This is a genomic window from Paraclostridium bifermentans (assembly GCF_019916025.1).
GTDB classification, from domain to species: Bacteria; Bacillota; Clostridia; order Peptostreptococcales; family Peptostreptococcaceae; genus Paraclostridium; species Paraclostridium bifermentans.
Genome location: NZ_CP079737.1, coordinates 2249187 through 2306857 on the forward strand (window position 1 = coordinate 2249187; position 57671 = coordinate 2306857).

General features: G+C 27.7%; 52 protein-coding genes and 4 riboswitches (1 of these 56 only partly in view). Of the genes, 16 read left to right on the forward strand and 36 right to left on the reverse strand.

Annotation, left to right across the window (positions count from 1 at the left end; genetic code table 11):
- The 9 genes from KXZ80_RS10800 to KXZ80_RS10840 all read right to left on the reverse strand — a co-directional run.
- A protein-coding gene (locus tag KXZ80_RS10800; protein WP_021433488.1) for an ASKHA domain-containing protein crosses the window boundary here: on the reverse strand, positions 1–650 show its beginning. 1147 nt of this gene lie to the left of the window's left edge; 650 of the gene's 1797 nt are visible here — the first part of the coding sequence; it begins with the start codon at positions 648–650; its stop codon lies off the left edge, out of view.
- 11 nt (positions 651–661) lie between these two features.
- Positions 662–1681 carry a methylcobamide:CoM methyltransferase MtbA gene (locus KXZ80_RS10805; RefSeq protein ID WP_021433489.1) on the reverse strand — a complete coding sequence of 340 codons (1020 nt, stop codon included), beginning with the start codon at positions 1679–1681 and terminating at the stop codon, positions 662–664.
- 1 nt (position 1682) lies between these two features.
- The gene (locus KXZ80_RS10810; RefSeq protein ID WP_021433490.1) at positions 1683–2360 is read right to left on the reverse strand and encodes a corrinoid protein; all 678 of its coding nucleotides are present in this window, start codon (positions 2358–2360) and stop codon (positions 1683–1685) included.
- A gap of 13 nt (positions 2361–2373) precedes the next feature.
- Positions 2374–3447, reverse strand: coding sequence for a uroporphyrinogen decarboxylase family protein (locus KXZ80_RS10815; RefSeq protein WP_021433491.1), 1074 nt, complete (start codon positions 3445–3447; stop codon positions 2374–2376).
- A gap of 153 nt (positions 3448–3600) precedes the next feature.
- Positions 3601–4143: a hypothetical protein gene (locus KXZ80_RS10820; protein ID WP_021433492.1), complete on the reverse strand. Its 543-nt coding sequence runs from the start codon at positions 4141–4143 to the stop codon at positions 3601–3603.
- 121 nt (positions 4144–4264) lie between these two features.
- Positions 4265–4906 (reverse strand): hypothetical protein, encoded by a 642-nt coding sequence (locus KXZ80_RS10825; protein WP_021433493.1) that lies wholly within the window; start codon positions 4904–4906, stop codon positions 4265–4267.
- 149 nt (positions 4907–5055) lie between these two features.
- On the reverse strand, positions 5056–6741 hold the full coding sequence (cspC, locus tag KXZ80_RS10830) for a bile acid germinant receptor pseudoprotease CspC (protein ID WP_021433494.1): 1686 nt from the start codon (positions 6739–6741) through the stop codon (positions 5056–5058).
- A 15-nt stretch (positions 6742–6756) separates the two neighbouring features.
- Positions 6757–9225 (reverse strand): S8 family serine peptidase, encoded by a 2469-nt coding sequence (locus KXZ80_RS10835; RefSeq protein ID WP_052011326.1) that lies wholly within the window; start codon positions 9223–9225, stop codon positions 6757–6759.
- A gap of 158 nt (positions 9226–9383) precedes the next feature.
- Complete coding sequence (locus KXZ80_RS10840; RefSeq protein ID WP_021433496.1) at positions 9384–9752, reverse strand: VOC family protein; 369 nt, start codon at positions 9750–9752, stop codon at positions 9384–9386.
- 153 nt (positions 9753–9905) lie between these two features.
- On the opposite strand from KXZ80_RS10840, the gene KXZ80_RS10845 reads away from it, so the two are divergent.
- Entirely contained in the window at positions 9906–10229 is a 324-nt protein-coding gene (locus tag KXZ80_RS10845; RefSeq protein WP_021433497.1) for a winged helix-turn-helix transcriptional regulator, read from the forward strand.
- 45 nt (positions 10230–10274) lie between these two features.
- On the opposite strand, the gene KXZ80_RS10850 is transcribed toward KXZ80_RS10845, so the two are convergent.
- From KXZ80_RS10850 to KXZ80_RS10860, 3 genes are all read right to left on the reverse strand, one after another.
- The gene (locus tag KXZ80_RS10850; RefSeq protein WP_021433498.1) at positions 10275–11438 is read right to left on the reverse strand and encodes a class I SAM-dependent methyltransferase; all 1164 of its coding nucleotides are present in this window, start codon (positions 11436–11438) and stop codon (positions 10275–10277) included.
- A 175-nt stretch (positions 11439–11613) separates the two neighbouring features.
- Complete coding sequence (locus tag KXZ80_RS10855) at positions 11614–17469, reverse strand: SpaA isopeptide-forming pilin-related protein (RefSeq protein WP_223132716.1); 5856 nt, start codon at positions 17467–17469, stop codon at positions 11614–11616.
- A 49-nt stretch (positions 17470–17518) separates the two neighbouring features.
- A riboswitch (cyclic di-GMP riboswitch) is annotated at positions 17519–17602 on the reverse strand.
- Between the two features lie 42 nt (positions 17603–17644).
- Positions 17645–17728, reverse strand: a riboswitch (cyclic di-GMP riboswitch).
- A gap of 43 nt (positions 17729–17771) precedes the next feature.
- Positions 17772–17855, reverse strand: a riboswitch (cyclic di-GMP riboswitch).
- A 42-nt stretch (positions 17856–17897) separates the two neighbouring features.
- A riboswitch (cyclic di-GMP riboswitch) is annotated at positions 17898–17981 on the reverse strand.
- A 42-nt stretch (positions 17982–18023) separates the two neighbouring features.
- Positions 18024–19448 (reverse strand): DEAD/DEAH box helicase, encoded by a 1425-nt coding sequence (locus tag KXZ80_RS10860; RefSeq protein ID WP_332844002.1) that lies wholly within the window; start codon positions 19446–19448, stop codon positions 18024–18026.
- Positions 19449–19595: 147 nt separating this feature from the next.
- Here KXZ80_RS10860 and KXZ80_RS10865 point away from each other — a divergent pair, with 147 nt between their 5' ends.
- Entirely contained in the window at positions 19596–20276 is a 681-nt protein-coding gene (locus KXZ80_RS10865; RefSeq protein ID WP_021433501.1) for a hypothetical protein, read from the forward strand.
- Between the two features lie 78 nt (positions 20277–20354).
- Complete coding sequence (locus KXZ80_RS10870) at positions 20355–20687, forward strand: hypothetical protein (RefSeq protein WP_021433502.1); 333 nt, start codon at positions 20355–20357, stop codon at positions 20685–20687.
- Between the two features lie 46 nt (positions 20688–20733).
- Here the strand turns inward: KXZ80_RS10870 and KXZ80_RS10875 are convergent, their stop codons facing one another.
- Positions 20734–21150, reverse strand: coding sequence for a hypothetical protein (locus tag KXZ80_RS10875; RefSeq protein ID WP_223132717.1), 417 nt, complete (start codon positions 21148–21150; stop codon positions 20734–20736).
- A gap of 109 nt (positions 21151–21259) precedes the next feature.
- Here KXZ80_RS10875 and KXZ80_RS10880 point away from each other — a divergent pair, with 109 nt between their 5' ends.
- Positions 21260–21412, forward strand: a complete 153-nt coding sequence (locus KXZ80_RS10880; RefSeq protein WP_021433504.1) for a hypothetical protein — start codon at positions 21260–21262, stop codon at positions 21410–21412.
- 17 nt (positions 21413–21429) lie between these two features.
- Here KXZ80_RS10880 and KXZ80_RS10885 read toward each other — a convergent pair whose 3' ends face one another.
- The 6 genes from KXZ80_RS10885 to KXZ80_RS10910 all read right to left on the reverse strand — a co-directional run bounded on the left by KXZ80_RS10885 (position 21430) and on the right by KXZ80_RS10910 (position 27492).
- Entirely contained in the window at positions 21430–22839 is a 1410-nt protein-coding gene (locus KXZ80_RS10885) for a sensor histidine kinase (RefSeq protein ID WP_021433505.1), read from the reverse strand.
- Position 22840: 1 nt separating this feature from the next.
- On the reverse strand, positions 22841–23563 hold the full coding sequence (locus KXZ80_RS10890) for a response regulator transcription factor (RefSeq protein WP_021433506.1): 723 nt from the start codon (positions 23561–23563) through the stop codon (positions 22841–22843).
- A gap of 158 nt (positions 23564–23721) precedes the next feature.
- Positions 23722–24747, reverse strand: coding sequence for an ABC-2 transporter family protein (locus tag KXZ80_RS10895; RefSeq protein ID WP_021433507.1), 1026 nt, complete (start codon positions 24745–24747; stop codon positions 23722–23724).
- 57 nt (positions 24748–24804) lie between these two features.
- Complete coding sequence (locus KXZ80_RS10900) at positions 24805–25563, reverse strand: ABC-2 transporter family protein (RefSeq protein WP_021433508.1); 759 nt, start codon at positions 25561–25563, stop codon at positions 24805–24807.
- Positions 25564–25566: 3 nt separating this feature from the next.
- Positions 25567–26454, reverse strand: coding sequence for an ABC transporter ATP-binding protein (locus KXZ80_RS10905; protein ID WP_021433509.1), 888 nt, complete (start codon positions 26452–26454; stop codon positions 25567–25569).
- A 150-nt stretch (positions 26455–26604) separates the two neighbouring features.
- On the reverse strand, positions 26605–27492 hold the full coding sequence (locus KXZ80_RS10910; RefSeq protein WP_021433510.1) for a YitT family protein: 888 nt from the start codon (positions 27490–27492) through the stop codon (positions 26605–26607).
- 596 nt (positions 27493–28088) lie between these two features.
- Here KXZ80_RS10910 and KXZ80_RS10915 point away from each other — a divergent pair.
- Positions 28089–29726 (forward strand): Na/Pi cotransporter family protein, encoded by a 1638-nt coding sequence (locus tag KXZ80_RS10915; RefSeq protein WP_021433511.1) that lies wholly within the window; start codon positions 28089–28091, stop codon positions 29724–29726.
- Positions 29727–29759: 33 nt separating this feature from the next.
- Here KXZ80_RS10915 and KXZ80_RS10920 read toward each other — a convergent pair whose 3' ends face one another.
- The 9 genes from KXZ80_RS10920 to KXZ80_RS10960 all read right to left on the reverse strand — a co-directional run bounded on the left by KXZ80_RS10920 (position 29760) and on the right by KXZ80_RS10960 (position 38414).
- Complete coding sequence (locus KXZ80_RS10920; RefSeq protein ID WP_021433512.1) at positions 29760–30587, reverse strand: ATP-binding cassette domain-containing protein; 828 nt, start codon at positions 30585–30587, stop codon at positions 29760–29762.
- 12 nt (positions 30588–30599) lie between these two features.
- Positions 30600–31553, reverse strand: coding sequence for an ABC transporter ATP-binding protein (locus KXZ80_RS10925; RefSeq protein ID WP_021433513.1), 954 nt, complete (start codon positions 31551–31553; stop codon positions 30600–30602).
- Between the two features lies 1 nt (position 31554).
- On the reverse strand, positions 31555–32373 hold the full coding sequence (opp4C, locus tag KXZ80_RS10930; RefSeq protein ID WP_021433514.1) for an oligopeptide ABC transporter permease: 819 nt from the start codon (positions 32371–32373) through the stop codon (positions 31555–31557).
- Between the two features lie 10 nt (positions 32374–32383).
- Positions 32384–33349, reverse strand: coding sequence for an ABC transporter permease (locus tag KXZ80_RS10935; RefSeq protein ID WP_021433515.1), 966 nt, complete (start codon positions 33347–33349; stop codon positions 32384–32386).
- A 70-nt stretch (positions 33350–33419) separates the two neighbouring features.
- Positions 33420–35093, reverse strand: coding sequence for a peptide-binding protein (locus tag KXZ80_RS10940; RefSeq protein WP_021433516.1), 1674 nt, complete (start codon positions 35091–35093; stop codon positions 33420–33422).
- A 160-nt stretch (positions 35094–35253) separates the two neighbouring features.
- Positions 35254–36519, reverse strand: coding sequence for a glutamate 2,3-aminomutase (eam, locus tag KXZ80_RS10945; RefSeq protein WP_021433517.1), 1266 nt, complete (start codon positions 36517–36519; stop codon positions 35254–35256).
- 199 nt (positions 36520–36718) lie between these two features.
- Positions 36719–37360, reverse strand: a complete 642-nt coding sequence (locus KXZ80_RS10950) for an isochorismatase family cysteine hydrolase (RefSeq protein WP_021433518.1) — start codon at positions 37358–37360, stop codon at positions 36719–36721.
- 120 nt (positions 37361–37480) lie between these two features.
- Entirely contained in the window at positions 37481–38098 is a 618-nt protein-coding gene (locus tag KXZ80_RS10955) for a HutD family protein (RefSeq protein WP_021433519.1), read from the reverse strand.
- 127 nt (positions 38099–38225) lie between these two features.
- A complete protein-coding gene (locus KXZ80_RS10960) occupies positions 38226–38414 on the reverse strand; it encodes a hypothetical protein (protein WP_021429477.1) in 189 nt (62 codons plus the stop codon).
- Between the two features lie 188 nt (positions 38415–38602).
- Between KXZ80_RS10960 and KXZ80_RS10965 the strand changes: the two genes are divergently transcribed.
- Complete coding sequence (locus KXZ80_RS10965; protein WP_021433520.1) at positions 38603–39127, forward strand: 2'-5' RNA ligase family protein; 525 nt, start codon at positions 38603–38605, stop codon at positions 39125–39127.
- 109 nt (positions 39128–39236) lie between these two features.
- On the opposite strand, the gene KXZ80_RS10970 is transcribed toward KXZ80_RS10965, so the two are convergent.
- A complete protein-coding gene (locus tag KXZ80_RS10970) occupies positions 39237–39440 on the reverse strand; it encodes a hypothetical protein (protein ID WP_021433521.1) in 204 nt (67 codons plus the stop codon).
- Positions 39441–39578: 138 nt separating this feature from the next.
- A complete protein-coding gene (locus KXZ80_RS10975) occupies positions 39579–39770 on the reverse strand; it encodes a hypothetical protein (protein WP_021433522.1) in 192 nt (63 codons plus the stop codon).
- Between the two features lie 357 nt (positions 39771–40127).
- Here KXZ80_RS10975 and KXZ80_RS10980 point away from each other — a divergent pair, with 357 nt between their 5' ends.
- From KXZ80_RS10980 to KXZ80_RS10990, 3 genes are all read left to right on the forward strand, one after another.
- On the forward strand, positions 40128–40739 hold the full coding sequence (locus KXZ80_RS10980; protein ID WP_021429465.1) for an acetate uptake transporter: 612 nt from the start codon (positions 40128–40130) through the stop codon (positions 40737–40739).
- Positions 40740–40931: 192 nt separating this feature from the next.
- Complete coding sequence (locus KXZ80_RS10985; RefSeq protein WP_021433523.1) at positions 40932–42353, forward strand: spore germination protein; 1422 nt, start codon at positions 40932–40934, stop codon at positions 42351–42353.
- A 164-nt stretch (positions 42354–42517) separates the two neighbouring features.
- The gene (locus tag KXZ80_RS10990; protein WP_021433524.1) at positions 42518–44215 is read left to right on the forward strand and encodes an oleate hydratase; all 1698 of its coding nucleotides are present in this window, start codon (positions 42518–42520) and stop codon (positions 44213–44215) included.
- A gap of 41 nt (positions 44216–44256) precedes the next feature.
- Here the strand turns inward: KXZ80_RS10990 and KXZ80_RS10995 are convergent, their stop codons facing one another.
- A complete protein-coding gene (locus KXZ80_RS10995; protein WP_021433525.1) occupies positions 44257–44814 on the reverse strand; it encodes a TetR/AcrR family transcriptional regulator in 558 nt (185 codons plus the stop codon).
- Between the two features lie 259 nt (positions 44815–45073).
- Between KXZ80_RS10995 and typA the strand changes: the two genes are divergently transcribed.
- Entirely contained in the window at positions 45074–46900 is a 1827-nt protein-coding gene (gene typA / locus KXZ80_RS11000) for a translational GTPase TypA (protein ID WP_021433526.1), read from the forward strand.
- 40 nt (positions 46901–46940) lie between these two features.
- On the opposite strand, the gene KXZ80_RS11005 is transcribed toward typA, so the two are convergent.
- A complete protein-coding gene (locus tag KXZ80_RS11005) occupies positions 46941–48620 on the reverse strand; it encodes a ribonuclease J (RefSeq protein ID WP_021433527.1) in 1680 nt (559 codons plus the stop codon).
- A gap of 209 nt (positions 48621–48829) precedes the next feature.
- On the opposite strand from KXZ80_RS11005, the gene KXZ80_RS11010 reads away from it, so the two are divergent.
- From KXZ80_RS11010 to KXZ80_RS11020, 3 genes are all read left to right on the forward strand, one after another.
- Entirely contained in the window at positions 48830–49375 is a 546-nt protein-coding gene (locus tag KXZ80_RS11010) for an NADH peroxidase (RefSeq protein ID WP_021433528.1), read from the forward strand.
- 159 nt (positions 49376–49534) lie between these two features.
- Complete coding sequence (locus KXZ80_RS11015; RefSeq protein WP_021429510.1) at positions 49535–49906, forward strand: Fur family transcriptional regulator; 372 nt, start codon at positions 49535–49537, stop codon at positions 49904–49906.
- Between the two features lie 120 nt (positions 49907–50026).
- Positions 50027–50881: a DegV family protein gene (locus tag KXZ80_RS11020; protein WP_021429523.1), complete on the forward strand. Its 855-nt coding sequence runs from the start codon at positions 50027–50029 to the stop codon at positions 50879–50881.
- Positions 50882–51272: 391 nt separating this feature from the next.
- Here the strand turns inward: KXZ80_RS11020 and KXZ80_RS11025 are convergent, their stop codons facing one another.
- Entirely contained in the window at positions 51273–51731 is a 459-nt protein-coding gene (locus tag KXZ80_RS11025; RefSeq protein WP_021433529.1) for a metal-dependent transcriptional regulator, read from the reverse strand.
- A gap of 163 nt (positions 51732–51894) precedes the next feature.
- Here KXZ80_RS11025 and KXZ80_RS11030 point away from each other — a divergent pair, with 163 nt between their 5' ends.
- Together KXZ80_RS11030 and feoB are read left to right on the forward strand one after the other, a co-directional pair.
- Positions 51895–52122, forward strand: coding sequence for a FeoA family protein (locus KXZ80_RS11030; RefSeq protein ID WP_021429491.1), 228 nt, complete (start codon positions 51895–51897; stop codon positions 52120–52122).
- Positions 52123–52152: 30 nt separating this feature from the next.
- Positions 52153–54279: a ferrous iron transport protein B gene (gene feoB / locus KXZ80_RS11035; protein WP_021433530.1), complete on the forward strand. Its 2127-nt coding sequence runs from the start codon at positions 52153–52155 to the stop codon at positions 54277–54279.
- 42 nt (positions 54280–54321) lie between these two features.
- Here feoB and KXZ80_RS11040 read toward each other — a convergent pair whose 3' ends face one another.
- A complete protein-coding gene (locus tag KXZ80_RS11040; RefSeq protein ID WP_021433531.1) occupies positions 54322–55167 on the reverse strand; it encodes a DegV family protein in 846 nt (281 codons plus the stop codon).
- A 220-nt stretch (positions 55168–55387) separates the two neighbouring features.
- Here KXZ80_RS11040 and KXZ80_RS11045 point away from each other — a divergent pair, with 220 nt between their 5' ends.
- Positions 55388–56308, forward strand: coding sequence for a CPBP family intramembrane glutamic endopeptidase (locus KXZ80_RS11045; RefSeq protein ID WP_021433532.1), 921 nt, complete (start codon positions 55388–55390; stop codon positions 56306–56308).
- 56 nt (positions 56309–56364) lie between these two features.
- Here KXZ80_RS11045 and KXZ80_RS11050 read toward each other — a convergent pair whose 3' ends face one another.
- Entirely contained in the window at positions 56365–57234 is an 870-nt protein-coding gene (locus KXZ80_RS11050) for an NAD(P)/FAD-dependent oxidoreductase (protein ID WP_021433533.1), read from the reverse strand.
- Between the two features lie 99 nt (positions 57235–57333).
- Positions 57334–57648 carry a thioredoxin gene (gene trxA, locus KXZ80_RS11055; RefSeq protein WP_021433534.1) on the reverse strand — a complete coding sequence of 105 codons (315 nt, stop codon included), beginning with the start codon at positions 57646–57648 and terminating at the stop codon, positions 57334–57336.
- Positions 57649–57671: the final 23 nt, after the last annotated feature.

Sequence of the window (57671 nt, forward strand, 5' to 3'; positions counted from 1 at the left end):
TGTGGATTTATTTCACTTTCAGAACTTATTTCACATTTATTTTTAACATCAATTAATGAACAAACCACAGTTGTTGTTCCAATATCTATAGCAACTGAATATAGTTTATCCTGTGTATCATTTACTTCTATTCCTATTAATTTTTCATCTATATACACACCTGTACATTTTTCACATTCAAATATATTAGGTATATCTTTCAATAAGTAGTAATCATCTTTAAAATTACATTTAAAATGTTTTTCAAGTATTTCTTCATAAGGTATGTTATTATCTAGAGTAGGTTTTTCTATATCATATACTTCTTTTCTAAGTAGTGGTTTTTTTTCAAAATTTGGCATGTAGCCATCTGATAATATCTTATGATTTGTATTTTTTTTATCTAAAAATTCTATGTATATATCACCTTGAGGATAAACTAAACATCCTAACCTTACTTTATTATCAATTTCATCTCTAGATAAAAATTTGAATTCTTCATTAGTTAAAGAATTAATATTTCCACTTAAAACTTTAACTTTACACTTCCCACATAGTCCCTTTCCACCACAAGGACTTTCCATACCTAAGTTATTACTTTGTATTATATCTAAAAGATTTCTCCCGACTTCAAATTTATAACTTTTGTCCCCATCATATAAAAGACTCATAAAATCCCTCTTTATCTGCTATAATTTTTTGTACATTCTAATAGAACTTGTATATTATCTAATTTAGTTCTTACTCCTATTCCACAAGCTGGAGATATTATATCTACTCCATTTTTTAAACATGAATCGCACATAGTTTTTAAACTTTCTGTATCACTATTTTCAAGTGCAAAAGTACTTACATTTCCCATAATTGCTTTGTTTGATACATTTTCAATAACTTGTTTAACACTAGTTATTGAATCAAAACTAATTGCATCACTATGTAATGAATTTAATTCTTTATATATGCTTTTTAACCTTCCACATATATGTATTATAGTTCCCCCATTTGCATACTCTTTTAATTCATCTATTATTCTATTTAAATACGGAACTGCAAATTCATTAAAATTTTTAGCACCTAATATTTCGCCTGTACCACTAGGATCTGATATTGTTAAGATATCTGCACCTGCTTCAAGCTGAGCTTTCCCGAAAACTATAAGGTTATCAGTTACCAAGTTCATAAGTTCATGAATCATTTCAGGTTTTTTTCTTATTTCTTTAAAAAATATCATAGGTTCAAGTAGTGATGATGCCAAACTAACTGGTCCTGTTAAATTTGCAATTATTGGAACATCTTCATTTCTTTCTTTTAATATCTTAATAGCATCTACGACTACTTTTGCTCTTCCTTCATTAATATTTATATTTGTTAATTTTTTGTATTCTTCACTAGACATAATCGGATATTCAGTTACTCTAGGTTCTGTATTTTTAGTTCCCATATACACAGTAGCTCCCATACCTTCAGCTTCTACTGTCATACAAAATGGAACTCCAAAGTTTTCAAATGCTTTGTTTTTATACATACCTTGTGTTAAGTCAGCCATCATATTTGGATTTAAATGAGCTTCTGGCCAAGTTACACCCTCTATATCCATAACATCTTCAATTATCATATTCATCATACCCCCAGGACATATACATGGGGGTCTGTCTACATTCTCTTTTTTTAAAACTTTAAACAGTCGCTCTTTTGGGTTCATTTTATACCACCTCTTTAACTGTGGCTCTTTTTTTATCTACTAAATCTTTTGCAAGTTTTACCGCTTTAGAAGCTTCATGAGCATATCCATCTGCTCCAATTTGATCTGCAAAACTTTGTGATATAGGCCCTCCACCTACCATGACAATTACATCATCACGCATATTTTCTTCTTTTAATAAGTCTATTACTACCTGCATGTTATCCATTGTAGTTGTCATAAGTGTAGACATTCCTACCACATCAGCATTAATTTCTTTTGCTTTGTTTACAAAATCTATCGGTGGAACATCTCTTCCTAAATCAAAAACTTCAAATCCTGAAGTTTCTAACATTATTTTAAATAAGTTCTTTCCTATATCATGAGTATCACCTTCAACAACACCTACTACAGCTCTATAATGCTCTCCTGTTTGATGTTTTTGTAAACGTGGTTTTAATATATTAATACCTTCATACATTGCATCTGAACATAAAAGTAATTCAGGTATATAATACTCTTCTTCTTCGTATAGTTTTCCAGCTTCCTCCATGCCTGATGCTAATCCTTTAGATATACCTTCGTATGCATCAAAGTCATTTTCTACATATTCATTTGCTACATCTATAACTTCTTCATCTTCCATTTCAAGTACACATGAAGCTAATTTATTTAATAAAGATTCTTTTAAGTTTTCCATGTTTATATTCCCCCTATAAATTTTTTATGTTAATTGGGTATGCTCCAAATATTCTGGCAGCATCCATTAATGCTATAATTTTTTTAGGATCAGTTCCTATTGGGACATCGCAGCCTGTACTTAATATAAATCCACATTTACTATCGTGAGCTTTTTTTATACATTCTCTAGCTTCATTATATATATCCTCAATGCTACCTCTCATTATAGTTTCAACAGGGTCAACATTACCTATTAAGCAAACCTTATCCCCATAAGCCTCTTTTAATTCTCCAATATCATCTACATTATCTAAGCTTAAATTAGATATTCCAATATCAACCATATGTCCCCATACTTTTTTAGTTTTTCCACATATGTGTAAAGTTGTTCCACTTCCAGTTCTTTCAACAATTCTATCCATACATCTTTTTAAGTATGGTTTTGCAAATTCTACAAAGTTTTTCTCACTTATCATAGTACATGATGCATTTGGCTCTGCTAAGCTTGGGGCAAGCCCAATGTCACATGCTGCATCTATATAGTTTATAACACTCTGAGTTGAAAGCTCTAATAATTCATGAGCTTGATCTTTATTTTTAGTTAAATCTCTTAAAAATTTATCTGTTCCTCTTAAAAAAGAAGCTGTAGTAAATGGTCCTCCAACAGAAGTTCCAACACCAACTACTGAATTCAGTTTATCTTGAGTTATTTTTAAAGCTTCTAAAAAGTATCTTATTCTTCCATCTTTATAAGGATCTATAGGCTTTAATTTTCCTATTTCACTATAATCATTTATAGCAGACTTACTTATGTATGGTGTATTATGTGTTGGGAATGTAACTTCACTACCCATAGCTTCTGGAATTCCTTGTAATCCTGGTCCAAATCCTACACTATCTGGTCTAAATAGTTCATAGCTTCCTACTGCTACATCTACAAGCGCATCTACTGAGTGATTGTATTCATATATTGTATGCCCAAATATAGCTGATACACTTTCACCTAAAAAAGGTGAACATAAAATTCTATCCATTGGCTCTCCCTTAGAGAAAGCTTCCATTCTTTCTTTCGGCGTCATTTGATCTTTATTAATTTTATATTCCATAGCCCTACCTCTTTATCTATTTAAATATTACATATTCATATTACAATATATGTTAATTTTCTACAAATTGATAATATCGATACTCAAAAACGAAACTATCGATATTATCAATATAAAAAAATATCCAACTTAAAAAGTTAGATATTTCTTTATTTATCTAATACCATAAAATCTTTCAAGATAACTAATCATTTCATCTGCTATATTTAAATAATAATATATACTTACTAAATAGTCTGAGAAAAACAAGTCTGTAGCTTCTCCCTGAACTAATCTATCAACTAAAAGCGCTTGTTGCTGTAATGATGAATCTAGTATAAATGCGACTATTTCAACTTGATTTGCAACAAATAAATCTGAAGGTGAGTCTTTGTATACAACTTTAAATCTAGCTATAAGGTTTAAAACTGTCTTTAGTTCTGATGAATATGATGTAATTTGTTTTTGTATAGTATCTGCTTTTTGTTTAGCTGTTTCTGAATTGATACTTATAGTATTCATATTATTTCTTATTCTTTTTATTTCACTAAAGTATTTTATTAATTCTTCTTTTCCCTTTAATTCTTTACTTATTTGAGGTGGAGCTGAAGAAATTTTATAGCTTTTATCAACTCCATATATTGTTGAAGATGTTATTGTTAATAACATAATGGTAGCAATAAAAATTGATATGAATCTAGATGCAGCATTCTTCATTGTTATCCTCCTAGAATTTTTCTTATATATTATTTTCTTCATTTTAAAAATATATATTCAATAAAAATAAAAAATACTATGATCAAATTTGATTATAGTATTTTTTATTTTTATTGAATTTTTAATTGTTAATATGATTAAAATCTATAATCATATTTATTTTTAAATCCTTTGACCCTAAAGATATATTTTTCAACATTACTTCCTTGAAATTATTTTTATCAATTACGACATTTCCTTTTTCAAATTTAACATTTATATTGCTATCTTTAGAAAACCAATCTTTTATAAAGCTTTTCAATGCTATATCAACTATCCAATCATATAACTTTAGATCTAATAATTTAACTTCTTTAATCTTTAAAATCAAATTATTATTCTTATCCACAGTTGGCAAAAACTTAACTTCAATTGGAGTTGTTATATTTTGATTTACTTTATAATCAACCTTTGCAATTATCCCATTCTCTTCTATATCTATATTTACATTGCTTATTTTATCATTTTTAGTCTCCTTTAAAAAATAGTTTATTCCATTTAAAATAGATTTTTCAGGAACTAAAAATTCACCTTTTACACCTACTGGATTATCTATTAATTCTATATTTGTTGCTTTAACTCCAGCTATATCTCTAAAGAAAGTTAAATTTTTTTCTTCTATATTTTTAACTTTGTCCTCATTACTTTCTATTTTTTTAACGGGTTGATTACTCTGCGTTTCTAATTTTTTTATAGAAAATACTATAAAAGTAGATAACGTCAAAAAAATTATCACTCCTAAAAAAATTTTTCGCTTTTTATTACTCATTCTAAAAATTCTCCCTTTGATATTATATTATTTATATATATATTACCCTTATCTAAAAAAAAATAAAGTGTTTGAATATTAATTTTAATATCCAAACACTTTATTTATCTTAAATTTTCTGCTATACTTTCCATAGTTTTTTTAAAATTTAAAACTCCATAACCTAAATTTACATTTGGATAACTATATATATCTTGCCTATCTGCACCTATCATTAGATACGTCTTTATCACTTCTGTGAATAATAAATTTCTTCCAAGTTCACTTTGAGAACTTATATACTCCATTAAAACAGATGCCACTCCACTTATAATAGAACTACTTATTCCAGTTCCCGTTCCCTTTGCATACTTATTGTTTTTATAAGGTCCTATTATATCGACTCCTGGAGCTACTATATCCGGTTTTAAAGGATTTTGATTTAACGTTCCTCTTGATGACTGAATCCATATACTATCAGTATTATTATTATATGCTCCTACAGATAATACATTTTCAGTAGATGCAAACCAAGTTGTTGTTGAGAATGAACTTGAATTTATAAATCTGGTATCTTTATCTAATAAATTTTTATTTGGTAAAAATACATCATACTCTCCAGATATTAAAAATTCTGCCTTTAATCTTAAAGTCCATATTCCAGGTTTTATATCCATTAAATTAATTACAACTTCTTCTGTTCCTGACTTAAGCCACGGATATAAAAATCGCATCTCATAATTAGTTTTCTCTATATTAAACCTCCCTTTATATATAAATCTGTCAGGCGAATATTTTATATCATAGCTTAATTCTCCTGATGGAGATATTAAAGATGCATTTATTTTATCTGGTCCAACACAAGATACTATAATATCTAAGTTTTTTTGGTCTCCAACTTGAATTAATATATCTACAACGTCATTAATATTTTTAATATTTCCCTTATAATGAGTATCTGTATTTCCTTCATTTCCCAAACCACAAACAATAATTACTCCAGGAATAGTTAAACTTTCAAATAACTCTAATAACGTAGTTTCAACAACACCTTCGCTTTTACTTGCTACAGTTAAATTTATAACCATACTTTTTTGATGTTTCCTCAAACTCTCAGCAACATATTTTATACCTGCTAAAAAATCGCTAAGTGCATAGCTTATTCTTCCTTCTTTATATACACCTATTTCTTCTCTTAGTTTTACTACTATCAAGTCGCTATCTATTGCAATACCTTTATATGCTGAATTTTCATTACCTAATCCAGCCGATATCCCAGCTGCTAGTGTTCCTGTTCCAATACTATCTTCAGTTAAACTTTGATCTTTTTTAGAAATGTACTCATTTATCTGTTCGTTTGTAAACTCACTTCCAAAATTTAGACCTTCAGGCGGATTCCCTTTATTAGAACTTTGATCCCAAATAGATATTATCTTTGAGGTTCCATCTTTTCTTATAAAGTCAGGGTGCATATAATCTATACCAGAGTCTATAATTGCAATAACAGCATCTTTTCCTGTTGGATTTATATATGGATTTTTATCAATGTAATCTACCCCTGAAATAGACCTTGCTGACTTACCATTTTCACTATCTGAATTTATTTCTATAAGTGAACTCATATGAGTCGAAACTCCCCAATCATATATACATTCAATTTTAAAGAAAATTTCTTCATCAAATTCTTCACCAACATATATAGCAACTGCTTTTTTATTTAAAACAATATAGTTATTTAGGTTTTTTTGACTTAATTGAGTTTTTAACTCTTCCTCATTTCCATTATATATAGCAACATATGATTTCCCCAAATAATCACCCCTTAACTATTTAATTTGATCAAAAGTATTTTTTATATTTAAAATTCCATAACCATAGCTTGAATCTGGATAACTTATTTTACTATCTCTCTTAGCACCAGCTCTTAAATATGTCTTTATTTTTTGAACTACAGATTTATCTTTGTAGTTTTCTTTAAAAAGTATATACTGCATAATTAAGGCAACAGCTCCTGCTGTATATGATGCTGAAACCCCACTTCCACTTACTAATGCATATCTATCCTTTTCATATGGAGCGATTATATTTACACCTGGAGCTACTATATCTGGACTTTCAACTCTACCTATATTCCCAATTACAGGGCCTCTCGAAGATTCTGTCCATATACTAGAGTTTAAACTGTTGTAAGTCCCTACAGTAACTGTATCTTTGTATATAGAAGGATATGTTAATGTGTAATTCGGATTTCCATCTCTAAATTTAGTTCCAGAGTTTAATAGCAAGTGATTTGGCAAGTAAACATGGTATAGTCCATTTGTTATAGAGGCTCCCGTTAACCTTACTTTCCATATTCCCTTACTTACACCTTGCAAATTTATAATTGTCATTTGTTGCCCAGAATAATAAAGTGGATAGGTTGACCACATAGAATAATATGTGTTTTCGAAATCAAATAATCCGTCTACCACATTTAAATTAGATACAAATGATGTTTTACTTTCTTCTCCTGATGGAGATATGATTAAAACGTTTAATTTATCAGGTTTATCTACCCATAAATCAATTTCTATATCTTTTTCATACTCAGCTATTTCAATTTCTATATCTTTAACTTCTCCATCAAAGCTTATTTTACCCATAGTATGCGTCTTTCCATTTCCCTCATTCCCTGCTCCTGTAATCTCACATACTCTATATTCATAAAATAAATCATTATCCATAAATCCAATCCCTGGAGAAACTAAATTATTACTTCCAAGAGTTATATTTTGAATTATTGGCATATCTAATTTTTTTGCTTTTCTATAGCTATAATCTATTCCACTTAAAAAAGTTCCATTGTTATAAAAGCCATCTATTTTTTGTAACTTTACAACTATTAAATCAGCACCTTCTGCAACTCCTGCATAAGACTTATTTATACTCCCTAATCCTGCACATATTCCTCCTAGCGCAGTCCCTACACCCTCTTCATCAGTAGATAAATTAGAATTTTTTTCAGCTATTGCTTTATTTATATCATCTCTTGTATACTCAGTGCCTATATTAAATCCTTCTGGAGGCTTTCCATCTTTTGTTTGATCCCACAAATATAAAATTTTAGAAGTTCCGTCAGGATATATAAAATCTGGATGTAAATAATCTATTCCTGAATTTACAATACTTATTATAACTCCAGCTCCATCCAAGTTTACATTGGGATTTGTCTTAAAATAATTAACACCTATCTCTTCATTCGCTGTATATCCGTTTTCTGTTCCTTTAGATAAGTCTGTTAGTTGAACCATTTTTGTATATCTTTGCATTTTGTATATATATTTAAAAGTATAAAGCTTACCTACATCTTTAAATCTATCTTTTTGTATAAATACAATTCCCATTCCATCTGATAGCTTATAAAATTTAAATATATTGTCTAATTTTTTTAACTGTTCTTCATATTTGGGATAATAATATATAATAAATACAGGTTCAAATTCACTTGAATCTATATATGATTTAGGAAAATCTCTAGCCTCTAAATAGTTTTTTATTTCTTCATCCTGTTTATCTATTATAAATTCAGTTTCAATATAATCACTTTTATTTATTTCATTAAATTTTAAGTTCCAAATTCCATTTTCTATAAAACTGTCTGATTTTAATCTTATATTTATTTCATTTTTTTCTTTTGCATAAACTTTTAATTTACTGTTTTTAATTTGAAATTTCTTTTCTTGGAAATTTATATCTATATCTTGAAATTTTAAATTCGAGGGATTTGTAATATTTAGACTTAAATTTTGATTGTTTTCTAAAAACAATTTTATATTTATTAATTTCTGATATTTATGTACATTTAATTTTAGTTCTTTACTTTGTTCTAATCTAATATATAAATTGCTTTCATAATACTTTTGAGTATATTTTGAATCTTCTAGCTTTCTTATGCAGTTTAATCGTTTAATTGATATAAATGTATCTATATTATATTTTTGAGAAATATTTAAGATACTATCTATGAAAAGTTCAATATTATTTCTTTCAACTTTTTTTATGTCTTCTTTTGCATTTAGTTCTATGCATATATTTTTAAAGTTTTCATTAAGTCTATTGTGTTTATTATATATAATATTAACATCAGGGTACTTTGACTGTAAGTACTCCACAACTTCACAATCTGCTCTTTTATTATCTATTATTTTAAATTCTATATAGCTCTTTATTATTTTTATACCACAACCTATATTTTCATAAATTGATAGTATAAGTTTTCCATATTGAATTGTAATTGGATACTTTATAAGTTTCACCTCCCAATTAATCATTATACTAAAATATATATGTACTTATTTTTAATGAATGATAATTTTATAAGTTATCAATAAATATTAGTTAAATATAATTTCCTTAAGCATAAAAAATACCAGCTAAAAATAATTTAGCCGGCATTTTCAAATTGGATTTATGACTATTTTGAAGGTAAAATTTCTATCCAATAATTATCTGGGTCTGCTATAAAATATATACCCATATCTTTATTTTCGAAACAAATACATCCCATTTCTTTATGTAAATTATAAGCTGCATCAAAATCATCAACTCTTAACGCTAAATGGAACTCATTGTCTCCTAAATTATATGCTCTATCCCATTCTTTAAGCCATGTTAGTTCTAGTGTGTGTGTAGTTTCTCCATCACCTAGGTAAGATAGTATAAAACTCCCATCTTTTGCTTCATGTCTTTTAACTTCTTTAAGTCCAAGTGCCTTTTCATAAAACTCTAAACTTTTTTCTAAGTTCAATACATTTATATTGTTGTGACAAAATCTAAATTTCATATAATCCTCCTTTAATATGTGTTAATAATTACTTATTTTATAATACTAATATTAATTTATATTATAATCAAGTACTTACTAAAAAGTTAGTATTATGTTAAATTGTTTTATAGGTTAAAATATACTATAGATTCAATAAAGGTTGTGATAGTTTTGCTTATTAAAGATGGAAAAAAATATGTTTGCAAATTAGATTTAGCTTTTGAAATAATTAGAGGAAAATGGAAAGTAATAATTTTATGCCATTTGTTAGAAGGTCCTAAGCGTTTTTTAGAGCTACAAAGAATTACGTGTGGTGTAAGCCATAAGGTATTAAATGAAAAGTTAAAGGAAATGGAAAATGACAGTCTTATATATAAATTGGTGTATGATGAACTTCCACCTAAGGTGGAATATTATTTAACAGAAAAAGGAAATGATTATGCAAATGTACTTAAAAGTATAGAAACTCTTGGAGATAAATATTTTGATTTGTAGTATTATAAAAAGGAATCAATAGTTTTAATTGATTCCTTTTTATTTTTATATTAATTTATCATTTTTTAACAATTCTAATAAAGTTGGATTTAAATTGAATTCTTTTATAATATTATCTACTTCCTTCATCGCTCTTTCTTTCTTATCTTGTGAAATAGACCCTTTAGATGCCCTTATTAAGATATTTTTTGGTGAATGTGCTATATCTATAAACTCAAGAATTTGTGTCTTGTATCCTACTGCTTCTAATAAATTTCCTCTAACCGCATCTGTCATAAGAGCTGATACTCTTTCCTTTATAATCCCATACTTAGTTAATATAGAAAGCTCATCAGAATTTATCTGTTCATTAAATTCATGCTGACAACAAGGTACTGAGAAAATCATTTTTGTATTCCACTTCACAGCATTATAAAGCGCATAATCTGTAGCTGTATCACATGCATGTAAAGTTATAACCATATCTACATTATCAGTGTACTTATATCCATTTATATCTCCAAGCTCAAACTTTAAATTTTCATAATTATATTTTTGAGCTATATCATTACATTTCTTTATAACATCTGCTTTTAAATCTAATCCAATCATTTTTACATCTATTTTTTTTATTTCAACAAAATAATAATAAAGTACAAATGTTAAATATGATTTACCACACCCAAAATCTAATATAGTCAATTCTTTATAATCATTTTTCTTTATCTCATCATCAATTATTTCTATAAACCTATTTATTTGTTTATACTTATCATATTTAGATTTAACTACTTTACCTTCTTTTGTAAACACACCTAAATCTATTAACGGTTGTATTAACATACCTTCTTTAAGTATATAATTTTTTTCTCTGTTATGATTTTTATTTACTAAGTTTTCATTGTTACTTTTTTTCTTGCCTAAAAACACCTTACCTTTTTTAGATATCTTTAAATCATAGTTAACATTTTCAGACCAAGCAGCTACTTGTTTGTAACTTTCAAAAGTCATTTCAAACAATTTTGTTTCTATCATATCTAGATCTATATTTTCATGAAAAACTTGTTTATCTGTATATTTCTCTATTTGATAGTATTCTTTGTTGTTTTTTTCCTTTAGTTCAATATTAATTTTATTGTATTTAACATCTTTTTTTAGCTTATTACTAATAACAATTTTTAAAATTTTGTCATTAGCTATTTCATTAATCTTATTCTTTAACTCTTCCATAATGTCACACCTTATCATTTCTAATTTTAGTTTTTGATAGACCAAATACTATTATATATTACAAGCCTAATAAGTTAAACTATTTTGTGTAAATGTATATTATTTCAATAAATAATATACATAGTAAAAAGTAGAGTATTAAATTTATTTAATACTCTACTTTTTATTTAATCTTTTACTTTCTTTTTTTATTGAAAGTACTTGCTGCTAATCCTATAGTTGAAATTGTAAATAGTCCTATATACGGTAGCATGCTAGCATCATATGTTTGTGGACTGCTTGAGCTGTTTGATTCATAACTACTCTTGTTATTAGATGTATTTACTTTTTCTTTTTGAACATCATCCTTAGCTTGATTTGAACTAATTATATTTTCTTCATTCTTTGAGTTTGAATCATCCTTTTTAATTTCCTCTATAACGATAGGATCATTTGTAACTATTTTACTTATTACTTGATTTTGTTCCTTTATTTCAAATAGATACAATTTATCGTCTATTTTATATCCTTCTGGTGCTTTTGTTTCTTGGTAATAGTAGTTTCCATATCCTAAGTTATCGAATTCTACTTTCCCTTCTTTATTTGTTGTAGCTTTCGCTATTTCTTTTTTATTACTATCAAATATTGTAAATTCTGTGTTCCCTAATACTTTTTTACTATCTTTTGAATCTGTTTTTGTTATTTCTATTTTTCCTATTATCTTATCATCTGATACTGTTTTACTTATTACTTGATTGTTGTCTTTAACCTCGAATGGATACATTTTACTATCTATTGTGTATCCCTCTGGTGCTTTTGTTTCTTGATAATAATAGTTTCCATATCCTAAGTTATCGAATTCTACTTTTCCCTCTTTATTTGTCATAGCTTTCGCTATTTCTTTTTTATTACTATCAAATATTGTAAACTCTGTATTTGCTAGTACTTTTTTACTATCTTTTGAGTCGGTCTTTGTTATCTCTATTTTTCCTATTATTTTATCGTCTGATACTGTTTTACTTATTACTTGATTGTTGTCTTTAACCTCGAATGGATACATTTTACTATCTATTGTGTATCCCTCTGGTGCTTTTGTTTCTTGGTAATAGTAGTTTCCATATCCTAAGTTATTGAATTCTACTTTCCCTTCTTTATTTGTTGTAGCTTTCGCTATTTCTTTTTTATTGCCATCAAATATTGTAAACTCTGTATTTGCTAGTACTTTTTTACTATCTTTTGAATCTGTCTTTGTTATCTCTATTTTTCCTATTATCTTATCGTCTGATACTGTTTTGCTTATTACTTGATTATTGTCTTTTATTTCAAACGGATACATTTTACTATCTATTGTGTATCCCTCTGGTGCTTTTGTTTCTTGGTAATAGTAGTTTCCATATCCTAAGTTATCGAATTCTACTTTCCCTTCTTTATTTGTCATAGCTTTCGCTATTTCTTTTTTATTGCCATCAAATATTGTAAACTCTGTATTTGCTAGTACTTTTTTACTATCTTTTGAGTCTGTTTTTGTTATCTCTATTTTTCCTATTATCTTATCGTCTGATACTGTTTTACTTATTACTTGGTTATTGTCTTTTATTTCAAATGGATACATTTTACTATCTATTGTGTATCCCTCTGGTGCTTTTGTTTCTTGGTAATAGTAGTTTCCATATCCTAAGTTATTGAATTCTACTTTCCCTTCTTTATTTGTTGTAGCTTTCGCTATTTCTTTTTTATTGCCATCAAATATTGTAAACTCTGTATTTGCTAGTACTTTTTTACTATCTTTTGAATCTGTCTTTGTTATCTCTATTTTTCCTATTATCTTATCGTCTGATACTGTTTTGCTTATTACTTGATTATTGTCTTTTATTTCAAACGGATACATTTTACTATCTATTGTGTATCCCTCTGGTGCTTTTGTTTCTTGGTAATAGTAGTTTCCATATCCTAAGTTATCGAATTCTACTTTTCCTTCTTTATTTGTCATAGCTTTCGCTATTTCTTTTTTATTACTATCAAATATTGTAAACTCTGTATTTGCTAATACTTTTTTACTATCTTTTGAATCGGTCTTTGTTATTTCTATTTTTCCTATTATCTTATCATCTGATACTGTTTTACTTATTACTTGATTGTTGTCTTTAACCTCAAATGGATACATTTTGCTATCTATTGTGTATCCTTCTGGTGCTTTTGTTTCTTGGTAATAGTAGTTTCCATATCCTAAGTTATCGAATTCTACTTTCCCTTCTTTATTTGTCATAGCTTTCGCTATTTCTTTTTTATTACTATCAAATATTGTAAACTCTGTATTTGCTAATACTTTTTTACTATCTTTTGAATCGGTCTTTGTTATTTCTATTTTTCCTATTATCTTATCATCTGATACTGTTTTACTTATTACTTGATTGTTGTCTTTAACCTCAAATGGATACATTTTGCTATCTATTGTGTATCCCTCTGGTGCTTTTGTTTCTTGGTAATAATAGTTTCCATATCCTAAGTTATCGAATTCTACTTTTCCTTCTTTATTTGTTGTAGCTTTCGCTATTTCTTTTTTATTACTATCAAATATTGTAAACTCTGTATTTGCTAATACCTTTTTACTATCTTTTGAGTCTGTTTTTGTTATCTCTATTTTTCCTATTATCTTATCATCTGATACTGTTTTACTTATTACTTGATTGTTGTCTTTAACCTCAAATGGATACATTTTGCTATCTATTGTGTATCCTTCTGGTGCTTTTGTTTCTTGGTAATAGTAGTTTCCATATCCTAAGTTATCGAATGCTACTTTCCCTTCTTTATTTGTCATAGCTTTCGCTACTTCTTTTTTATTGCCATCAAATATTGTAAACTCTGTATTTGCTAGTACTTTTTTACTATCTTTTGAGTCGGTCTTTATTATTTCTATTTTCCCTATTATCTTATCGTCTGATACTGTTTTACTTATTACTTGGTTATTGTCTTTTATTTCAAATGGATACATTTTACTATCTATTGTGTACCCCTCTGGTGCTTTTGTTTCTTGGTAATAGTAGTTTCCATATCCTAAGTTATCGAATTCTACTTTTCCCTCTTTGTTTGTCATAGCTTTCGCTATTTCTTTTTTATTACTATCGAATATTGTAAACTCTGTATTTGCTAGTACTTTTTTACTATCTTTTGAATCTGTTTTTGTTATTTCTATTTTTCCTATTATCTTATCATCTGATACTGTTTTACTTATTACTTGATTGTTGTCTTTAACCTCGAATGGATACATTTTGCTATCTATTGTGTATCCCTCTGGTGCTTTTGTTTCTTGGTAATAGTAGTTTCCATATCCTAAGTTATCGAATTCTACTTTCCCTTCTTTATTTGTCATAGCTTTCGCTATTTCTTTTTTATTACTATCAAATATTGTAAACTCTGTATTTGCTAATACTTTTTTACTATCTTTTGAATCTGTTTTTGTTATTTCTATTTTTCCTATTATCTTATCATCTGATACTGTTTTACTTATTACTTGATTGTTGTCTTTAACCTCGAATGGATACATTTTGCTATCTATTGTGTATCCCTCTGGTGCTTTTGTTTCTTGGTAATAGTAGTTTCCATATCCTAAGTTATCGAATTCTACTTTCCCTTCTTTATTTGTCATAGCTTTCGCTATTTCTTTTTTATTGCCATCAAATATTGTAAATTCTGTGTTTGCTAATACTTTTTTACTATCTTTTGAGTCGGTCTTTGTTATCTCTATTTTTCCTTTTATTGCATCATTTTTAACAACTAAGTTGATATCTGAATCAGAATCTAATTTTATTTCAAATTGTATAGGATCAGTATTTAAAATGTATCCTTGTGGTGCCTTTTTTTCAACCGCTTTATATTTACCTGGCGAAAGCTTTAAATTAGCTATTCCATCTTTACCTGTTGTTACACTTGTTATCTTGCTTCCACTTAAATTTTGAATTTCAAATACAGCACCTTCTAATACTTTTTTTTCATTATCTGAATCAACTTTTTTAATAGTTGCATTATGGTCAGATTGTGTATTTAGTATATTTCCTAAATCTACAGTAGTCCCTATTTGATTTTCATTTATAATAATTTTTATCTCTTTACTATCTAAGTTATATCCTTTAGGAGCTTTTGTCTCTTTTAAATAATATACTCCTGGATTATCTATTGAGTGTGATAGTATTCCATTTGAATCACTATTTAATGTAGCTATAACCTTTTTATTACTATCCATTAAATTAAAAGTTGCTCCTGAAAGTGGCGATTTTGTTGTACTATCAATTTTTTTTGCAGTAAATCTATAACCTTTTTTCGTTTCAACTTTATTAGTTGTAGAGTTGTTTATCTTTGCAACATTAGTTACAGTTTTTCCATCCTCTACTTTAGAAAAATCCGTTTTTATTTTTACTTGAAGTGGTTCTCCATATTCTATCTCTTTTTTATCATTGGTAATTTTTATAGTATTGCTTTCTTTATCTATGTTTACATTAAAGTGTTCTGGAGTATCAACCCCTAAAATTTCAACTGCTGGATCTAACTTATCTGTTAAATTTAAATACCCCTTATCAAAATATCCATAACAATCAAAATCAATTGTGTAATTTACTATTTGATTATCACCTTTTTTAATTAATGTCTTATCTACTTTTTTTCGTGCATTTATAGCCCCTGCATTCATTTCATATCTTACAACATTTTGAACATCTTTAGATGTATTATCATAACTTAATTTAGCTTTATTTGTGTAAGCCTTTTGTCTCTGTGTAACTTCTAAGTCATAATAAATTAAATAATGCTTATCTGTATTCCCTATATTAACAGTTAGCTTATTATTTTCAAATTTTATCTTATCTTTCATTTTATCTGTTACCCATTCAAAGTTATCAGATATATCATATGTACCTACCATAATGCTTCCATCTACTAATTTCATTCCATCTGGAATGTTATCTTCAATAATTGCATTTGTTACACTTTGATTATTAGGGTTTATATCAAGTGTATATTTAACCTTATTGTCATTAAGATTTACTATATTTATTGTATTTCCATTCTCATCTTTTGCTGTCTCATTAGTTCTACTGTATTTGGTTAACATCTTACCATCGTCTTTAGGTTTTACTATTGCTTTTGATGATAATGTTTCATCATGTTTAATTAAATCAACAACATTATCATAACGTTGCATATTTTGCTTTATTATAACACTATAACTTACTCTATATTTGTTATAGGTAGTTCCAAAATTTACATTCACTGAATTATTTTGTGTATTTATCTTTCCTCGAAAATCTTCTGTTACATCTTTCTCTGGCTTACCATATTGTGTTTCATAAACTTTTACAGAATCTTTAACTAACTCCATTCCATTAGGAATAGCATCCTTTATATATGCATTATACATAGTTGCATACTTTTCATTAACATATATACTATATTTTACTTTTTTACCTATAACAGGATTATTTATATTGTTTATTAATGTTCCATTTTCATAACCATCATATCCATCTGGATTATCAACAGTTTTATAAATTTGTCTATCAGTTACAGTAGGAGGATCTACTGGCGGTTTTTCATCGGGAGGAACTATTTCCACATCAATATATTGAACTGTACCATCTAAATTAACTTCAACTCTTTGTGTTGTGTTAGTTTCAACATTTTTAGCTGTAGCCTTTACACTCATGTATCCACCTATTGCATCATTTGCACCTTCACTAAACACAGCTGTAACAGTTGTTCCGTCTACATTTACGCTTTTAAAATGTTCTGGCGGATATTTAGGTTGAATATTTTCAAATACATCCGGCAATTTAAATGTTATTGTGTCTCCTGCTTTTATACTCCCTGGCCCATTTAATGCCTCGTAATTTAAATTAAACTCAACTTGTTCCCCTGATTCCAATTTTGTCTTGTTGCTTGTTAATGTCAACTTAACATTATTGTTTTCAGCAAACACTGTCATCCCTGGAGATATAATGTTTAGTATTAGATTTAATATCACAATCATACTAAGCATTCTATACCTTTTTTTTGTTCTCACAAAATCACCTCATCTTAATTTTTTATAAAAAAAGGCTATATTTATATTCAATAAATATAGCCGGTTGCACCACTAACTCCGCATACCCCAGGTGCCCACATACAGGGTATACTTCTTCGCCTCTATTTTTCTTCAATTTTCATAATTTAAAATAAAAAAGGCTATATTTATATTCAATAAATATAGCCGGTTGCACCACTAGCTCCACATATCCCAGGTGCCCACATACAGGATATACTTCTTCGCCTCTATTTTTTCTTCAATTTTCATAATTTAAAATAAAAAAGGCTATATTTATATTCAATAAATATAGCCGGTTGCACCACTAACTCCGCATATCCCAGGTGCCCACATACAGGATATACTTCTTCGCCTCTATTTTTCTTCAATTTTCATAATTTAAAATAAAAAAGGCTATATTTATATTCAATAAATATAGCCGGTTGCACCACTAACTCCGTATATTCCAGGTGCCCACATACAGAATATACTTCTTCGTTTCTATTTTTTAAATTAACCTTCATAATTATAGCGTATTTTAACATTTTTTGAAATTATATCTTATTATCTCTTCTTACCTTTACTAATTTTTTCTTTATATTTATTTGTTTATAATCTTTCAAGAATTTCTCACCTTTATAATTTAATAAGTCAACATATGAATACAGATCATGAACTTCGATTACTCCTATATCTTCATTATTTATTCCCTTTATATTACTGAATGTCCCTACTATATCTATAATTCTTATTTTTTTCTTTTTACCCGCATTTAAATATATTCTTGTTACTTCACTATGAGTTTTTTCCTTATTATTTATTTTTTTTCTGTTTTTAAAAATTTCAACTGATTTTTGTTCAAACTTATATTTGCTACTTTTTATTTCATCAATTTTTATATCTTCTAAAACATCTATATCGTATCCTATATATTCCTTTATTTCATCTATATATTTTTTATCTTTCTCACTTACTATAGTCACTGCTTTTCCATGTCGATCGTGTCTTCCGGTTCTCCCTATTCTATGAATATAATTTTCCTTATCCCTAGGAACATCATAATTTATTACCAATGATATATCATCTATATGAATACCTCTACTAGCTACATCTGTACTTACTAATACATTATATTTTCCGTTTTTTAAATCTTTAATGGTAAATATCCTTTTCTCTTGAGACATATCTCCATGTAATTGCTCTACTAAAAATTTATCTTTTTTCATTCTTCTATATAATTGAGATACCTTATCTTTAGTATTCAAAAATATTATTGTTGTTTCAGGATTTAAATCATATATAATATTCTTTAAATTTTCATATCGATCTTCATCTTTAGAATACATTAACTTTTCTTCTATTTTGTTTTTGTAAATACAATTTTCATTAACAATAATCTCATTATATTTTCCAATGTACATTTCACATATATGACTTATTTCTTTATCTATTGTGGCTGAAAATAATCCAGTCGTAACGGATGTAGGAATATTGTTAAATATAAATTCCATATCATCCACAAAACCTTTATTTAACATTTTATCCGCTTCATCTATAATAAAATATTCTAAATTATTTAAATTGATTGTTTCTCTATTTATATGATCAATTATTCTTCCAGGAGTTGCTACAACTATATGCACTCTTTGCTTCAGCTCAAAAATTTGCTCTTTTATTGGTTGTTTCCCAAATATAGCGCTACATCTGATTTTCTTTAATCTTCCTATATTTGAAATTTCATCTTTTACTTGAAGAGCTAACTCTCTTGTTGGAACTACTATTAATGCTTGTATATTATTATTTTCAATATTTATGTTCTCACATATAGGAATTCCAAAACTAGCTGTTTTACCACTTCCAGTTCTTGATTTAACTACAATATTTTCTTTATTTAAAAGCTTTGGAACCACTTCTTCCTGAACTTTTGATGGTTCTATGTATCCCATATTAAAAAGAGCTTTAGTTATATATTTATTCAATTTAAATTTTCTAAAATTATTATCCATCTTATCACCTTATTTCACTAAAATAAATTTTTATAGCTATTTATTATATCACATATCAGAACTAATATTACTTTTTTAACATATATTATATAATCGCTTTGATTTAGGAGGTGGACCTATTTGTGCAATCAAAAGATTTTTTTTGAATATTTGACAGTTATCCTAAATAATTCTAACTTGCCAAAAAATAATATAAACAATTATTTAAAAAGCATTAGTTTTCTAAATAGTGAACTTCAAACAATTTCGAGACATAATCCTCATTCAACAGATGAATATAATATTAATTTAGACTTGAAATCAAATCTAAAAAATGCAATGTCCATAGAAAATAAAAAAATTTCTAAATTTGTAAATCAGAAAAATCAGCTTGATAAAAGTGATCTCTATTTTAGTTTAGCTAGTTTTAATTTATATAATAGCATTTATAATAACATTTACTCCAGAAATGACTTTACATCTAAAGAGCTATACTATTGTACAAAATTTGATACTCAAAGCAATGCCATAAATCTAATAGTTAATAGCTTAAAGGAATCAAGTGAGACTCTATACTTAGATGGATACATCTTAAATCTAAAAAATTTTGCGATAGCTGATTTATTTAATTTTTATATAGAGTTGAGAGATGCCAGAGGAATAGTTTTTGCAAGTAAAATTTTCAAAAACATAGATATAGCCGGTAACTTAGGAGTATTTTCTGCAAAAAAAGTATATCTTCCTTTTTTAAGTAAAGAGTATGAGCTGTTTAATACAGACTTAAGCACTATTACTTGGTACTATACTTACGATTTTGTTTAAATTTTCAGAATTAACTCATAAATCAAATTCACCTTTAATAAAATTAAATATAATATATTTTAAAGGAGCGTTGTACTTATGTTTGAAATAATAAAATTTGCTTATAATAATAAACCTATCGCTAGATTAGATTCAAATAATATAGTTCATAATCATCTATACCATAACTGTCCTATTGGTAAAGTTTCTAATAATATAGTTTATGATAGCTTTAACAATATTGCAGGAAGTGTAGATAATGATGGATTTGTATACTCTATAAAATCTAACGTGTCCCCTATTGGAAATATTGATAGTGATGGGTATATATATAAAGATAATAAATTAGTTGGTAAAATAAACTTTAAGAATTCTATGTGCCCTAAACTAGCTGGAGCTTCATACCTTTTACTGATTCATGAAAATAGATAATAAAAAAGGCCCCTTGTATAAATGCAAGGGGCCTTACTTTTAAAAACTATTTTTTACAACATATTTTTTTAGCTGTTTTACATAGTTCCTTATTGTCTTCTAGTATAGCCATTAATATTAACTCTTCTAAACCTGGATGACCACATGGAAAATGTCCGCCATTTTCTAATATTCTTATTATTTCTCTTATTCCTGGGTGCCCGCATGGTAAATCCATATCTGATAATAAATCATATACAAATTTCCCTAAAATTTCATACACATCATTTTTATTTCTATCTCTACAAGTTGGGAATTTAACCCATTGCCATCCATTTGAACAATTACACTTGCATTTGTTACAGCAATTACATGGTTTCCATTGATTATTGCATTGACAAGTCTTTTTACAAGAACATCCTTTTTTATATTTGCAGCTCATGCTTTCAGCTCCTATATAGTAATATATGGATAAAATATCCATACATTACTATATGACAAGTTTCATTTTTTGACACTATTTTACTTTTTTTATTTTTATTCATTTTTTTGCACCATATTTTACACTTTTATATATATTAATATAAGGAGGTGTGTATATATGCAAAATAGAAACTTTTTATGTTGCAGATGTAGATGCTGTGGAAGATGTTTTTTATTTTTTAAAATTTGTCCTAGATGTGGTTGCTGTAGATGTTGTTGCAGATGTAAATGTGGATGTTAATTGTATTAAAAAGTCGATCTAAATATAGATCGACTTTTTTTATTTAATAATTATTTTAATTTTAGTTCCTTCCCCAGCTTCACTAGCCAAGTCTATATCAAATCCATGAGCAATTATAATGTCTTTAGCTATTGCCATTCCAAGTCCAGACCCTTTATGTACCTCTCCAGTACTTGTCCCTCTATAGTATCTATCAAATATTCTTTCTAAATCTTTTTTTTCAATACCTTTTCCATTATCTTCAATATTTATAATTGTTTCAGCTTCACTTATATATTCAACTTCAACTTTAATTTTAACTTTATCATTGTTATGAATTAATGCATTATAAACAAGATTGTTTATTACCCTCTTAAAAAGCATACTGTCTACTGATTTAATTATAGAGTCTTTGTTTGAAGTAAACTCAACATCTCTATTAGAGTATTTGGGATCATTTAAAATTTGAATAACAGAATCTTTTATTATTCTAACTATATTTTCATCATTTTTGTTTAAAACTCTATCGCTACTTTTTAATTTCATAGTTAAGTTTAAATCATCAACTAATTCTTTTATATACTCTGATTTTTCATTTATTATAACTCCATAATCTTTAGCTTCTTCTCTATTAATATCATAATCCTCATCACTTAAAATTTCCGCATATCCTTTTATTGAAGATAAAGGAGTTTTTATATCATGAGAAATATTTGCTATCCACTCTTGTTTTAGTTTGTCTAATTTGTTTCTTTCGATTTCATTACTTTTTAATGTATCTGATAATTTATTTAATTTTTTATATACACTTACATACAATCCTTTTTCTGTGTAGTATACATCGTACTTTCCTTCTTCTAAATTTTCTACACCTTTTATAATATTTTTCATAGGCTTTGTTAGTCTTCTACTAAAAATATATCCAACTATTAAAGCTATTAATAAATCTATAAATAATATTATCCATATTGATTTAAAAATAGTGTCTGCTAAGTCTTTAAGATTATATGTTATTATATATTTTTCTACTTCTCCCTTTGGAAATCCTAGTAAGTATGTATATTCTACATCCCCTACTTTTTTACTAGAAACTAAAATATTGTCTGCTCCCGAGTTAGGTAATCCACCTGCATACTTATATCCATTTATAAGCTCCATTGGAGTATACTTTTTGTTTAATTCTTTTGGGGCATTATATCGATATACTTGATTTCCATTTTCATCTAAAATTTGTATCCAAATTCCTTTATCATCTAAAGATTTTTTTCCTTCTTTACTTATATCTATTTTATCACTCTCAACTTGAATATCTTTACTAAACTCTCTAGTGAATTCAGTTTCTGGAATTTTAGGAGAATTTGATTTGTTCGATAGCGTGACTCCTATTATTCCAATTATATTTAATATAGTTACAATCATAACTACACAAATAATACTAACTACATATCTTAGTGTTATTTTCCACTTCATATTAATCTTCCTTTAAAGTTAATTTATACCCTAATCCTTTAATATTTTTTATATATTTAGGTTTAGATGGATTATCTTCTATTTTTTCTCTAAGTCTTCTTATATGTACCATTATAGTGTTATCATAGCCTATAAAATCATCGCCCCATACTTCGTCGCAAAATTTCTCTTTGCTTATAATTTGCTCTAAGTGTCTAGCCATATATAAAAACATTTTAAATTCTTTAGCTTTTAATTCCAGAGTCTTTCCATTTTTTTTAACTTCTACTTTATCTTCATCTATTTCAAATGGCCCAAACTCTATCTTACTACTTTCAGGTTCTTCTTTTATTGAATTTAATATAATATTTTTCTTTAGATTTAACTTTACCCTAAGCACAACTTCTTTTGGACTAAATGGCTTTGTTATATAATCATCAGCCCCCAATGCAAGCCCTACTAGCCTATCCATTTCTTCAGTCTTAGCTGATAAAAATAAAACTGGAACTTGAGATATAGCTCTAATTTCTTTAAACACATCATATCCTTCTTTATCCGGCAACATTATATCTAACACTACTATATCTATATTTTTATTTTTAAATATATCTAAAGCTTCATTCCCTGTTTCTGCTGTATAAATATTATTAAATCCTTCCTTTTTAAAAACGGTGCTTAATAACTTTAATATATCTACTTCATCATCTACTAGTAGTATGTTCTTTTCTTTTATTGTACTTTCCATATAAACCTCCTATATCATTTTTACAACTTTTATTTAATTGTATTTTATCCTAAAAACCCCTAATTTACAAATAATGTATGTAAAGCAAAATGACTAATATTTAATCATAATTAAATATTAGTCATTTTTTATAAATCCTATAACTCGTTGCTTTAAGTTTATTTAGTTAAAACTTTTCTAAATACATATATATTTAATCCAATACCTATTAATAAAGTTGCTACTAATACTATATAAGCTAAGCTTATTAACCCTAAACTTTGTCCAAATAAGCTAATATTTCCCATATAGTTTCCTATAATCATATCTGGATGCATTATTATATCTATATAGTTTGAGTAATTGATTACACTTATTAGTTTCGCAGGTAAAAATTTCATTAAAGTTAATATCTTTCCTATAACTAAGAATACAGTAATTCCAACTATAGATTCTACTGAGTTTTTAGTTATAAACGAAAATAAACTTGCAAATATTCCAGTACTTATAAATATAGTCATCATTGTTAATATGCTTTGAACAGTATACTCATTTATTGAAATTGGATTTACCAATGTCACTATATCAACTATTCTATATGCTTGCAATGCTCCATTTACCGGTTGTCCATATTGAACCATAGTTATACAACCTATTATTAATACATATATTAAATAAAAAACTGCAGGTACTATTATAGATAATGAAAGTTTTGAAAATAAAGCTTTAGACTTATTTTTACTTGATAGTATTATAGAATCTACATTTGATAATTTTTCGTCTGTGTATATATTAGAAAATATATATATTACAATACCAATTATAACAATACTTGAAAGCATGCTACTTAATCTATAATTTAAAACTTTATAAAAGTTTACATCTTTATATTCTTTTCCTGAATCATGATTAAGCTTTAAACTTGCCATTTCACTAGCTTTTTTGCTTAATTCATCTTGTTTTTTTAAATTTTTCTGTAATTTAATTTCTTTTGATTCACTAACCTTATAATTTAATTTTTCATTTGTTATAGTATATTCAGATCTAGTATCTGATATATAATTTCCTTTTTCATCTATATATGAATTCTCTGTTTCCAAATCAGGTTTTAAAAGACTCATTATTCCACATAAAAGTATTAAAACAATACTTGATACTATTATGGATTTATTTTTAAATAACTTTTTTATTTCCCATTTAAGCATACGCTACCTCCTAAAGATAATTTTATAGTTTTATGTTTATACTACACGGTGTATAAATTATCTTTCTTGTAAGAAACCTATACTTGTAAGTCTATATAATAAATAACTTCCTAATATACTTATACCTATAAATACTATAAAAGCTATAGGTGATACTCCATATCTTATAAGTTCTGAACTATACATTCCAAATAAAGGTGTAAATCCTAATATTTTTTGACTTACAAAACCACCTGCTATATATGGCACACCCATTACTAATCCACCTATAAAGAATGGTCCAACAGCTTTTTGACTTATAGATGATAACCACAAACCTAATTGTGCAAATAAGAAAGATCCTAAAATTACCGTTAATGTCATTATCATTAACATTTGTAATACAGTTAAATTAGACCCACTATTTCCAAAATACCAAATATTTTTTATACTCATGTGTAATCCACTGAAGTTATTTCCTATTATTATCTTAAAGCTCATAACCACAAGTATCGATAAATTTATTAAACTAGCAGCTAATCCATATGCAATACTCTTAGCTAACACTAATTTATTTTTACCATTTTTAGTAGATTTAACTATAGAGTCCATATTAGAGCTATATTCTAATATGTAACTTCCAGAAAATAAACTAAACATTAAAATCCCCATTAAAGGAGCTAATCCATAAAACTTACTAAATAAATCTCCATAACTATCTGATATTCCAAAGTTTTTAACACTTATATATGCTAAGAATAAAGAAAATACCCAAAATACCATTACGCCTTTTTTCTTCATTAGCTTTTTAAATTCTGCATTTACAATATTAGTCATAATTTATACCTCCCTTGAATCTTCTAAATCAAAATAAAACATATATACATCCTCAAATCTAGGCTCTATACTCTTTGCATCAAAACCTGTTATTGAATTTTCACTGATAACTCTAAGTTCTATATCTTCTACTCCACGTTGTACATTAACTACTTTGTAATTATTTTGTATTGCATAAACTTCACTTTCATCTTTAGCTTTTATACTATAAACTTTTCCTTTCATATCATCTAATATTTCTTTGTGTGTACCTTGTAATAATACTTTTCCATCCTTTATCATTATGGTTTCTTTAGCAACAGATTCTATATCTGATATAATATGTGTTGATAATATTACTATAGTTTCTTTTCCTATTTGAGATAATAAGTTCCTAAATCTTGCTCTTTCTTGAGGGTCAAGTCCTGCTGTTGGCTCATCTAGTATAAGAATTTTAGGATCATTTAAAAGAGCTTGTGCTATCCCAACCCTTCTTTTCATCCCTCCTGAAAATTTTGATATTGCTTTATTTCTTACCTCGTAAAGTCCTACTAACTTTAGCAATTTATCAGTTTTTTCCTTAGCCATGCTTTTATCCATACCTTTTAATGCCCCTATATATAATAAGAAGTCTTTTGCACTAAAGTTTTTGTAAGCATCAAAATCTTGCGGTAAATAACCTACTACAGCTCTATAGTTTTCATCCAAAGTATTTATGTCTTTTCCATTGTAAAGAATTTTTCCACTTGTAGGTAGTTTTAATGTTGCTATTTGTTTCATTAAAGTTGTTTTCCCCGCTCCATTTGGCCCAAGCAATCCATAAACTCCACTTTCTAAAACTAAGTTTATATTTTCATTCGCGTTTTTGTATTTGTATGATTTTGTTAAGTTTACTATTTCTAATTTATTCATAATTACCTCCATATATTTTGTTCATTGTTATGGTTATATTATATTTAGGTAATCTTAATCCATAATAAACTCAATCTTAAATAATCCTTAAATAAGTAAAAAAACAAAAAAATAAACACTATGCTATTTCTTATAGCATAGTGTTTATTTTTACTTAATTCCAGGTAAGTTCTTTCTTATAACATGCTCTATTGATGTTTTTTCTATATTATGACTATCTGCCAAATAACTTGTCTCTATTATAGCATTACTATCTATATCCAAAATATTACGTTTTAAAGTTGGGTAAGTAAACTTATCAGTTATACATAGAATAACTTTTGATTCATTTCCTGAATAACCTCCATATCCTTGTAAATATGTTATTGAAATACCTAAATTGTTTACAATATGATTACCTATATCTTCAATTTTGTTAGACATTACTATAATAGATCTACCTTGATTAAAGCCATCTAGTATTAAATCCACTAACTTAGTCATCATATATATTACAATTAAAGAAAACATTGCACTTTCAATACTAAGCACTATTGCAGTAACTACTAAAACGATAATATTTATACTCATTAAAAATGTAGATACTGGTATTTTAAATTTCTGATTAGCCCATACAGCCAACATTTCACTACCATCTATAGCTCCTCCGAACTTAATTACAGTTCCTGCTCCTAATCCTAATGCTACCCCTCCATAAATTACTATTAGTAACTCTGATGTAGTAACTGGTGGAACTGGTGTTAGAAAATATAAAAATGTAGATGCACAAATGTTAGCCCATAAAGTTTTAAATAAAAATATTCTATCAAATGTTTTTGATGTAAATAGTAAAATTGGTATATTAAATCCAAGTAATAGTATAAACATAGGTATCCCCGTTAATGAATGTATTATTACTGATAATGCTGTTGTTCCACTATCAACCATTCCATTTGGAGATAATATAAGTTCAAGCCCCATGGCTACAATTAATGATCCAATTGTTATCATTATAAATTCATAAACTGTTCTTATTTTTTTCGCTTTAGCTTTATTCATTTTATCACCTCTTCTAATTCCTTATAATTTTATAATCAAATTATTCTGTTTTCATAATTATATTATATAATAATTTTGTCGAGTTTTCAAGAATTTTCTGAAAATTGAATGAAATATTTTTTATTATTTATTAAAAATCAAGATTTACATATTTTTTATTATGTCAAAAGTATTATTATATATACATATCTCTATATAGTGAAGCTACACCTTTTATTAATATATCACTTTTGTTATATTTGTGCATAAGTTCCTTCAAATTTAACAATCTAGTTTAATATAGTAATCATTTGTAAAAATTTTTTAACTTTTCAAACTTAATGTTAAGTCTCTATGCTATATATTTTTTTCATTTTAATTCATTAATATCCAAATAAAATTTGCTTTTATTGCGTTCTTAATATACTTGTTAAGTACATTTAATATTTCCAGTTTCATCCCCATTAACAAATTTTTAATGTTTATATAAAATTGTTAAGCTTAAATTTAACATTTTCTTAACATAACTTGTCGAATTTTTTGGTATTATATTATCGTACATAAAAAGTAAGAAAATTGAAAATAAGAAAATTAACATTTCCGAGGAGGGAACAATCTTGTCTATATTCATAAGTCTTATTGGAGGTCTTGGTTTATTCCTTTATGGTATGAACATAATGGGAGAAGGTCTTCAAAAATCAACAGGTCCTAAACTTGAAAAAGCTATAGAGCTTTTAACTAGCAATGTAGTTATGGGAGTTTTAGTAGGAGCTGTTGTAACTGGTATTATACAAAGTAGTGGAGCTACTACTGTAATGGTAGTTGGATTCGTTAACGCAGGAATAATGACTCTATATCAAGCAATAGGTATTATAATGGGAGCAAATATAGGTACTACTGTAACAGCTCAGTTAGTATCTTTTGACGCGAGCATATTTTCATCTATAGCGTTAGGAATAGGTATTGTTTTATATATGATTGGTTCAAAATCTAAACCACAATTAAAAAACATATCAGAAATCCTTATAGGATTTGCAATACTATTTATAGGTATGGAATTTATGAAGGATGCAGTTGCACCTTTATCTGAATATGCATTCTTTAGAAATATGTTAGCAGGACTTGCAACACATCCAATATTAGCATTACTTGCTGGTTTTGCAATGACTACTTGCTTACAAAGTTCAAGTGCTTCAATGGGTATATTAATTGCTTTATCATCTCAAGGGTTAATGCCATTAGCTGGTGCATTACCAATTTTATATGGAGATAATATAGGTAGTTGTACTACATCACTTATATCAAGTGTTGGAGCAAATAAAAACGCTAAAAGAGCAGCTTTAATGCATTTATGTTTTAACGTAATAGGAACATTATTATTTATGTTAATTTTAAATAAACCTATAACAATGATAGTTACACATTTAGATCCAACTGATACAGCAAGACAAATAGCTAACTCTCATACTTTATTTAATTTAATAAACGTTATACTATTATTACCTTTCTCTAAGTATATAGTTAAATTAGTTATGTTACTTATACCTGATAAGCCAGGTGAGGAAGAAGAATATGATAGTCATGTAACTAAGTATTTAGATGAAAGAATGTTAGAAACTCCATCTATAGCTTTTGGAAATACAGTTAGAGAAGCACTTAGAATGGGTAGTAAAGCTAAAAAAAGTTTTACATGTTCTATGAATGCATTACTTGAACATTCTGAAGAAGATGCAAAAACTACTTTTGAAAAAGAAAAAATACTAGATGAACAACAAAGAAAAGTACTAGATTACCTTATAAAGCTATCTAATAAAACTTTAGATGATAAAATGAGATTTTCTCTAGATTTATTATTCCACACAGTAAATGATATAGAAAGAGTTGGAGACTTATCAGAAAATATAGCTGAATTAGCTCAGTCATCAATGAAACTTAAAGCTGTTATGTCAGATAATGCAAAATCTGAAATAGTGGATATATATGGTAAAGTTTTAGATGCCTACACTTTATCACTTGAGGCAATGAAACAAAATAGTGTAAACCTTGCAAATGATGTTTTAAAAATAGAAGATGAAGTTGATGCTTTAGATAAATTATATAGAGCTAAACATATGAATAGATTAAATACACATTCTTGTAGTATAGACTCTGGAATAATATACTTAGATTTATTAACTAATCTTGAAAGAATTTCAGATCACTCTGCAAGTATAGCTAAAAGAGTTTTAAAAATTAATCAAAATCAATCAGCTTAATTATAAACTAAAAGACTCCAATTGGAGTCTTTTTTATTGTCTTAAACTTGGATGATTTCTAGGTATAGATTCTATTAATTTTTTTGTATATTCATTTCTAGGATTGGAGTATATACTTTTAGCATATCCCATTTCTACTATTTTACCTTCATTCATAACTATTATTTCGTCACAAAAACATCTAACTACATTCAAGTTGTGCGAAATGAACAAATATGTTAAATTAAGTTTTTCTTTTAATTCTAACATCAAATTTAGAATTTGAGATTGAATTGATACATCCAGCGCTGATGTTGGCTCATCACAGATTATAAACTTGGGTCTCAATGCTAATACCCTCGCAATTGCAATTCTTTGTCTTTGACCTCCACTAAATTCATGTGGATATCTATCCATATAACTTTTATCTAATCCGCATAATTCTAATGCTTCTTTAGCAATATCATAGGCATCTTTTTTTTGAATATTTTTGTGCTTCTTAATGCCTTCCATTATTGTTTTTCCAATACTCATTTTAGGATCTAATGATGAGTATGGATCTTGAAAAATTATTTGCATATCTTTTCTAAGTTCAGTCATTTCTTTTTTGCTTATATTATTTTTTTTAGATTTATCATATATAGTTTTATTTTCAAATTCAACTTTCCCATCACTAGCCTCTATAAGGTTTAATATACACTTAGACAATGTTGATTTTCCACATCCACTTTCTCCAACTAAACCTACTATGCTTCCTCTTTTTATATTAAATGATACATCATCTACAGAGTTTTGAAATTCTCTTTTCCCAAATACTGAGGTTCTTTTTAAATTATATGCTTTGCTTAAATTACTAACTTTCAATATATAATCATTTTCCATAAATAAACCTTCCTATCTTAAATCTATATTGAAACAACTTATTTTGTGATTATTTTTTATCTCTTTTAGTTTTGGTCTGTCATTCAAACATTGTTCTATACAATACTCACACCTATTATTGAAGCTACACCCATTAGGAATTTTATCTATTGTCGGTACATTTCCTTTTATTGAGTAAAATCTATTGTTAACTAATTCTTCACCTAACCTAGACATAAGCAATCCCTTTGAATATGGATGCTTTGGATTATCAAAAAATTCATATACATCAGCTTCTTCCACTATTTTACCCAAATACATAACATATACTTTGTCAGCTATCTCTGCCACTACATCAAGGTCGTGAGTTATAAAAATCACCGACATATTGTATTCTTTACTTATATCCTTTATAAGTTTTAATATTTCCTTTTGAACTGTAACATCTAGTGCTGTTGTTGGTTCATCTGCTATTAATAACTTTGGTTTTAAAGCTATCGCCATTGCAATCATTATTCTTTGTCTCATACCTCCTGAAAGTTCATGAGGATACTTTTTTAAAACATCATTAGGATTTTTTATTTTCACCTTTTCTAACAAGTCTATAATAATATGTCTTCTTTCCGTTTTCTTTAAATTAGTGTGTTCTTTTATAACTTCTCCTATTTGATATTCAACATTAAATAATGGGTTTAAAGCTATCATAGGCTCTTGGAATATCATAGATATTTCCTTTCCTCTTATATCACACATATCTTTTTCATTTAAATCCAGTAAATCTCTACCTTCGAATTTAATATTTCCTTCTATATGAGCATTTGCAGAAATTAACTTCATTATAGCTAATGAAGTTAAGCTTTTTCCACTTCCACTTTCTCCTACTAGAGAGATTATTTCTCCATTTTTGACATCCAAATTTATATCATCTATAGTATAATTTTCATTATTATTAAATTTTATTTTTAAATTCTTAACCTCTAATAACATTTTATCCCTCCTTATACTCAGGATCTAATTTTTTCTTAAGACCTTCTCCTAAAAAATTGATCGCTAAAACAGATATTATTATCATGACTCCTGGAGGAATCCACAACCACCATTCACTTCTTAGTGTTCTCATATTTTGAGCTGCTGTAAGCATATTACCCCAACTTGGCATTGGAGGTTTTACTCCCATTCCTAAAAAGCTTAATGCTGCTTCCATTAAAATAGCATTAGCCATAGCTAGTGTCATAGCTACTAAAATACTTGACATCAAGTTTGGAATTATATGTTTTATTATTATTTCTATATTATTGAATCCAATAGCTTTAGATGCCATTATAAAATCTCTTTCCTTTATAGACATAACTTCAGCCCTAACAATTCTTGCTATATCTGTCCATGAAAGTATAGCGATTATTATAATTAAATTCGTTACACTAGGTCCTACTACTGCTGCAAGAGCTATTGCTACAATGAAAAAAGGGAAACACATAATAATATCTACAATCCTCATTATTATAGAGTCTACAACTCCTCCAAAGTACCCAGCTGCTAAACCTAAAATAACGCCTATTGTAACTTGTATTATAGTTGCAAAAATACCTACCATTAGAGAAACTCTTCCCCCATGTAAAAGTCTTATTAAAACATCACGTCCTAGCTCATCTGTTCCTAAAAGATGTTCTGAGTTTGGAGATGCGCTTATATTGAATAAGTCTACAGACGATATATCTTGATTTATAAACAATGGTCCTATAAAAGACACTACTGCTAATATTAATAAAATACTTGCTCCTAGAAAAATCAATTTATTTTTTTTCATACTATTCCTCCTACTTATCATATCTAATTCTTGGATCTATAATCGCATATAATATATCTGCAATTAAGTTAGATATCAAAATTATTATAGAAAGAATCATCAAAATCCCCATTATCAAAGAGTAGTCTCTATTTAAAACAGCCTCATAACTAAGTCTTCCTATACCTGGCCATACAAATACAGTCTCTGTTAAAAGAGCTCCTGAAAATAAAAAAGGTATTTGTAAGCAAATTATAGTAACTATAGGTATGAGTGCATTTTTCAACCCATGTCTAAATATAGCCTTGTTTAGACTCAATCCCTTTGATCTAGCCGTAGTTATATAAGCTTTATCTAGTACATCTATCATAGATGACCTCGTGTACCTCATAAATGCTGTACTTTGTAAAAATGATAAAACTATACCTGGAAGTATAATATGTTTCAATCCATCAAGCATAGCTTTAATTCCAGTGTAATCACTTCCTAGAGTTTTCATTCCCGATACAGGTAATAATTTTAAATCAAATGCAAATATTTTTATTAATATAAGACCAAAGAAAAATGCTGGTATAGAAACCCCTACAAATGATATAGTCGTAAATACTTTATCAAATAAAGTATTTTTCTTTATTGCAGATATAATTCCTATGCCAATTCCTAATACTATACTTAAGCATAGTGAAAATGTAGCTAATATAACTGTATTCGACATCCTTGAAGCTATTATATCTAAAACTGGCTTTCCATAGTAAATTGAATACCCTAAATCTCCTTTAATTGCCCTTGAAATCCACTTAAAATACTTTATATGAATAGGATCATTATAGCCAATTTTATCTAACATCTCTTTTACTACTTCTGGTGGTACAGTTGGATCTATCATTGTTGAATATGGATTACCAGGTTGTAAGTGTATAAGAGCAAATATAATTATTGAAATTCCTAGCAAAACTACTACTGCCGTTAGTAGTCTTTTTATAATATATTTAACCACTTTAACAACTCCCTTCTATTTTTAAATTTTAAAAAAAGTTATCCCTATGAAAGGATAACTTTTTTTAATTTTAATCTATATACCAATCTTTTACATTATCGAAATCATTAAATGTATATGGTTTAAAGTCTTTAAGATGAGGGTTATAAGCTTTTCTTATATTTTGAGAATATAAATATGCCCACGGAACTTCATCATTTAAAAGTTTTCCAAATTGAGAGTATATTTCTTTACGTTGTTTCTGATCAGATACACTTATTCCTTGTTCTATTAATTTATCTGCTTTTTCATTTTTGAAAGATGATATATTCCATGCAGAGTTTCCTTTTTCATCAGATGCAGATGTAGAATGCCAATAAGGTTTAGGGTCTGGATCTAATGATAAATTATTACCCATTAGATATAACTCAAAGTCATGATTTGCTACAACCTTATCCATAAGTGCTGTAAATTCCATGTTTTCAAGTTCCATTTTTACTCCTATATCTTTTAAGTTTGCTTGAATAATTGGAGCTGTCTGCTCTCTTAATTTATTTCCAGTAGGATATGTTAGCTTAACTACTAGTTCTTTTCCATCTTTATCTTCTACTATACCGTTATTATCTCTATCTTCATACCCAGCTTGTTTTAAAAGTTCCTTTGCTTTGTCTTTATTATATTTGTAATTATTTAAAGTTGATTTATCTGGATATGACCATGAACTTGGTAGCATAGGTGTATCTACAACTTGTCCATTTCCTTCTAATAATTTATCTACCATAGCATTTCTATCTAAAGCATACATAAATGCTTGTCTTAAATTTTTATCTTGGAATTTTTTATCTCTAAGATTGAATCCCATGTACTGAACTAGGTTACTATCATATGATGTAACATCCATACCTTCTGACTCTAGCTCTTTTATATCTTTATTTTTTAGATTCGATGCATCAATAACATCTACTGTTCCATTTAATAGTTCTCCAGTAGCCGTATCTTCGTTAGTAACCTTTAATATGAACTTTTCTGTTTTTACATCTCCGTCAAAATAGTTATCATTTCTTTTTAACTGAACATCTTGTCCTTCAGTGAAAGATACTACTTCATATGGACCTGTACCTACTGGTTTTGTAAGTAAATCTTTTTTATCTTTCCATTGAGCTATAGGTACTTCTCCCCATATATGTTTTGGTATTATACCTATGCTTCCTAAGTTTGTAAGCCCCGGAGAATATGGTTCTGCAAATGTAAATTTAATTGTATTCTTATCAATAACCTCAATACCTTCTATTTTATCAACACTGCCTTCGTGGTAATCTTTCGCTCCCTTTAATTTTTCAACATAACCATATTTTGACCCTGTATATCCTTTATCAGCTAAACTTGTGAATGTAAATGCTACGTCATTTGTAGTTAACGTTTTCCCATCACTCCATTTAATATTATCTTTTAACTTAAATGTTATACTTAAGTTATCATCAGATATCTCGTATGATTTAGCTAACTCTGGTTTTGGATTTAAATTTTTATCAAAACTTAAAAGTGAGTTATATGTAAGATCTATTACTGCATCATCGTATGTTGTGTCATTTAACAGTGGATTGAATATTCCTGTAGGTGAACTTGTTAATGCATATACTATACTATCTTTTGATTTTGGTTCTATAGCTTTTCCGGATTCATCCCCTTTACTACACCCCGTTAAAATACTAATACCTAAAGTAGCTGTCATTACTAAAGATATTATTCTTTTTCTTTTTTTCAATGTACATCCCTCCAAAAGTTACTCATATTTATGATTTCAGCTTTAAATATTACATTATGCCTAAAATTACGTCAATCTTTATAGTTTTTTTCTATTTTTCGATCTTGTGCGATAGTGTTTAGCTATAAAAAAGAGCAAATTTTTAAATTTGCTCTTTTTCCTACACTATACTTTTATCTATAACATCTTTTATATTAACAGATTTATTATCTTCTACTTTAACAACTTCACCTTCCCAGGTTCTTATCATTATATAATCCGATCCCTTTGAGATTAAATATTGAGGTAATAAAGGTGTTTTACCTTTTCCTTTAGGAGCATTTATTATATAAGTTGGAATAGCCATCCCAGATGTATATCCTCTTAGATACTCCATTATCTCCATACCCTCATCTACAGATGTATTAAAATGAGTAGTTCCTTTTACATGTTTACTATGGAATATATAGTAAGGTTTTACTCTTATTTTAAGAAGCTCATGATTTAAACATCTCATTAAATATTTATCATTATTAACTCCATTTAATAAAACAGCCTGATTTCCTAATGGAACTCCGTTATTTGCTAATTTTTCGCACGCTTCTTTAGTTTCTTTTGTTATTTCCATTGGGTTGTTAAAATGTGTATTTATATATATAGGATGATACTTCTTTATCATATTGCAAAATTCATCAGTGATTCTTTGTGGCATAGTTACCAAAGTTCTACTTCCTAATCTTATATAATCTACATGATCAATTTTTCTTATTTCACTAATTATCCATTCTAGCATATCATCATTAAGTGTAAGTGGATCTCCACCAGTTATAAGTACATCTCTTATTTCTGTATTCTCTTTAATATAATTTATAGACTCTTTAATTACTTCTTTGCTTTTTTTGCAATCTTCTTGTCCAATATTTCGTCTTCTTTGACAATGTCTACAGTACATAGCACACTCATTTGTAACATTTATAATTAATCTATCTGGATATCTTCTAGTTATACTACCTGCTGGATTGGTGAATTCTTCTCCCATAGGATCCAAATCACTTATTGATTCGTCTAGTTCTACACTAGATGGAATTGACATTAATTTTATTGCATCATATGGATTATTAGGATCTATTAAGCTTAGATAGTATGGAGAAATAGCCCATCTAAATTTACTTTGAACATTTTTAATATTTTCAACTTCTTTTTCAGTTAAGCTTAAAATTTTACTAAGCATATCAACATCAGTTATTCTATTAGATAACTGCCATTTATAATCATCCCAATCTTCTTCTTTTGCATTTAAAACCTCTAAAATTTTTCTTTTTCTATAGTTTATGGATTCTTCATTTTTAATACCAGTTGGAATTGTATCTTTAATTTTTATATAATCTTCTATTCTTGATTTTAACTCTGATGCTCTCTCTAAAGAAATCTTATTTTTCTCATTCATAAGCAACTTACCTAAGCTTTATCACTTAGGTTCCCCCTTCCGCGTCATAGTTGTGTTTTTTTTAACAGAATTAATGACTGATTACTTGCATTTTTTCTTTCTTTGAATTTATTCTATCATATTTTTTCTCTTTTTTCAATAAATTCTGAAATTTAACAAAATTAATAGGTCTTAATAAAATTAAGACCTATTAATTAATTTATTTATATATTATGTTTTTTACGACTTTAATTCCATTTTGAATCATACTATTAAAAAATACTATGTTCATAATTTCAGCATTATGTACTTTCGGTATATCGTAAGTATCTACTAAATCCATTGGTACTATAATTTGTTTATAAATATTATTTTGATTAAAATAAGACTTCAATGTTACTGCAAATTGATAAATACAAATATCAGTACAGTCTCCAACAATTATAACATTTTCAATATTTTTAAAACTTATATTATTCAAGCAGAAAAATCCATTAGTAGAATTTTTAGGTACTATCTTTATGTTTCTAATAGATTTTATTTCGTTAACAACTTCACTTTCTTCATCATCACTTAAACAATGAATTGGATAACTTTGTAGCTCTATAGATTCTTTAGTATGGCTATCTGTAAATGCTACAATTTTACAATTTTTACTTACTACATAATCACCTAATTTTTTAATGGGATTTATTAACTTTTCTACTCTATCTGAATATAGAGAACCTTTTTTAGCAAATCCATTATTCATATCCACAATAAATAATATGGTTTTTTCCATATCTAACTCATCAATATTTATATCTTCTAATTGAATTAAACTCTCTTTCATATATTTTAAATCATTTAATAGCTTTTCCACTTTTCCACCCCTTTTTAAATGTTTATTACAATAATATCAAAGTATTTATCTTCTATCAATTGTAACAAGTTCAAAAAACTAAAAAGTATAATTGTATACATACAATTATACTTTTTACATTTAGTAATAAACTATACTTTCAATTATATCTAATTCTTCTTCTTGACTATTTATTAAAATTAATTTTCCTTTAAATCCTTTTTTAAATTTTACTATAGCTAAATCACCTTGTTCTACTTCAAGTATATTACCATTATCTAATTTAATTTTAAAGCTTCCATTTAAGCTATAAAAGCAATTAAATTCATATCTGTAGAAACTATCATTTAAATTCATTTTAGGTTCTAAAATTATTTCTGATTTTACATTTATGTATCTTAATTCACAACTACAATCTTCACTTGTCATCAAGTTAAAGTCTGTAGCTTTTCCATAACTTATAGTATCCCAATCCCCACTAAAGCTATCTATATCAAACTTTTCAAGCTTTTTGTCATAATGATTTTGATGCCTTAATAGTAAATTACCATCTAAAACCATTATTTTTCTTTGTATATTTGGAAGTTTAGTAAATTCTGACTCTTCTGCTTCAACAGTTGCTGAGCTTATTCTCCATTTAAAATTTTTCTTTTCATACGAAGAATTTTCAGGATATATATACAATTGATTTGTGATTCCTCCAGACCATTTGTTAATTTTCTGACCTTGCTCTTTTATAATTTTAATTTTACAAGTCAAAATATCCCCCTCCTAATTTAAATACGTATTTATATTAATTATATATTAAATTTGACCCGTATATTACAATGTACTAAAATTATATTAAAAATAAAACTGTAGAACATAATGTTCTACAGTTTTATTTTTAATATCTTGCTCTATCTATTCCTCCAAGTACTATATGTGCAACTCCTGCGCCTACTAAAAGAGCACCTGCCATATTTTTATAATCTTTTTTATCAAATTTATCATGCTTATTTTGCTTAACATCTAACACAATTCCTGCTGTCGTAACTGCTGTACCTAGTGCTATTGGAATCATACCTTTTTTCATAAATTCACCCTCCATACAAATTAATAAGTTTTAATAGTTTAAAACTATATAGTTAATATCTCACGAATTTTATCTTTACATTCGAAGTAATATTTTCATAATTTGTATAAAAGTATTTTCATTAATATTTATTTATAAATTTTGGTATACTTTATTTATATAATAAATTAAAATTAGGAGATTATTTTATGAGATATGTTATAGTATCAGTAACCAAAGGAAATGCAGGTGATTTTAATAATAGACTTCGAAAAAACTTATTTGAAAAATTTGGAGCTAAATCTTCAAAACTTCCACCACACTTTACAATAAAATCTCCATTTGAATCAGAAGATTTATCATCACTTGAAAATATGTTACAAAAGTTTTGTAATTCAAATCCTATTTCTAAATATAAAATAGATGGTTATGAACATTTTGATGACCGTGTTGTTTATATGAAAGTTTTAATGAGCCCTCAGGGAAAAATAATCCATGATAAATTAATATCAGAGTTAGAAAAGTTTAAATATATTAAATTCAATAATCACGATGGAAAAGATAAAATTTTTCATGTAACTTTAGCATCTAAAAAGATCAAGAAAAGTTATAAGGACATTTTCAATTATGTAACTCCAATACCGTGTAGCTTTGATTGTACTTTTGATAATATATCAATATTTAAATGGCAAGATGATACATGGGTTTTACATAAAGAATATTTATTTAAATAGATAAAAAATTCACCTAGTTCCATAGATTATGCATATTTTTTAGTAAATATGATTTCATTAAGCGTAGTAAAAAAGGAAAGATAATTATATAATTATCTTTCCTTTTTTACTACTTCTCATCTTCTTCATATTCCATATAATCTTCAACTTCATGTCCACATGCTGGACATTTATATTTATCTACACAGAACTCGAATTCTTCTTTTGTTTCATTATCAGTTCCTTCGTTTATTACTTCAAAGTCAGTTCCTTCTTCATGACTTATTAAATCCATAACCTCAATTATACACTTAGGACAATACATTGTACTCATATGTCAACCTCCATATTTTTGCATATATATTCCCTACTATATTAACATTTAAATTATATTTTTACTATACAATACAAATAAAATTAATTTATTTCATAAAAAATGAGCTATATAAATATATAGCTCATTTTTTATCTTCTATTTAGATATTTCTTTTAAAAACAGTTCTTCACTTTCTTTTATAACTAATTCTCCATCTATAAATCCTACCGCTTCTTTCTTAAATGAACGACATTGACCTATACAACCTGTTTTTACATTTTCGTCCCCAACAATTTCTTTTATTTTATTAACATCAACATTTGAACAAAATGGACATACTCTTATCATTTTTAAAATCCTCCTAAAGCCTCTTTAATTTAATGTATTTAAAATATACCCGTTGCAAATTAATCCAAACATATTTATTGAAAATTTTCAAAATTCCATATATAACTAATTTAAATTTCTGATTTATAAAAATTACTTAATAATTATTAACTATAGTTATATATACTTAGAAAACTTAATTTAAATAAATAAAATCGAGTAATTTTAAGGTTATTTGTAAAAAAATATAATTTTTTCGAAATTTTTATATACTTATCTAAAAAAAAATGATAATATATATAAGTATTTTTATTATATGTATACAAAATACAGCATTGAAATTATAAAATGATATTTATAAAATAGGAGGATTCTTAAATGACAAACGAAACAAAAGTAAAAGTTGTAACAGCTGATCCTTCAGCATTAGGACTTTTCGGACTAGCAATGATAACATTAGTTGCATCATCTTCTAAGTTAGGCTTAACTTCTGGAATATCTTTAGTTTTACCATGGGCTATATTCTTAGGAGCTACTGCTCAATTATTTGCATGTATAAACGACTTTAAACACAATAATACATTTGGAGCTACTGCTTTTGGTGGATATGCATTCTTCTGGTATGCAGTTGGTTTTACTTGGTTAATACAAAACGGAGTTTTTGGACCTGAATTACAAGCTTCTGCTGATCCTAAACAATTAGGTTTTGCTTACTTAGGATATTTAATATTCACATTATTTATGACTGTTGGAGCTATGGAAACTCATAAAGTATTATTTATAATATTTGTTCTTATAGACTGCTTATTCATAGGGTTAACTTTAAGTTCATTTGGTATAATGGAACACGCTGCTCATCAATTTGCAGCATATTCTGAGTTAGGAATAGCAATATTCTCATTCTACGGTTCTGCTGCAGCTGTTTTAAACACTCACTTTGGTAGAGTATTTTTACCTGTAGGAAAGCCATTTGGAATATTTAAGAAGTAATTATTTTTAGGGGGATCTAGATATAATCAATATTATATCTAATCCTATTATATTGATATAGATAAATAGGGTATGTTCTAAACTTTAATGTAGAACATACCCTATTTTTATTTGTATAAATGCCAAATAATAAATTTTAATATTTTGTACATACTATTATAGATTAGTTATTAAATTAGAAAGGGTGTTTTAATGATTCTAACTAAAAGTATTAAACGAAATGTAGAACTTATGAAAGAACACCTCCCTTTAGATAAAAGTTTTGATGTTATCCAAAGAGAGGTTATTATCGGCGGAAAAAGCTGTTATTTGTTCTTTATTGATGGGTTTATAAAAGATGAAGTCATGGAAAGGATACTTTCTGGTTTCTTTAAAATATCAGAAAAAGATTTCGAATCAGTTCATGAGTTAAAAGACTTTATACATAAATATATTCCATATATAGAGGTAGCAAAAGAAAATAAATTAAAAAATATAGCTAAGGAAGTTCTTTCAGGCCCTATGGCTATATTAATTGATGGTTTTGATGAGTCTATTATCCTAGATGTTAGGACATATCCTGTACGTGGTATAGGAGAACCCGAAAAAGAAAAATCACTTAAGGGCGCAAAAGATGGTTTTGTTGAAACTATAGTTTTTAATACTGCTCTTGTCAGACGAAGAGTAAAAGATCCTGATCTTATCTTTGAGATGTTTAGCGTTGGTCAGAGATCCAAGACAGATGTAGTTATTGGGTATATAGATGGATTGGTAGATGATAAAACATTAAAACATTTAAAAAAACAAATAGACGAAATAAATGTAAAATCATTAGTAATGAGTGAACAAAGTATAGTTGAGGCCCTTGTCCAAAGTAGATGGTATAACCCATTTCCAAAAGCTAGGTACACAGAACGTCCTGATGTTGCAGCTGCTCATGTTTTAGAGGGTAAGATATTGTTAATCATAGATAACTCCCCTAATGCAATAATATTACCAACTACAATATTTGATTTTTTGCAGGATGTTGATGATTTTTACCAACCTGTAATCATAGGAAATTATTTAAGGCTAATTAGAAATTTTACATTATTGGCTACTTTTATGATAACTCCTTTATATACTCTGGCTATAAGGTATGCATCTGAACTTCCAGTATGGTTGCAATTTATAGTGCCAAAAGACCCCTACGATGTTCCTATTTTTCTACAGTTTTTAATTTTGGAGTTTTCTGTAGATGCACTCCAACTTGCCTCACTTAATACTCCTGGGTCACTAGGTATGTCCTTATCTGTTATTGGTGCCCTTATTTTAGGTGATTTTGCAGTACAAACTGGCTGGTTTATACCTCACACCATACTATATATGGCTATTGTTGCACTAGGAAGCTACTCTCAACCAAGCGTTGATTTAGGATATTCTATAAAAATAGTTAGGATACTGCTCTTAATTTTAACAGCTGCATTTAATATCTGGGGATTTGTCGCTGGATTAATAATTGCACTTGTACTTCTAATGACAAATAAAACAATAACTGGAAAAAGCTACTTATATCCACTTATTCCATTTGAATATAGTGCTTTAAAAAGATTAATTTTTAGAGTTAAACTAGATGCTAAAAATGAAGGTAAATAGTCTTTAAAAAATGATGCCACTAAACGGCATCATTTTTTTATTAAACAAATTCAATGAAATGTGCTAACTTTACACATTTAATCGAATTTGTTTATTTATAACCTCCGGAAATTTAATTACTCTTACTTATAAGGAAATTTAATAAATTATGGGGGTGTAATATAATGGGTAACTTTCAAAATATTAAAACTTTAAAACCAAGTTTTATTGAAAACAAACATGCATACTTAATAGGAGGTGGTATAGCCTCTTTAGCTGCAGCTGTATTTTTAATTAGAGATGGTCACATGGATGGCAATCACATTACGATTTTAGAGGAAACAGATATTCTTGGTGGTGCTATGGATGGATATGGTAATTTTGAAAATGGTTATTTAATTCGTGGCGGACGCGAAATGGAAGAACACTATGAATGTACTTGGGACTTATTTTCTAGTATTCCATCTTTAGATGATCCAACTATAAGTATTTTAGAAGAATTTAGAGAGTTAAATATTAAAGATCCTAATGAATCTACTTGTAGAATTTTAGAAAACTGTGGAAAAAAGGGCGACTTTTCATCTCTTGGTCTAAATGATTTGCATATAAAACAACTAGCCAAACTTTTTCTTAAAACAGAAGATGAACTAGGTCCAACTACAGTTAATCAATTTTTCGATAAATCTTTCTTTGATACTAATATGTGGTGTTTTTGGCGTTCTATGTTTGCATTTGAGACTTGGCATAGTGTTGTAGAAATGAAAAGATATATGGAACGTTTCATTCATCTGCTTCCAGGTATGAATTCAATGAAAAATATTATGTTTAGCAAATATAATCAATACGATTCTTTTATACTACCTTTAAAAAATTGGTTAAAGTCTAAAGGTGTTATATTTAATTTAAATTCTCAAGTCACAAATTTAAGTATGGAAATTAATGAAGATATAAAAAAAGTTACAGCTATACATTTATTAAGAGGTAAAAACAAAGATGTAATCAATGTAACAGAAAATGATTTAGTTTTTGTTACTACAGGGTCTATGACAGAAAATTCAACTATTGGAAATATGGATACTGCACCTGTTTTAAACTCAGATGAAGGGGCTTGTTGGACTTTATGGAAAAATATATCTAAAAACCATCCATCATTCGGAAATCCAGAAGTATTTTGTAGTGATATAGACAAAAGTAAGTGGGAATCATTTACTATCACATGCAAAGATTCTAAACTAATAAAGAAACTTCAAGATTTAACTGGAAGGGATCCGTATTCAGGAAAAGTTGTTACAGGTGGAATTATAACTATAAAGGATTCTAATTGGCTATTGAGTATAACTTGCAATAGACAACCTCATTTTATAAATCAACCTAAAGATGTTATTGTATTATGGGCGTATGGCCTTTTCCCTGATAATATTGGTAACTTTGTTAAAAAGAAAATGTGCGATTGTACAGGCTCTGAGTTAGCAATGGAACTTTTATATCATATGGGCTTAGAAAATGACATCCCAGAAATTTTAGACACAGTTAATGTCATACCATGTATGATGCCGTATGTTACTAGCCAGTTTATGCCTCGTACAAAAGGAGATCGCCCAGATGTTGTTCCTAAAGGAAGTGTAAATTTTGCATTTTTAGGTCAATTTGTTGAAATACCTGGTGATTGTGTATTTACTGTTGAGTACTCTGTTCGTTCAGCAATGATGGGAGTATACAGTTTACTTAATATAGATAGAAATATCCCTGAAGTATATCCTTCAAAATATGATATACGTTCCATATCTGCAGCAACAAAAACATTATATGGTAAAAGACCTTTACCTGGCGAATTCTTAATAAAAAAATTATTACAAAACACAAGTTTAGATGGTTTGATCTAAAGTAAAAAACAATGTAGTCAGTTGACTACATTGTTTTTTTGCTATATAGATTCACTCCTAAGCAATAGTTTATGAACATCTCCATTAACTATTTTATTGAGATTTTCAATTATTTGCTCGGGATTTTCTTCCATTTTATTTTTTATCCACTCTAATAGTAAACCAGTTAGAGAAATTTTGTAGTAATTTAAAACAAACTCTTTTTCTATTTGTGAAATGTCAATTTCTTCAGAAAGATCATTTACTACTTTAAAAACTAGCTTATATACAGCTTTATGTACATGCATCTCTAATTGCTTTAAATCTATAGAATTATAAATATTAAAAATCATTTTTTTATTTTTAGATAAATAATTTAAGATTTTTAAAAAACTTTGTTGCCATTCTTCAAATGTAATATTTTCTTTTATCTCTTTATCAATCTCTGTCTTTAAAATCCACTCTAAAAGATCGTAAATATCTTTAAAATGATAATAAAATGTGCGTCTATTTACACCACAATCTTGTACAATATCATTAATTGTAATTTTATTTAACGATGTTGTGTTCATTAAACTTTTTAATGATGAAGCCAAAGCTTTTTTTGTTATTTGCGACATAAATAAAATTTCCTTTCATCAATATAAATATATTATATTTTACCTAAAATATATAGTCAACGATTACAAAACTCTAAAATTAGACAAAACAATTTTCAATTTAACAATTCCAATTTTTTTAAATTACATATATAGTAATATTATTTTGCAATTTAGGATAACCTTATCATTGTAAATACTCATTTTTTTAGTTTTACAATTTCTTTTGTATATGGTATACTTAATCAGTTATTTAATATCGGAAGGAGAGTTTTTGACAATGACAAACAAAAACAAAATAATAAACATAGCAGTTATCGCCCATGTCGATGCTGGTAAATCAACATTAGTTGATGCCTTCTTATCTCAATCAGGAGTTTTCAGAGATAACGAAGTTGTAAAAGATTGCGTAATGGACAGTAACGATCTAGAAAAAGAAAGAGGTATAACAATATACTCTAAAAACTGTGCTATAAACTATAACGGTTACAAAATAAATATAGTAGATACTCCAGGACATAGTGACTTCTCTTCTGAAGTTGAGCGTGTTATAAAAACTGTTGATACAGTTGTATTACTAGTAGATGCTAGTGAGGGGCCAATGCCTCAAACTAGATTCGTTTTACAAAAATCATTAGAGTTAGGTTTAAGACCTATATTATTCATAAATAAAATAGACAAAAGTGATCAAAGAGCAGAAGAAGTAGTAGACGAAGTATTTGACTTATTCGTGGACTTAAATGCAAATGATGAGCAATGTGAATTCCCTATAATATACGGAGTAGCTAAGCAAGGTATAGCTAAATTAGAAATGGATGATGATAGTACTGATCTTTCTCCATTATTTGAAACAGTAATAAACCATGTTTCTGCTTACCCTGATTATGACGCTGAAGATTTACAACTTCAAGTATCAGCTCTTGCATATGATGATTATGTAGGTAGACTTGGTATAGGTAGAGTCTACAAAGGAACTGTTAAAAACGGTTCTCAAGTTTCTATCTGTAAAGCTGATGGAACTGTTGCTAGAGGAAAAATATCTAAACTTACAGTTTACGAAGGCTTAGTTCAAGTTGAAAAAGACGAAGTAGGTTCAGGTGAAATAGTTGTTGTAGCTGGTATGCCAGATATATCTATAGGTGAAACTATATGTAATCCGGATGCTCCAAAACCTATGGAAATGATACACATAGAAGAGCCAACATTATCTATGAACTTCTTAGTTAATGATTCTCCATTCTGTGGTAAGAGTGGTAAGTTCGTTACAACTAGACATATAAAGGATAGATTAGATAAAGAATTAGAAGTTAACGTTGGGCTTAAAGTTGAGCCAATGGATACTAGTGACGGATATAGAGTATCTGGACGTGGAGAGCTTCATTTATCTATATTACTTGAAAATATGAGACGTGAAGGATATGAAATAGGTGTATCTAAGCCAGAAGTTTTACTTCATAAAGAAGATGGTAAGCTAATGGAACCAATGGAAAAAGTTATAGTTAACTGTCCAGAAACTTACTCAGGAACTGTTATAAATAAATTAAACTTAAGAAAAGCTATGATGGAAGCTATGGAAATAGAAGGGGATTATGTTAAAATAACATTTATAGCTCCTACTAGAGGTCTTCTAGGTTATAGAAGTGAGTTTATAAATGATACTCGTGGAGAAGGAACTATAGTTAGATCATTTGAAAGATACGAAGAACATAAAGGTGCTATACCAGGAAGAACTAATGGAGTTTTAGTTGCTCACGGACCTGGAACTACTATGGCTTATTCTTTAGCTGCTTTAAGTGAAAGAGCTCAAATGTTCGTTGATCCAGGTGTTGATGTTTACGAAGGTATGATAATAGGTATGAACTCAAGAAAAGACGATATGGTTGTTAATGCATGTAAAAACAAAAAGTTAACTAACGTTCGTTCTTCTGGTACTGACGATGCTGTTAAGTTAAACCCTGCTAAACATTTCACTTTAGAAGAAGCTTTAGAATTTATAGGTGATGATGAGTTAGTTGAAATAACTCCAGATGCTATAAGATTAAGAAAAAGATTCTTAAATGAAAATGAAAGATTAAGATATAATAAATCTAGACAAGCTAGTAAATAATTAATAAAAAAGGAGCTGTATCTTAACAGCTCCTTTTATTTTATACTTCTACAATTATCGGGAATATACTAGTTCCTCTCTTTAATTTGATATACAGATGTCTATCAACAGCTTTTTTCACTCGAGATTTCATTACACTCCACTCTAATACATCATTTTCTAAGCATTTTTCAACTTCATTTAATACAATAGCTTTTACATCATCTATTAAATCTGTAGCTTCTCTTGCATATATAAATCCTCTAGTTATTATATCTGGACCTGCTACTATAGACTTACTTTCTTTATCTATACCTATAACAATTGTCATCATCCCATTTTCTGCTAAATATTTTCTATCCCTTAAAACGATATTCCCTACATCTCCAACTCCTATACCATCTACATATACAGTCCCTACTCTTACCTTTCCATTTTTTTTAGCAACTTTCTTATTTAGTTCAAGAACTTCTCCGTTATCTAAAATAAATATGTTTTCTTTTTTCATACCTAATTTAGCTGCTAAATTTTTATGATGTACTAAATGTCTATACTCTCCATGCACCGGCATAAAAAACTTTGGATGAACTAATGTATGTATAAGTTTCAATTCTTCTTGATATGCATGCCCTGAAACATGTACAGCCTCTAAATCTTTGTATATTACCTCCGCTCCTTTTCTATATAACTGGTTTATAACTTTTGAAATAAGTTTATCATTCCCAGGTATAGGTGAAGCTGATATTATAAATAAGTCATTATTTTTTATTTTTATTTTTTTATGTGTATCAAAAGCTATTCTAGCAAGTCCTGCCATAGCTTCTCCTTGACTTCCTGTAGTTATTATAGTTATTTCATCATTATTATAATTTTCCATTTCATCAATACTTATCTTATAACCATCAGGTATATTTAAATATCCAAGCTCTATAGCAACAGCTGATACATTCTCCATACTACGCCCACTAAATACAACCTTTCTATTATTAGATACAGATGCATTAACAATCTGCTGCATTCTATGTATATTAGATGCAAATGTCGCAACTATTATCCTTCCTATTCTACTATTAAAGATTCTATCTAATGTTTCTCCTATAGTTTTTTCAGATAACGAATGTCCTTTTCTTTCTACATTTGTGCTATCGGCTAGTAACAATAATACTCCTTTTTTACCTATCTTAGATATACTCTCTAAATCCATTCTTCTACCATCTATAGGAGTGTAATCAACTTTAAAATCTCCCGTGTGAAGTATTACTCCTATTGGTGAATTTATACAAATAGCACATGCATCTGCAATACTATGTGTTACACTTATAAATTCAATTTTAAAATATTCCAACTGAACTAACTGTTTATCTTCTACTGAATTTAAATCACATATATCTAATATATTATGTTCTCTTAACTTATTTTCAATTAGGCCTATAGTTAATTTAGTTCCGTATACAGGCATATTTATTTGCTTTAATATGTATGGAATAGCCCCAATATGATCTTCATGCCCATGGGTAACAAACATACCTTTAACCTTATCTTTATTTTCTATTAAATAAGATATATCAGGAATTAATAAATCTACACCATACATATCTTCATCTGGAAATGATAAACCTCCATCTATAATAATTATTTCATTTTTATACTCTATCGCTGTTATATTTTTCCCTATTTCTCCGAGTCCACCTAATGGAATAACTTTTAGTTTGTCTATATTTGATTTGATTGAACCTTCCATATTTAAAACACCTCTCTAACTATTTCTTCTATTTACATTTATTATGCATATTTTTCACATCTATTAGTCTCTTCTTTTATAAATATTGTGATACTATTTATAATTTATTTAATTTAAAACTGTTGACAGAGTTATAACTTTATTGTATCATTGATTTATAGATAATAATAGTAATGATTACTATTTTTAATTTTAAGGAGGAATATATAATGAAAAAATTTGTTTGTACAGTATGTGGATATATACATGAGGGAGAAACTGCTCCAGAAATCTGTCCAGTTTGTAAAGTTGGATCTGATAAGTTTAATGAAATGTCAGGAGAAATGGTTTGGGCTGACGAACATAGAATAGGTGTTGCTCAAGGCATAGATGCTGAAATAGTTGAAGGTTTAAGAGCTAACTTCGTTGGAGAATGTACAGAAGTTGGTATGTATTTAGCTATGAGCCGTCAAGCTGATAGAGAAGGTTTCCCAGAGGTTGCTGAAGCTTATAAAAGAATAGCATTTGAAGAAGCTGAGCATGCAGCTAAATTCGCTGAATTATTAGGAGAAGTTGTTGTTGCTGATACTCAAGCCAACTTAAAAGCTAGAGTTGAAGCTGAATACGGTGCAACTGAAGGAAAATTAAAAATAGCTAAAAGAGCTAAAGAGTTAGGACTTGATGCTATACATGATACAGTTCATGAAATGTGTAAAGATGAAGCTAGACATGGTAAAGCATTCTTAGGCCTACTAGAAAGACACTTTACTAAATAATATTTTATTGCCATTTCTCAATTCACATAATCCTAGAGTAGCTTATTTATTAGGCTACTCTATTTTATTATTTTTAATTTTAGTTTATAATATAATTTGATTATAAATTAACTCTTTAGGGTATATTTATGATAAAAACAATGATAAGCAGGTGGTATTTTGAAATTTTCAAAACAAAGAGAACTTATACTAAACGCCGTTAAGGACAACACGGTTCACCCTACTGCAGATTTTATATATGATTATCTAAAAAAGGATAATCCAAACTTAAGTTTAGGTACCGTTTATAGAAACTTATCTCAACTTGTAAATCACGGTTATATTCAAAAAGTTAGTATGCCTGGTCTTCCAGATCGATTTGATGCTAACGTAATAGAACACAATCATATGATTTGCGACGTTTGTGGAAACATACAAGACATTCATTCAGATATATTAAAGAATATTCCTTCAGCTATTTCTAACGAACTCGATATAGAAATTACATCTTGTACTGTTATACTTCATGGTATTTGTAAAAATTGTAAATAAGATTTTATAATAATAGGCACTGTATAGTGCCTTATTATATTTTACAATCCAATCATTTTATTATATAATGAATTATCGTAGTTTTTATAAATATATTTATATATATATAAGGAGGTTTTTATGGGTATTAAAATAATTACAGATAGTACATCTTACATACCTGCTGAATACATAGAAAAATTTGATATAAAGGTAGTCTCTCTTAATGTTTTTATGGATAATGAAAGTTTCCGTGAGTTGGACTTAGATAATAAAACTTTCTATACTAAAATGGATGCTTTATCTGAGATACCTAAATCATCTCAACCCGTTCCAGATGAAATGTTAAATGTATTTAAAAGTATAGTGGAAAATGGTGATTCTATTTTAGGAATTTTTCTATCTTCAAATATGAGTGGTACATATTCTAGTGCTAACCTAATAAAAAATATGATTTTAGAAGACTACCCTAATGCAGATATTAATATAATAGATTCAAAGACAAACTGTATGCAAATGGGATTTGCAGCTATCGAAGCTGCGCGTTTAGCAATTGATGGTAAATCTATGGATGAAGTTATAGATAGAACAAATAAAGTTTTATCTAATAGTAAATTTATATTCTCTCCTGATACTCTAGATTATTTAAAAAAAGGAGGCAGAATAGGAAGTGCTTCTGCTCTTTTAGGTTCTATATTGCAAATAAAGCCTATTTTAACAGTTACAGATGGTACCACTTCTGTATTTACAAAAGTGAGAACCAGAAAAAAAGCTATAGATAAGTTAGTATCTACATTTTTTGAAGAAATTGATAATAAAGGTCTTGGAGATGTGATAGTCCACCATATAAATTGTGAAGAAGAAGGTCTTCAACTTGCTAGTTATTTAGAAAAAAAATTAAATACTACAGTTAAAATACAATCAATAGGTCCTGTAATAGGTCTTCATGTTGGTCCTGGAAGTATTGGTATAGCTTTTTATACAAATATAGACTAAAAAATAAAAGCCCTAGGAAAATTTCTAAGGCTTTTTATATATTATCTTTCTATTATATACTGTCATCAACTACATTTTCAGATATATATGCAGCAACATATAATCCGTACATTAATACTAATAAAACTGCAGTTATTAAAACTATAGTCATATCCTCTCACTTCCTTCTTAACTCTAATTGTAGTTTTTCAATGTGAAATCTATATGATTTTGATATGTTTTTTGAATTAATTATTTTTCCTAAATTAAAACTACATATTATTCATTTGAATTTTATACATATAATTATTATTTACCTTATATATGTTATATCATTAATTAAGATTTTCACAGTTACATTATTGTAATATTTTTCTATTTTACAAATTTAAGCTAATATATGTAATGTTTTTTATAAGTCTTGATATGCTTTTAACATTTCTAAAACCTCTTTATTTTCTTGAAAAAAATCAATTAAATTATTTATTTTTACTAAAGTTTCTAAACTTATCGTATGTTCTATTTTTTCCGTTTCTTCATGCAAATATTCATCCAATCCAATTAATTTTAAAAATTTGTATATAGTATTATGTCTTTCTAAAAATTTTTTTCCCATGTCTTCCCCTAAATCACTCAAATTTATTGCTCCATAAAGTTCATGTGTTAATAAATTTTTTTCCTGTAATTTTCTTACCATATTGCTTACAGACGATGGTTTTATATTTAAAGCTTTTGATAAATCTTTTATTTTTACGTTTTCATTTTCACTTTTCAATCTATAAATCATTTCAATATAATCTTCTTCATTAGGACTTAAACTATTATCTTTCATATATTCTTTAAATGTATAAAACTCATTAAGATCCTTCAAACTTTCTCCTCCTAAATCTAATCTCATATCTACTATATTAGATTTTCATGTAATATATTCTAAATTAATGTAACATCCTCATAAAATTTTTCATAATATTTATTGTAAGAAATTTAGCTTAAGCTAAAATTTTTTCTTACTTTATTTAAATGGAGGTATTTTTATGGTAAAGCTTACTGATGTAGATATTTGTAGCACCGTTAAGGTAGAAGGACTTTTATCAGAAGGTTACCTAAGAGAGCGAATGTTAGCGCTTGGTTTAACTAATGGTGCTTTAATAGATGTCGTTAGACGTGGTCCTAAAGATAATTTAACTGTATATAATATACGAGGTGCTATGATTGCACTTAGGAAAGAAGAAGGTCAAAAAATTTTAGTTTCATATATATAACCTTAAATTAAAAGAAGGGGGGATAAAATTATGGGGTTAACTTATAATTCAACTAAGATAAAATCATTAAAAGATATGTTTAATATAGATAAAAAAGATAATCAATATATAATAGCACTTGCTGGAAATCCTAATACAGGAAAAAGCACTGTATTTAATTATTTAACTGGGCTTAAGCAACATACAGGAAATTGGCCGGGTAAAACAGTATGTACAGCTCGAGGAGACTTTAAATATAATTCAAAAGATTTTGCTTTAATTGATTTACCAGGTACTTATTCATTATTTGCTGCATCCCAAGAAGAAATAGTAGCTCGCGATTTCACTTGTTTTGGAAATCCAGATGCAGTTATTGTAGTAGCTGATGCTACTTCCTTAGAGCGTAATTTAAACTTAGCTTTTCAAATAATGGAACTTACAAATAATGTTATACTTTGTATAAATCTAGTTGATGAAGCAAGAAAAAAAGGTATTTTTATAAATAAAGAAATTATAGAAAATAAACTTGGAATTCCGGTTGTTTTAACATCAGCTAGAAACGGTGAAGGTATGGATAATTTACTTGAAACTTTAGATTTAGTCGTAACCAACTCTTATCATTATAATAATAAAGTAATAAAATATGATGAAAACATAGAAAATCTATTAAAAATTATAGAAGACGATTTATCCTCAAGTATACCTTATATAAACTCTAGATGGCTAGGTCTTAGGTTAATCGATGGAGATACTAGTATATATGAATCTATGAGTAATTATATAAGCGGAGATTACAAAACTGAAATAGATAAAATCAAGGCAAAGCTACCAGATAATATTAACAAAATTTCAATAAGAGATTCTATGAGTATGAATATGTATGAATATGCAAAAGAACTTTATGATAAAAGTGTTATCATACAAAATAAAAGCAAATTCCATAGGGATGAAAAAATAGATAAAATAATTACATCTAAAATACTCGGACTACCGTTAATGCTTTTAATGCTTTGTATAATTCTTTGGATTACTATTGAAGGTGCCAATGTACCATCAAATCTTCTATCTAATTTACTATTCAAATTTGAACCTATTTTGTATAGTCTTTTATCATCTATTCATTGTCCTTTGTGGTTAAACGAAATGATTAGTTTTGGAATGTATAGAACTCTTGCATGGGTTATTTCAGTTATGCTTCCTCCTATGGCAATATTTTTTCCACTTTTCACTCTTCTTGAAGACTTTGGATACTTACCTAGAGTGGCCTTCAACCTAGATCATATGTTTAAAAAAGCTTGTTGCCACGGTAAACAATGTTTAACTATGTGCATGGGATTTGGATGTAATGCAGCAGGTGTTATAGGATGTAGAATCATAGATTCTCCTCGAGAAAGGTTAATTGCTATACTTACAAATAACTTTGTACCTTGTAATGGGCGTTTCCCTACATTAATAGCTATAGCTACAATTTTTTTCACATATTTTATCAAAAACTCTTTTGTGAGTAGTACTATTGTTGCCCTTTGTATAGCACTTTGTATAATATTTGGAATTGTAACCACTCTATTAGTTTCTTATATTTTATCTAAAACACTATTGAAAGGAGTTCCTTCAACTTTTACATTAGAACTTCCACCTTATAGAACACCAAAAATTGGTAGAGTTATATATACATCTATAATAGATAGAACTATTTTCGTATTAGGTAGAGCTGTAGTAGTTGCAATACCTGCAGGTCTTATTACATGGGTATTTGCAAATATTTATATAGGTGATATGAGTGTATTATCACACGTAGCAAGCTTTTTAGATCCAATCGCAAGCTTCATTGGACTTGATGGGTTTATATTACTTGCATTCATTTTAGGATTCCCTGCAAACGAGATTGTAATCCCAATACTATTAATGTCTTATTTGGCAACAGGTTCCATGATTGAATTTGATAGTTTAAATGCGCTTGGAGAGGTTTTGAAGGATAATGGATGGACTTATTTAACTGCCATAAATACAATGCTATTTAGCCTTTTACATTGGCCTTGTGCAACAACACTATGGACAATAAAAAAGGAAACACAAAGTCTTAAATGGACTGCAGTTGGATTTTTAATGCCTACTCTAGTTGCGTTTATAGTATGTTTTTCAACAACTTGTATATTTAATTTATTTGGCTTAGCTTAATTTATTAAAAAGACTGTTTCAAATTAATTTGAAACAGTCTTTTTATATATCACAACAAACTATACCTATTATGCCAGGTCCTGTATGTGAGCATATACTTGAACTAACATTTTCAACTATTATTTTGCTCACCTCGAATTCTTCTTCTATTTTTTCTTTAAATGAAATAAGCTCAAGTTCATTATCTCCATAAGTAAGCATTACTCTTTTTTTGCTTAAATCATTTCCTATATTTTCTTTTATTGTATTTATTATTTTATTTAAAACTTGTTTTTTACCTCTTACTTGTCCTACAGACTTTACAATACCTTCTTCTACAGAAAGGATAGGCTTTATATTTAACATATTTCCTATAGTTGCCTTTGCTAAAGACAGCCTTCCACCCTTTTGCAAATAATCTAATGTATCTACAGTAAAAAATATTTTTATACTTTTCTTAACTTCTTCTAGATGATTGATTATATTAGATACAGTTTCTCCATTTTCAATCATTTCTGCTGCTGATAAAACAAAGCAAGAGCTACCTATAGATAAATTTTTTGTATCAAATATATATATATCTCCATCTAAGTCGTTTTTTGCCATAGTTGCACTTTGCAGTGTCCCTGATGCAGCTGATGACCCTCCTATATAAAGTATCTCTTTACCTTGACTTATATATTTTTTAAAAGTATCTAAAAATTGTATATATGTACATTGAGATGTTTTAGGCATATTTTCACTATTTCTTAACATTTTGTAAAACTCTTCTTTACTTAAATCAACTCCATCAATGTACTCTTTATTGTCAAATATAACAGTTAATGGAACTACATGTATATCATATTTATTTATCAATTCTTTGGGTATATCCGACAAACTGTCACATACCAATTTTATATTACTCATTTAAATTCCTCCAAAACTAGAACTTTACAAGTACAATACTTTCTTGTGTTATGTTTTAATATAATAACAAAGTATTATCACCTGGTATTAATTATAATATCACATATGTTTTTTTATTTCTACTATAAATATTACTATTAATTCCAAACTTTTAAAATCTATCATTCTTCACACATATTATGAATTTATATGAAAATACTAATAATAGGAGGTGGTAATTATGTTTTTATCTAAAGAAAATTTATTTGATAAGGCAAAAGAGAGCAAATATTTACCAAATTTTATTTTAGCACTGTTATTAGCTTGGTTATTTATGTCTATCGGTATGAGATTAGGAGTTTTTGTAGGTCCAATAATATATAAACCTATTTCTTCACTAATTTCAAACTTAAGCTTAAATTTTAATCTCATACAATCAATTGTTCTAAACATATCACTAACGTTAAGTGTGATATTACTTATTTTTTTATGGGTAAGATTTGTAGAAAAACGAAAATTTTCTTCTATAGGTTTTGATAGTAACAATTTCATTTTGAAGTATATATTAGGATTTATAATAGGAATTTTAATGATGTCTGCAACTGTAGCTTTATTGTATTTTTTCGGTTTAATCACTATTGAAAATAATGCAAGTCACATAATAGGCAATTTTGTATTAAGTAGCATTTTGCTTGCAATACCTGCATGGATGATCCAAAGTGCAATGGAGGAAATACTTGTTAGAGGTTGGCTTATGAATGTATTAGGTGCTAAATACACACCTATAATTGGATTAGTGGTATCTGCAGTATTTTTTGGGCTTATTCATTTAGAAAACCCTGGGATATCATTTGTTGCTATACTTAATATAATTTTAGTTGGATTATTTTTAGGTCTATGCGTAATAAAAACAAATAATTTATGGGTTGTATGTGGAATTCATGCAGCTTGGAATTTTTCACAAGGAAATATTTATGAGTTTGAAGTTAGTGGAAGTAAATCTGTAGCAGGTTCTATTTTTAACTTTAAATTAAGGGGAAGTGAACTTATGTCAGGAGGAACTTTTGGCCCAGAGGCCGGATTGTGCGCTACTATAGTTTTACTTATTTGTACTATTATAATAGCCCTTATCTTAAAAAATAAAAATACCTCAATTGATTAAATTATATATTCTATAAAAAAACCTCCTTTTAAAATAAAAGAAGGTTTTTTATATTTTTATTTCATGCTTTCTCTCTTCTTTTTATCTAAATAACTAACTGCATTAAGCGCAGCTATTTGCCCCTGACCTGCTGATTTTAAATATTGATATGGCTTACCTGCACAATCTCCACAAGCATAGCATCCTGGTATATTAGTTTCCATATTTATATTAACTTTTATATGTACTCCTTCAGTTTCTATTCCTGGTACTAAAGCCTTTGGAGAAGCACTATCTTTCATAACAAATACACCATCAACATCTAATTCTTGATTTCTAAGCTTCAATTTATTAACTAAATTATCACCTTGTATCTCAAGTGGAAAGTCTTTTATAACATCTATATTTTCATTTAAATTAAGTTCATTTTTATGCATAGGTATAAAATATGTTTTAGCCGTAATTTCACTCAAGAAATTTGCATCTTCTTCAGCCTCATGATTATAACCTATTACTGCAACATTTTTATCCCTATATAATGGTGCATCGCAAGTTGCGCAATATCCTACACCTTTTCCTAAAAATTCTTCTTCACCTTTTATAGGCTTTCCATATTCAACACCTGTTGCTATTATAACAGTGCTAGCTTCAACCATTTCATCTCCAGCCATTAATGTAAAATACTCTCCCATAGCATATACATTATTTATTTTTAACTTAGTAATTTCAATATTCATATCTTCTAAATGTTGTTTAAATTTATCCTTTAAATCATTTCCACTTATATCATAAAATCCTAAGTAATTATCTATTGATGGAGCTTTAACTAATTTAGCACTTAAATCATCATTTCCAAATAAAATTACTTTTTTATTTCTTATCGTTCCATTTATCGCTGCAGATATTCCTGCTGGACCGCTTCCTATTACAGCTATATCATATCTCATTAAATACACCTTCTTTCAAATTATTTACCCATTAAATATATGTAATTTAGGGTGCTAATATAACTTAGCACCCTAATAAGTCTAATCATTTAATAAACTTTATAAATGAGCTTCTACTTTAGCTTTTAAACTTTCTTTTGGCATAAATCCAACTAATTTATCAACTACTTTACCATCTTTAAATATCATCATAGTTGGAACTGTTGATATTCCAAATTTTTGAGCTAATTCTAAACTTTCATCTATATCAACCTTTACAAATTTAGCATTATTTAATTCTTCTGAAACACTTTCAAATACTGGAGCTAACATTTTGCAAGGTCCACACCATGTTGCAAAAAAGTCTACAACTACAACACCTTGATTGTCTTCTACTGCACCTCTAAAATTCCCTGTATTTATTATTTTAGCCATAATATTTTCCTCCTAATATATCT

Coding starts and splice junctions, on each gene's coding strand:
- KXZ80_RS10900 (WP_021433508.1), bottom strand. CDS start 25,563: ATGACTAATATTGTAAATGCAGAATTTAAAAAGCTAATGAAGAAAAAA.
- KXZ80_RS10820 (WP_021433492.1), bottom strand. CDS start 4,143: ATGAAGAATGCTGCATCTAGATTCATATCAATTTTTATTGCTACCATT.
- KXZ80_RS11010 (WP_021433528.1), top strand. CDS start 48,830: ATGAAAAAATTTGTTTGTACAGTATGTGGATATATACATGAGGGAGAA.
- trxA (WP_021433534.1), bottom strand. CDS start 57,648: ATGGCTAAAATAATAAATACAGGGAATTTTAGAGGTGCAGTAGAAGAC.
- KXZ80_RS11030 (WP_021429491.1), top strand. CDS start 51,895: ATGGTAAAGCTTACTGATGTAGATATTTGTAGCACCGTTAAGGTAGAA.
- KXZ80_RS10875 (WP_223132717.1), bottom strand. CDS start 21,150: ATGGATATTTTATCCATATATTACTATATAGGAGCTGAAAGCATGAGC.
- KXZ80_RS11020 (WP_021429523.1), top strand. CDS start 50,027: ATGGGTATTAAAATAATTACAGATAGTACATCTTACATACCTGCTGAA.
- KXZ80_RS10810 (WP_021433490.1), bottom strand. CDS start 2,360: ATGGAAAACTTAAAAGAATCTTTATTAAATAAATTAGCTTCATGTGTA.
- eam (WP_021433517.1), bottom strand. CDS start 36,519: ATGAATGAGAAAAATAAGATTTCTTTAGAGAGAGCATCAGAGTTAAAA.
- KXZ80_RS10985 (WP_021433523.1), top strand. CDS start 40,932: ATGATTCTAACTAAAAGTATTAAACGAAATGTAGAACTTATGAAAGAA.
- KXZ80_RS11050 (WP_021433533.1), bottom strand. CDS start 57,234: ATGAGATATGATATAGCTGTAATAGGAAGCGGTCCAGCAGGAATATCT.
- KXZ80_RS10960 (WP_021429477.1), bottom strand. CDS start 38,414: ATGAAAAAAGGTATGATTCCAATAGCACTAGGTACAGCAGTTACGACA.
- KXZ80_RS10965 (WP_021433520.1), top strand. CDS start 38,603: ATGAGATATGTTATAGTATCAGTAACCAAAGGAAATGCAGGTGATTTT.
- KXZ80_RS10920 (WP_021433512.1), bottom strand. CDS start 30,587: ATGGAAAATGATTATATATTGAAAGTTAGTAATTTAAGCAAAGCATAT.
- KXZ80_RS11005 (WP_021433527.1), bottom strand. CDS start 48,620: ATGGAAGGTTCAATCAAATCAAATATAGACAAACTAAAAGTTATTCCA.
- KXZ80_RS10890 (WP_021433506.1), bottom strand. CDS start 23,563: ATGGAAAGTACAATAAAAGAAAAGAACATACTACTAGTAGATGATGAA.
- KXZ80_RS10870 (WP_021433502.1), top strand. CDS start 20,355: ATGTTTGAAATAATAAAATTTGCTTATAATAATAAACCTATCGCTAGA.
- KXZ80_RS10975 (WP_021433522.1), bottom strand. CDS start 39,770: ATGATAAGAGTATGTCCATTTTGTTCAAATGTTGATGTTAATAAAATA.
- opp4C (WP_021433514.1), bottom strand. CDS start 32,373: ATGAAAAAAAATAAATTGATTTTTCTAGGAGCAAGTATTTTATTAATA.
- KXZ80_RS10905 (WP_021433509.1), bottom strand. CDS start 26,454: ATGAATAAATTAGAAATAGTAAACTTAACAAAATCATACAAATACAAA.
- KXZ80_RS11045 (WP_021433532.1), top strand. CDS start 55,388: ATGTTTTTATCTAAAGAAAATTTATTTGATAAGGCAAAAGAGAGCAAA.
- KXZ80_RS10980 (WP_021429465.1), top strand. CDS start 40,128: ATGACAAACGAAACAAAAGTAAAAGTTGTAACAGCTGATCCTTCAGCA.
- feoB (WP_021433530.1), top strand. CDS start 52,153: ATGGGGTTAACTTATAATTCAACTAAGATAAAATCATTAAAAGATATG.
- KXZ80_RS10910 (WP_021433510.1), bottom strand. CDS start 27,492: ATGAATAAAGCTAAAGCGAAAAAAATAAGAACAGTTTATGAATTTATA.
- KXZ80_RS10840 (WP_021433496.1), bottom strand. CDS start 9,752: ATGAAATTTAGATTTTGTCACAACAATATAAATGTATTGAACTTAGAA.
- KXZ80_RS11040 (WP_021433531.1), bottom strand. CDS start 55,167: ATGAGTAATATAAAATTGGTATGTGACAGTTTGTCGGATATACCCAAA.
- KXZ80_RS10815 (WP_021433491.1), bottom strand. CDS start 3,447: ATGGAATATAAAATTAATAAAGATCAAATGACGCCGAAAGAAAGAATG.
- KXZ80_RS10895 (WP_021433507.1), bottom strand. CDS start 24,747: ATGCTTAAATGGGAAATAAAAAAGTTATTTAAAAATAAATCCATAATA.
- typA (WP_021433526.1), top strand. CDS start 45,074: ATGACAAACAAAAACAAAATAATAAACATAGCAGTTATCGCCCATGTC.
- KXZ80_RS10925 (WP_021433513.1), bottom strand. CDS start 31,553: ATGTTATTAGAGGTTAAGAATTTAAAAATAAAATTTAATAATAATGAA.
- KXZ80_RS10995 (WP_021433525.1), bottom strand. CDS start 44,814: ATGTCGCAAATAACAAAAAAAGCTTTGGCTTCATCATTAAAAAGTTTA.
- KXZ80_RS10970 (WP_021433521.1), bottom strand. CDS start 39,440: ATGAGTACAATGTATTGTCCTAAGTGTATAATTGAGGTTATGGATTTA.
- KXZ80_RS10885 (WP_021433505.1), bottom strand. CDS start 22,839: ATGAAGTGGAAAATAACACTAAGATATGTAGTTAGTATTATTTGTGTA.
- KXZ80_RS10850 (WP_021433498.1), bottom strand. CDS start 11,438: ATGGAAGAGTTAAAGAATAAGATTAATGAAATAGCTAATGACAAAATT.
- KXZ80_RS10805 (WP_021433489.1), bottom strand. CDS start 1,681: ATGAACCCAAAAGAGCGACTGTTTAAAGTTTTAAAAAAAGAGAATGTA.
- KXZ80_RS10990 (WP_021433524.1), top strand. CDS start 42,518: ATGGGTAACTTTCAAAATATTAAAACTTTAAAACCAAGTTTTATTGAA.